The 57,671-nt window shown below is 64.5% G+C and carries 45 protein-coding genes and 2 pseudogenes (2 of these 47 cut by a window edge); 31 read left to right on the plus strand and 16 right to left on the minus strand.

The annotated features are described in order from the left end of the window. Positions 1-902, plus strand: the 3' end of a protein-coding gene (locus AC5P68_RS07970) for an efflux RND transporter permease subunit (protein ID WP_495216648.1). 2,620 nt of this gene lie to the left of the window's left edge; only the last 902 of its 3,522 coding nucleotides appear in the window; its start codon lies off the left edge, out of view; it ends in the stop codon at positions 900-902. After that, a complete protein-coding gene (locus tag AC5P68_RS07975; protein ID WP_033834907.1) occupies positions 899-3,985 on the plus strand; it encodes an efflux RND transporter permease subunit in 3,087 nt (1,028 codons plus the stop codon). The genes AC5P68_RS07970 and AC5P68_RS07975 overlap by 4 nt, the downstream gene beginning before the upstream one ends. A 140-nt stretch (positions 3,986-4,125) precedes the next feature. On the opposite strand, the gene AC5P68_RS07980 is transcribed toward AC5P68_RS07975, so the two are convergent. From AC5P68_RS07980 to ykgO, 6 genes are all read right to left on the minus strand, one after another. Next, complete coding sequence (locus tag AC5P68_RS07980; RefSeq protein ID WP_425523845.1) at positions 4,126-5,346, minus strand: TraB/GumN family protein; 1,221 nt, start codon at positions 5,344-5,346, stop codon at positions 4,126-4,128. 4 nt (positions 5,347-5,350) lie between these two features. Next, on the minus strand, positions 5,351-5,881 hold the full coding sequence (locus AC5P68_RS07985) for a GNAT family N-acetyltransferase (RefSeq protein ID WP_005409279.1): 531 nt from the start codon (positions 5,879-5,881) through the stop codon (positions 5,351-5,353). Positions 5,882-5,895: 14 nt separating this feature from the next. Further along, positions 5,896-6,783 (minus strand): carbon-nitrogen hydrolase, encoded by an 888-nt coding sequence (locus AC5P68_RS07990; RefSeq protein ID WP_005409280.1) that lies wholly within the window; start codon positions 6,781-6,783, stop codon positions 5,896-5,898. Between the two features lie 161 nt (positions 6,784-6,944). Next, positions 6,945-7,982, minus strand: a complete 1,038-nt coding sequence (locus tag AC5P68_RS07995; RefSeq protein ID WP_049403954.1) for an agmatine deiminase family protein — start codon at positions 7,980-7,982, stop codon at positions 6,945-6,947. Positions 7,983-8,021: 39 nt separating this feature from the next. Continuing rightward, positions 8,022-8,321 carry a hypothetical protein gene (locus tag AC5P68_RS08000; RefSeq protein ID WP_425513283.1) on the minus strand — a complete coding sequence of 100 codons (300 nt, stop codon included), beginning with the start codon at positions 8,319-8,321 and terminating at the stop codon, positions 8,022-8,024. A gap of 176 nt (positions 8,322-8,497) precedes the next feature. Continuing rightward, a complete protein-coding gene (gene ykgO / locus AC5P68_RS08005) occupies positions 8,498-8,623 on the minus strand; it encodes a type B 50S ribosomal protein L36 (protein ID WP_005409283.1) in 126 nt (41 codons plus the stop codon). 197 nt (positions 8,624-8,820) lie between these two features. Here ykgO and cmk point away from each other — a divergent pair, with 197 nt between their 5' ends. The 8 genes from cmk to galU all read left to right on the plus strand — a co-directional run bounded on the left by cmk (position 8,821) and on the right by galU (position 17,107). Next, complete coding sequence (cmk, locus tag AC5P68_RS08010; protein WP_005409284.1) at positions 8,821-9,498, plus strand: (d)CMP kinase; 678 nt, start codon at positions 8,821-8,823, stop codon at positions 9,496-9,498. A 198-nt stretch (positions 9,499-9,696) separates the two neighbouring features. Next, positions 9,697-11,382, plus strand: coding sequence for a 30S ribosomal protein S1 (rpsA, locus tag AC5P68_RS08015; RefSeq protein ID WP_005409285.1), 1,686 nt, complete (start codon positions 9,697-9,699; stop codon positions 11,380-11,382). A gap of 88 nt (positions 11,383-11,470) precedes the next feature. Beyond that, positions 11,471-11,776 carry an integration host factor subunit beta gene (locus AC5P68_RS08020; RefSeq protein WP_005409286.1) on the plus strand — a complete coding sequence of 102 codons (306 nt, stop codon included), beginning with the start codon at positions 11,471-11,473 and terminating at the stop codon, positions 11,774-11,776. A 76-nt stretch (positions 11,777-11,852) separates the two neighbouring features. After that, positions 11,853-12,137: a lipopolysaccharide assembly protein LapA domain-containing protein gene (locus tag AC5P68_RS08025; protein ID WP_005409287.1), complete on the plus strand. Its 285-nt coding sequence runs from the start codon at positions 11,853-11,855 to the stop codon at positions 12,135-12,137. A gap of 6 nt (positions 12,138-12,143) precedes the next feature. Continuing rightward, positions 12,144-13,322 carry a lipopolysaccharide assembly protein LapB gene (lapB, locus tag AC5P68_RS08030; protein WP_033834904.1) on the plus strand — a complete coding sequence of 393 codons (1,179 nt, stop codon included), beginning with the start codon at positions 12,144-12,146 and terminating at the stop codon, positions 13,320-13,322. 3 nt (positions 13,323-13,325) lie between these two features. Further along, entirely contained in the window at positions 13,326-14,315 is a 990-nt protein-coding gene (locus tag AC5P68_RS08035) for an MraY family glycosyltransferase (protein WP_033834903.1), read from the plus strand. Between the two features lie 3 nt (positions 14,316-14,318). Continuing rightward, positions 14,319-16,232 (plus strand): polysaccharide biosynthesis protein, encoded by a 1,914-nt coding sequence (locus AC5P68_RS08040; protein ID WP_005413043.1) that lies wholly within the window; start codon positions 14,319-14,321, stop codon positions 16,230-16,232. Then, positions 16,229-17,107 carry a UTP--glucose-1-phosphate uridylyltransferase GalU gene (galU, locus tag AC5P68_RS08045; protein WP_005409291.1) on the plus strand — a complete coding sequence of 293 codons (879 nt, stop codon included), beginning with the start codon at positions 16,229-16,231 and terminating at the stop codon, positions 17,105-17,107. The genes AC5P68_RS08040 and galU overlap by 4 nt, the downstream gene beginning before the upstream one ends. 554 nt (positions 17,108-17,661) lie before the next feature. Here galU and AC5P68_RS08050 read toward each other — a convergent pair. The 3 genes from AC5P68_RS08050 to AC5P68_RS08060 form a co-directional block, all read right to left on the minus strand. Continuing rightward, a complete protein-coding gene (locus AC5P68_RS08050; RefSeq protein ID WP_005409292.1) occupies positions 17,662-18,870 on the minus strand; it encodes an acetyl-CoA C-acyltransferase in 1,209 nt (402 codons plus the stop codon). Positions 18,871-18,939: 69 nt separating this feature from the next. Further along, a complete protein-coding gene (locus AC5P68_RS08055) occupies positions 18,940-21,312 on the minus strand; it encodes a 3-hydroxyacyl-CoA dehydrogenase/enoyl-CoA hydratase family protein (protein WP_495216651.1) in 2,373 nt (790 codons plus the stop codon). 26 nt (positions 21,313-21,338) lie between these two features. Further along, positions 21,339-22,004, minus strand: coding sequence for a TetR/AcrR family transcriptional regulator (locus AC5P68_RS08060; protein WP_111172590.1), 666 nt, complete (start codon positions 22,002-22,004; stop codon positions 21,339-21,341). Positions 22,005-22,317: 313 nt separating this feature from the next. On the opposite strand from AC5P68_RS08060, the gene ndk reads away from it, so the two are divergent. The 14 genes from ndk (at position 22,318) to AC5P68_RS08130 (ending at position 39,356) form a co-directional block, all read left to right on the plus strand. Further along, positions 22,318-22,743 (plus strand): nucleoside-diphosphate kinase, encoded by a 426-nt coding sequence (gene ndk / locus AC5P68_RS08065; RefSeq protein WP_005409295.1) that lies wholly within the window; start codon positions 22,318-22,320, stop codon positions 22,741-22,743. A gap of 10 nt (positions 22,744-22,753) precedes the next feature. After that, positions 22,754-23,959: a dual-specificity RNA methyltransferase RlmN gene (gene rlmN / locus AC5P68_RS08070; RefSeq protein WP_005409296.1), complete on the plus strand. Its 1,206-nt coding sequence runs from the start codon at positions 22,754-22,756 to the stop codon at positions 23,957-23,959. Then, positions 23,946-24,731 (plus strand): tetratricopeptide repeat protein, encoded by a 786-nt coding sequence (locus tag AC5P68_RS08075; protein WP_033834899.1) that lies wholly within the window; start codon positions 23,946-23,948, stop codon positions 24,729-24,731. The genes rlmN and AC5P68_RS08075 overlap by 14 nt, the downstream gene beginning before the upstream one ends. Before the next feature lie 18 nt (positions 24,732-24,749). Further along, a complete protein-coding gene (locus AC5P68_RS08080; protein WP_033834898.1) occupies positions 24,750-25,622 on the plus strand; it encodes a RodZ domain-containing protein in 873 nt (290 codons plus the stop codon). A gap of 64 nt (positions 25,623-25,686) precedes the next feature. Then, entirely contained in the window at positions 25,687-26,325 is a 639-nt protein-coding gene (locus AC5P68_RS08085; RefSeq protein ID WP_033834897.1) for a YfgM family protein, read from the plus strand. Further along, on the plus strand, positions 26,325-27,533 hold the full coding sequence (bamB, locus tag AC5P68_RS08090) for an outer membrane protein assembly factor BamB (protein ID WP_184013906.1): 1,209 nt from the start codon (positions 26,325-26,327) through the stop codon (positions 27,531-27,533). Before AC5P68_RS08085 ends, bamB begins: the two co-directional genes overlap by 1 nt. Positions 27,534-27,550: 17 nt before the next feature. Then, positions 27,551-28,948: a ribosome biogenesis GTPase Der gene (gene der / locus AC5P68_RS08095; protein WP_005413118.1), complete on the plus strand. Its 1,398-nt coding sequence runs from the start codon at positions 27,551-27,553 to the stop codon at positions 28,946-28,948. A gap of 175 nt (positions 28,949-29,123) precedes the next feature. Next, a complete protein-coding gene (moeB, locus tag AC5P68_RS08100; protein ID WP_111172589.1) occupies positions 29,124-30,260 on the plus strand; it encodes a molybdopterin-synthase adenylyltransferase MoeB in 1,137 nt (378 codons plus the stop codon). Between the two features lie 249 nt (positions 30,261-30,509). Next, positions 30,510-32,342, plus strand: coding sequence for a monovalent cation:proton antiporter-2 (CPA2) family protein (locus tag AC5P68_RS08105; protein ID WP_049430944.1), 1,833 nt, complete (start codon positions 30,510-30,512; stop codon positions 32,340-32,342). A gap of 271 nt (positions 32,343-32,613) precedes the next feature. Continuing rightward, the gene (gene folD / locus AC5P68_RS08110) at positions 32,614-33,492 is read left to right on the plus strand and encodes a bifunctional methylenetetrahydrofolate dehydrogenase/methenyltetrahydrofolate cyclohydrolase FolD (RefSeq protein ID WP_005413112.1); all 879 of its coding nucleotides are present in this window, start codon (positions 32,614-32,616) and stop codon (positions 33,490-33,492) included. Between the two features lie 539 nt (positions 33,493-34,031). Beyond that, positions 34,032-35,489 carry an IMP dehydrogenase gene (gene guaB / locus AC5P68_RS08115; protein WP_005416248.1) on the plus strand — a complete coding sequence of 486 codons (1,458 nt, stop codon included), beginning with the start codon at positions 34,032-34,034 and terminating at the stop codon, positions 35,487-35,489. A 103-nt stretch (positions 35,490-35,592) separates the two neighbouring features. Beyond that, complete coding sequence (gene guaA / locus AC5P68_RS08120) at positions 35,593-37,158, plus strand: glutamine-hydrolyzing GMP synthase (protein WP_005413109.1); 1,566 nt, start codon at positions 35,593-35,595, stop codon at positions 37,156-37,158. Positions 37,159-37,467: 309 nt separating this feature from the next. Next, positions 37,468-38,724 (plus strand): tyrosine-type recombinase/integrase, encoded by a 1,257-nt coding sequence (locus tag AC5P68_RS08125; protein ID WP_495216655.1) that lies wholly within the window; start codon positions 37,468-37,470, stop codon positions 38,722-38,724. An 89-nt stretch (positions 38,725-38,813) separates the two neighbouring features. Next, positions 38,814-39,356: a helix-turn-helix transcriptional regulator gene (locus tag AC5P68_RS08130; RefSeq protein WP_495216656.1), complete on the plus strand. Its 543-nt coding sequence runs from the start codon at positions 38,814-38,816 to the stop codon at positions 39,354-39,356. On the opposite strand, the pseudogene AC5P68_RS08135 reads toward AC5P68_RS08130, so the two are convergent. Continuing rightward, positions 39,352-39,585: pseudogene (locus AC5P68_RS08135) on the minus strand (helix-turn-helix transcriptional regulator); the annotation flags it as partial. The gene AC5P68_RS08130 and the pseudogene AC5P68_RS08135 sit on opposite strands and share 5 nt — an antisense overlap. 289 nt (positions 39,586-39,874) lie before the next feature. Between AC5P68_RS08135 and AC5P68_RS08140 the strand changes: the two are divergent. After that, a complete protein-coding gene (locus AC5P68_RS08140; RefSeq protein ID WP_495216657.1) occupies positions 39,875-40,837 on the plus strand; it encodes a hypothetical protein in 963 nt (320 codons plus the stop codon). A 21-nt stretch (positions 40,838-40,858) separates the two neighbouring features. Then, positions 40,859-42,763: a P-loop NTPase fold protein gene (locus tag AC5P68_RS08145; protein WP_495216658.1), complete on the plus strand. Its 1,905-nt coding sequence runs from the start codon at positions 40,859-40,861 to the stop codon at positions 42,761-42,763. A gap of 3 nt (positions 42,764-42,766) precedes the next feature. Here the strand turns inward: AC5P68_RS08145 and AC5P68_RS08150 are convergent, their stop codons facing one another. Further along, a complete protein-coding gene (locus AC5P68_RS08150; protein WP_495216659.1) occupies positions 42,767-42,994 on the minus strand; it encodes a DUF2274 domain-containing protein in 228 nt (75 codons plus the stop codon). Beyond that, positions 42,991-43,449, minus strand: coding sequence for a TraB/TrbI/VirB10 family type IV secretion system protein (locus tag AC5P68_RS08155; protein ID WP_495216660.1), 459 nt, complete (start codon positions 43,447-43,449; stop codon positions 42,991-42,993). The genes AC5P68_RS08150 and AC5P68_RS08155 overlap by 4 nt, the downstream gene beginning before the upstream one ends. A gap of 332 nt (positions 43,450-43,781) precedes the next feature. On the opposite strand from AC5P68_RS08155, the gene AC5P68_RS08160 reads away from it, so the two are divergent. From AC5P68_RS08160 to AC5P68_RS08170, 3 genes and pseudogenes are all read left to right on the plus strand, one after another. After that, complete coding sequence (locus tag AC5P68_RS08160) at positions 43,782-44,531, plus strand: hypothetical protein (RefSeq protein WP_495216662.1); 750 nt, start codon at positions 43,782-43,784, stop codon at positions 44,529-44,531. A 421-nt stretch (positions 44,532-44,952) separates the two neighbouring features. Further along, positions 44,953-45,510: pseudogene (locus tag AC5P68_RS08165) on the plus strand (imm11 family protein); the annotation flags it as partial. An 86-nt stretch (positions 45,511-45,596) separates the two neighbouring features. Further along, the gene (locus AC5P68_RS08170; RefSeq protein ID WP_495216664.1) at positions 45,597-46,094 is read left to right on the plus strand and encodes an H-NS family nucleoid-associated regulatory protein; all 498 of its coding nucleotides are present in this window, start codon (positions 45,597-45,599) and stop codon (positions 46,092-46,094) included. Between the two features lie 216 nt (positions 46,095-46,310). Here AC5P68_RS08170 and AC5P68_RS08175 read toward each other — a convergent pair whose 3' ends face one another. Genes AC5P68_RS08175 through AC5P68_RS08190 form a run of 4 tightly spaced genes read right to left on the minus strand, consistent with a single transcriptional unit; the run spans position 46,311 to position 53,087 of the window. After that, a complete protein-coding gene (locus tag AC5P68_RS08175) occupies positions 46,311-47,501 on the minus strand; it encodes a Wadjet anti-phage system protein JetD domain-containing protein (RefSeq protein WP_495216666.1) in 1,191 nt (396 codons plus the stop codon). Further along, positions 47,498-50,941 (minus strand): SbcC/MukB-like Walker B domain-containing protein, encoded by a 3,444-nt coding sequence (locus AC5P68_RS08180; RefSeq protein ID WP_495216667.1) that lies wholly within the window; start codon positions 50,939-50,941, stop codon positions 47,498-47,500. The genes AC5P68_RS08175 and AC5P68_RS08180 overlap by 4 nt, the downstream gene beginning before the upstream one ends. Then, complete coding sequence (locus AC5P68_RS08185) at positions 50,938-51,597, minus strand: DUF4194 domain-containing protein (protein ID WP_495216668.1); 660 nt, start codon at positions 51,595-51,597, stop codon at positions 50,938-50,940. Before AC5P68_RS08185 ends, AC5P68_RS08180 begins: the two co-directional genes overlap by 4 nt. After that, on the minus strand, positions 51,594-53,087 hold the full coding sequence (locus tag AC5P68_RS08190) for a Wadjet anti-phage system protein JetA family protein (protein WP_495216669.1): 1,494 nt from the start codon (positions 53,085-53,087) through the stop codon (positions 51,594-51,596). Before AC5P68_RS08190 ends, AC5P68_RS08185 begins: the two co-directional genes overlap by 4 nt. A 1,738-nt stretch (positions 53,088-54,825) precedes the next feature. Between AC5P68_RS08190 and AC5P68_RS08195 the strand changes: the two genes are divergently transcribed. Continuing rightward, positions 54,826-56,811 (plus strand): ATP-dependent nuclease, encoded by a 1,986-nt coding sequence (locus AC5P68_RS08195; RefSeq protein WP_495216670.1) that lies wholly within the window; start codon positions 54,826-54,828, stop codon positions 56,809-56,811. Between the two features lie 2 nt (positions 56,812-56,813). Beyond that, positions 56,814-57,671, plus strand: the 5' portion of a protein-coding gene (locus AC5P68_RS08200; protein ID WP_495216671.1) for a UvrD-helicase domain-containing protein. The gene runs 1,041 nt beyond the window's last position; the window shows 858 of its 1,899 coding nt (coding positions 1-858); the start codon lies at positions 56,814-56,816; the stop codon falls past the right edge of the window.

The raw sequence follows: 57,671 nt of genomic DNA on the forward strand, positions 1-57,671 counted from the left end.
TCCGCGACCGCAAGATCGACGTGCTGGTGCGTGCCCAGGAAGGCGACCGCGCCAGCGTGGAGAGCATCCGCCGGTTGATCGTCAATCCGGGCAGCACCCGGCCGGTCACGCTGGATGCGGTGGCCGACGTGGTTGCCACCACCGGCCCCAGCGAGATCCATCGCGCCGACCAGACCCGCGTTGCGGTGGTCTCGGCCAACCTGCGCGACATCGACCTCGGCGCGGCCATGCGCGAAGTGCAGCAGATGGTGGCCGAACAACCGCTGGGCGCGGGTGTCGGCCTGCACATCGGTGGCCAGGGCGAGGAGCTGGCGCAGGCGGCGAAGTCGCTGATCTTCGCCTTCGGCCTGGCGATCTTCCTGGTCTACCTGGTGATGGCCTCGCAGTTCGAATCGCTGCTGCATCCGTTCGTGATCCTGTTCACCATCCCGCTGGCGCTGGTCGGCGCGATCCTGGCACTGATGCTGACCGGCAAGCCCATCTCGGTGGTGGTGTTCATCGGCCTGATCCTGCTGGTCGGCCTGGTCACCAAGAACGCGATCATCCTGATCGACAAGGTCAACCAGCTGCGCGAGGCCGGCGTGGCCAAGCACGAGGCCCTGGTGGAAGGTGCACGCTCGCGCCTGCGGCCGATCATCATGACCACGCTGTGCACGCTGTTCGGCTTCCTGCCGCTGGCGGTGGCGATGGGCGAGGGCGCCGAAGTACGCGCGCCGATGGCGATCACCGTGATCGGTGGCCTGCTGGTGTCGACCCTGCTGACCCTGCTGGTGATCCCGGTGGTCTACGACCTGATGGACCGCCGTGGTGATGCCTATTACCGCGAGCGTGGCCGCAAGCACGCCGGCGAGATCGAGCCGGGCGCAGCAGGCAGCGCGGCGGGTGCGGAGGAGCCGGCATGAGTGTTGCCGAGTTCTCCATCCGCCGCCCGGTCACCACCATCATGTGCTTCGTGTCACTGGTGGTGATCGGCCTGATCGCCTCGTTCCGGTTGCCGCTGGAAGCGTTGCCGGACATTTCCGCGCCCTTCCTGTTCGTGCAGATTCCGTACACCGGTTCAACCCCGGAGGAAGTGGAGCGGACCATCATCCGCCCGGTGGAGGAATCGCTGGCGACGATGACCGGCATCAAGCGCATGCGCTCGTCGGCCACCTCCGAGGCGGCGCTGATCTTCATCGAGTTCAGCGACTGGGACCGCGACATCGCCATCGCCGCCTCCGACGCACGCGAACGCATCGACGCGATCCGCAGCGATCTGCCGGACGACCTGCAGCGCTACAACGTGTTCAAGTGGTCCAGCAGCGACCAGCCGGTGCTGAAGGTGCGCCTGGCCAGCACCACCGACCTGACCACCGCTTACGACATGCTCGACCGCGAGTTCAAGCGGCGCATCGAGCGTATCCCCGGCGTGGCCCGCGTCGACATTACCGGCGCGCCGCCGAACGAGGTGGAGATCGCCATTGATCCGAACCGGCTCAACGCGCATGGGCTGAGCATCAATGAGCTGAGTGACCGCCTGCGCACGCTGAACTTCTCGATCTCGGCCGGGCAGATCGACGACAACGGCCAGCGCGTGCGCGTGCAGCCGGTGGGCGAGATCACCGACCTGCAGGAAATGCGCGACCTGGTGATCAACGCCAAGGGTCTGCGCCTGGGCGACATCGCCGACGTGCGCCTGAAGCCGGCGCGGATGAACTACGGGCGCCGCCTGGACGGCAACCCGGCGGTCGGGCTGGACATCTTCAAGGAGCGCAGTGCCAACCTGGTGGAGGTGTCGCGCGCGGCGCTGGCCGAGGTTGAAGCGATCCGTGCCGAAGCGTCGATGCGCGACGTGCAGATCAAGGTGATCGACAACCAGGGCAAGGCGGTGACCTCCTCGCTGCTGGAACTGGCCGAGGCCGGTGCGGTCGGCCTGATCCTGTCGATCACGGTGCTGTTCTTCTTCCTGCGCCATTGGCCGTCCACGCTGATGGTGACCCTGGCCATTCCGATCTGCTTCACCATCACCCTGGGCTTCATGTACTTCGTCGGGGTGACGCTGAACATCCTGACCATGATGGGCCTGCTGTTGGCGGTGGGCATGCTGGTCGACAACGCCGTGGTGGTGGTGGAGAGCATCTACCAGGAGCGCGAGCGCATGCCGGGACAGCCGCGCCTGGCCTCGATCATCGGCACCCGCAACGTGGCCATCGCGCTCAGCGCTGGCACCTTGTGCCACTGCATCGTGTTCGTGCCGAACCTGTTCGGCGAGACCAACAACATCAGCATCTTCATGGCGCAGATCGCGATCACCATCTCGGTCTCGCTGCTGGCCTCGTGGCTGGTCGCGGTCAGCCTGATCCCGATGCTGTCCGCGCGGATGGCCACGCCCAAGCTGGTGCACTCGCAGACCGGCCTGATCGCGCGGCTGCAGCGCCGCTACGCCAGGCTGCTGGACTGGTCGCTGCACCATCGTGGCTGGAGCCTGCTCGGCATCGTGCTGGTGGTGCTGGTCAGCCTGGTGCCGATGAAGCTGACCAAGGTCGACATGTTCGGCGGCGATGGCGGCAAGGACATCTTCATCGGCTACATGTGGAAGGGCGCCTACACCTACCGGCAGATGTCCGAGGAAGTGGCGCGCGTGGAGAACTGGATCGACGCCAACCGCGAGCGCCTGCACGTCAAGCAGGTGTACTCCTGGTACAGCGAGCAGGAAGGCAGCTCGACCGTGGTCACCCTGGACGAGAAGTACGCCAAGGACATCAAGGCGCTGCAGGAAGAGCTGCGCAAGGGCCTGCCGAAGTCGGCCCGCACCGACTACTTCGTTGGCAACCAGGGCGGTGATGGCGGCGGTGGCGGCAACCAGGGCGTGCAGGTGCAGCTGGTGGGCGACTCCAGTTCGATGCTGCAGGAGATCGGCCAGGAAGTGGTGCCGCTGCTGGCCCAGCGTGCCGAGCTGCGCGACGTGCGCATCGACAATGGCGAGAAGGGCGGCGAGCTGAAGGTGCGCGTCGACCGCGAGCGTGCCGCCGCATTCGGCTTCAATGCCGAGCAGGTCGCCAGCTTCGTCGGCCTGGCCCTGCGCGGTGCGCCGATGCGCGAGTTCCGCCGCGGCGACAATGAAGTACCGGTATGGGTGCGCTTCGCTGGCGCCGAGCAGAGCAGCCCGGAGGACCTGGCCGGCTTCAGCGTGCGCACCGGCGACGGCCGCAGCGTGCCACTGCTGAGCCTGGTCACCGTTGACGTCGGTTCATCGGCGACCCAGATCGGTCGCACCAACCGCCAGACCACGCTGACCATCAAGGCCAACCTGGCCGAGAAGGTCACCGCGCCCGATGGCCGCAAGGCGATGGAATCGGTGCTCAAGCCGATGAACTTCCCGGCCGGCTATGGCTTCACCTTCGATGGCGGCGACTACGGCAACGACGACGAAGCGATGCAGCAGATGGTGTTCAACCTGCTGATCGCGCTGGTGATGATCTACGTGGTGATGGCGGCGGTGTTCGAGTCGCTGCTGTTCCCGGCGGCGATCATGAGTGGCGTGCTGTTCTCGATCTTCGGTGTGTTCTGGCTGTTCTGGATCACCGGTACCTCGTTCGGGATCATGTCCTTCATCGGCATCCTGGTGCTGATGGGCGTGGTGGTGAACAACGGCATCGTGATGATCGAGCACATCAACAACCTGCGGCGCGGCGGCATGGGACGCACGCAGGCGCTGGTGGAGGGTTCACGCGAGCGCCTGCGCCCGATCATGATGACGATGGGCACGGCGATCCTGGCGATGGTGCCGATCTCGCTGACCAATACGCAGATGTTCGGCAATGGCCCGGAGTACGCGCCGATGGCGCGCGCGATTGCCGGCGGCCTGGCGTTCTCGACCGTGGTCAGCCTGCTGTTCCTGCCGACCATCTATGCGGTGCTGGATGACCTGCGCAATGCCGTGACGCGGTTGATCCGCCGCGCGCGTGGAGCGGAAATGGTAGAGCCGGGCGCTGCCCGGCTGTAATGCACATCAATGTGTTGTGGTGTGGGGGAGGCCGGTCGTAGTGGGGCGGCCTCCCCCTTTTTTTGCCGGGCATCGCGTGCCAACCAAGGTTGGCACCTACCAGAGCGCAGTCGAGCATGGCTCGACGCTACACAAAACAATCAACCGGCGACCTTGCCCCACACCTTGAACGTGGTCAGCCACAGGCCGAGCATGCTGCCGATGTTGGTCAGCATGAATGTCAGCACCACGCGCGTGACCCGATTGCGGTACCAGCCCTTCAGGCTCTGCGCGTCGTCGCGCAGCTTCAGGAAGTCCTCGTACGCCGGCTTGCGCAGGCGCGCTTCCACCAGCGCCGAGAACGCGCCGGTCGGGATGCTCAGGCGGAACGGCTTGAACGGGGCCACCGCGATCGCGGTGAGGATGCTCAGCGGGTGACCGCCTGCCAGCAGGCAGCCCAGGCCCGCCAGGCCGCCGGTATACATCGCCCAGGTCGCCAGCAGTTCGGTGCCCACGCCCAGACCACCGCGGTAGAAGCCCACGCCGATGCCGGTCGCCACGATGGCCAGGATGCCCAGCGTGAACCACGGAATGTTGCGCTTCTTCGGCACCGCCTCCAGCTCGGCGCGCAGCGGTGCCGGTGCCTCGGTGTCGGTTTCCAGGTAACGCGCCAGGCCTGCCAGGTGACCCGCACCGACAACCGCCAGCACTTCACGCTGCTGCGGGTTGTGTTCCTCGCGCAGGCGCGTAGCCATGTAGCGGTCGCGCTCGCCGATGATGGTCTCGTACAGTGCCGGGCTCTCGCTGGCAAACTCGCCGAAGCTCGATTCCAGCATGTCGCCCTGCTTGAGCTTCTCGATCTCGTTCTCGCCCACTTCCTCGGACGAGAACAGGCCGGCGCCGAGACCGGCAACCAGCTTCAGCTTGCCGAAGAAGCCCAGCCGCTGCGAGGCGCGGCGGAAGGTCAGGCCGACCTCGCGGTCGATCAGGTGCACCGCGAGGTCGCGTTCGCGCGCCAGTTCCACCGCGCGCTTCAGTTCCGCGCCCGGCTCGATGTCGAGCTGTTCGGCCAGGCGGCGCTGGTAGGCGGACAGGGCCAGGTTGGCGGCGAACAGGGCGACGCGGCCCTTGCGGATCACCTCGACCAGGTCGAGCTTGGCCAGCGTGTCCGGGTCGCTCAGCGCCTGCAGGCGCTGCGGGTCCAGTTCAACGGCCACGGCGTCGAAGCGACCGCTGTCGATGGCTTTCTCCACCGCCTCGACGCTGGCGCGTGAGACATGGGCAGTGCCCAGCAGGGTGTAGCGCACGCCGTCGCGTTCAACAACGCGTACCGGCTGGCCGGCGAACAGGTCGTCGCCGGTCTCGGGAAGGGTTTCGGTCATGGGTTCATTCATTGGAAGGTGCAGTGTCGGCGCCATCGCCGAGCGCGCGCTGCATCTGCACGGTATCCAGCCAGCGGCCATGCTTGCGGCCGAGGCCACGGAACACGCCGACCAGCTCGAAGCCGAAGCGTTCGTGCAGCTTGATTGAAGCGGTATTGGTCGGTTCGCCGATCACCGCCACCATCTGCCGGTAGCCACGCGCCACGCAGGCGTCGATCAACGCCTGCAGCAGGCCGGTGCCAACGCCCTTGCCCTGGAACGCAGCATCGACGTAGACCGAGTTTTCCACGGTCCACTGGTAGGCAACGCGGGTGCGGTAGGTGTTGGCGTAGGCATAGCCGGCCACCTGGCCGTCAATCTCGGCGACCAGGTAGGGGAAGCCGCGGTCGATGATGTCGCGCATGCGGCGCAGCATCTCGGACGCGTCCGGGATGTCGTACTCGTAAGTGTTGACGAAGTCGGTCACTTCCACCGCGTAGATCGCGGTGATCGCGGCGATGTCGGCCGGGCCGGCATCACGGATGAGGACGGCCATGCGCGGGCTCCGGCTCAGTCGATGTAGCGCTTGAGCAGGTCGCCGTAGGCATCGATGCGGCGGTCGCGCAGGAACGGCCAGATGCGGCGCACATGCTCGCTGCGCTGCAGGTCGACATCGCACAACAGAACCGTGGCATCGGTGCCGGCTTCGGCCAGGAACTCGCCCTGCGGGCCCAGCACGTGGCTGTTGCCCCAGAACTGGATGCCGGAGGCGCCCAGCGGCGAGGCCTCGTGGCCGACGCGATTGCAGCTCAGTACCGGCAGGCCGTTGGCCACGGCGTGGCCGCGGTGGCTCAGCACCCAGGCGTCGCGCTGGCGGGTCTTCTCGTCCTGCACGTCGTCCGGGTCCCAGCCGATCGCGGTCGGGTAGAGCAGCAGTTCGGCACCGGCCAGCGCCATCAGGCGCGCCGCTTCCGGGTACCACTGGTCCCAGCACACCAGCACGCCAAGGCGACCCACCGAGGTATCGATCGGCTTGAAGCCGATGTCGCCCGGGGTGAAGTAGAACTTCTCGTAGAAGCCCGGATCGTCCGGAATATGCATCTTGCGGTACTTGCCGAGCAGCGTACCGTCCTTCTCGAACACCACGGCGGTGTTGTGGTACAGGCCGGCAGCGCGGCGTTCGAACAGCGAGCCGACCAGCACCACGCCGTGCTTCTTCGCCAGCGCGCCCAGGCGCTCGGTGCTGGGGCCCGGAATCGGCTCGGCCAGGTCGAATTCGTCCACCGATTCGTGCTGGCAGAAGTACGGACCGTTATGCAGTTCCTGCAGCAGCACAAGCTTGGCACCCTGCGCAGCCGCCTCGGCCACGCGTGCTTCGATCACCGCCAGGTTGGCGGCGGCATCACCGTGGTTGCGCTCCTGGATCAGGGCGACGGTAAGGGGGCTGCGCGAGTTCATGCGGGGCGTTCCTGCGGGGGAAAACCAGCATGTTAGCGCGGATGGACGGCGACGGCGTGTCGCGCGCTGAATGGGTGCGCTCGGTAGTGCCGGCCGCTGGCCGGCAATCCCGTGGATCCATCAGGCGGTGCAGGGTTGCCGGCCAGCGGCCGGCACTACCGTCAGACCTTCAACAGCCCTTCCGGCAGCTGCATGGTGATGCAGTGCAGGCTGCCGTTCTGCCAGATCAGCGAGCGGCAGGGCACCTGCACGATCTCGCGGCCCGGGTGCGCCTGGGCCAGCACATCGCGGGCCAGGTCGTCGGCCGGGTCGCCATAGGCCGGCATCAGCACCGCACCATTGACGATCAGGTAGTTGGCGTACGACGCAGCCAGGCGGCGGCCTTCGTCGATCACCGGCTGTGCCCACGGCAGCGGGAACAGGCGGTACGGCTGCCCATCCTTGGTGCGCAGTGCGGCCAGCTCGTTGCCCATCGCCTGCAGTTCGGCGTAGTGCGAGTCGCTCTCGTCGCCACAGGCCTGGTAGACGATGCTGTCGGCCGAGGCGAAGCGGGCGAGGGTGTCGATGTGCGCGTCGGTGTCGTCGCCTTCCAGGTAGCCGTGGTCCAGCCACAGCACGCGGTCCTGCTGCAGCCAGTCGGCCAGGTCGGCGCTCAGGCTGGCGCGGTCGCGGTCCGGATGGCGCTCGTGCAGGCACTTCCAGGTGGTCAGCAGGGTGCCTTCGCCATCGGTCTCGATGCCGCCGCCTTCCAGCGCGAACGGGATGCTGCGCACCGGCGCGTCGTTGAACACGCCGGCCTGGTCCAGCACGCCCACCAGCTGGTCATCCAGGGTGGCGTCGAACTTGCCGCCCCAACCGGTGAAGCGGAAATCCAGCAGCTGGAAACCGCCGTCGGCACGGCGCAGGGTGATCGGGCCGGAGTCGCGCAGCCAGGTATCGTCGTAGGCGGCCGTGGTGAAGTGGACCTTGTCCATGTCGATGCGGTTGGAGCGCAGCCGCATTTCGGCATAGGTCTCCACATCGTCGTCGGCCACGCAGATCAGCACCGGCTGGAAGCGGGTGATGGCCGCGACCAGGGCGATGTAGGTCTCTTCCACCTGGCCCAGGCGGTCGGCCCAGTCGGTGTCGGCGGTGGGCCAGGCAATCAGGACGCCGCTCTGGGCTTCCCACTCGGCAGGAAAACGAAGGGTCTGGTTCATGGTCTCGCTACACAGGCCCGCCCACGGCGGGTAAAGGGATCAACGGATCGGTGGTTTCGGGCCGATTTCGTTCGGGTCCGCCTGGTTGGCCACCACGTCGATCACCTTCTGCTTCTCGAAGTAGACGGTGAACTGCGGGTACACCCAGCGGTTGATGGTCGGCCATTGCCGCTTCTGCCCGCCACGCGGCTGCAGCCGTTCGCTCGGCGCGCCGAACTGCGCCTGTACCTGCTGCATGCTCTGGCCGCGCAGGGGCAGGGCACCGGCCGGCTTCTCGCGGGCGCGGTCGACAAGCAGGGTATCGGCCAGCGCCGGCGTGGCGGCGGCCAGGGTGGCCATCACGGCCAGGGCGGACAGGTAACGCTTCATCTCGATCTACTCCCCAGTGGTCAAGAAAGGCGATTACAGCAAAATCAGCAGGAAAAAGCCGCATAAACAAAAAACCGCCCGAAGGCGGTTTCTTGCATCGGGTCGGCCCCGCGTAGGGCCAGCCGCAGCCGTGAAGGCTGTTGGGCTTAGCGCTGACGCGCCTTGAAACGCGGGTTCGACTTGCAGATGACGAAGATCTTGCCGCGACGACGGACGACCTTGCAGTCGCGGTGACGGGCCTTCGCCGACTTCAGGGAGGACAGGACTTTCATGGCATACCTCGGCGTAAACAGTAGTTGTTCGGGTGGAGCGTGGCCGCGATATGCGAAAGACAATCGGCAGTTGACGCTCGTTCAAGCCCGCCATTCTACCGGGCTTTTCCTCGTGGTTTCAAGTGGTTGCACAAAAGATCCCGCTGGGGGTGTCTGGCAGGGGCTAGAATGGCCCCTTCACACGCTCTGGGAACCCCATGAATCCACTCGCTCCCGTCCTGACCATCGACGGCCCTTCCGGGGCCGGCAAGGGTACCATCAGCCGCATCATCGCGCGCCGGATGGGCTGGCATTACCTGGATTCGGGGGCGCTGTACCGCGCGGTGGGCGTGGCCGCGAGCTGGGCCGACATCGACACCTCCGACGCCTCGGCGCTGGTGCGCTGCACCTTCGACACCCATGTTCAGTTTGTTGAACAGGGCGAGTCGATGCGGGTCATGGTCAACGGCACCGATGCCACCGACGAGCTGCGCCTGGAGACCACTGGCGCCCTGGCTTCTGCCATCGCCGCCATTCCCGAGGTGCGCGCCGCGCTGAAGGAGCGCCAGCGCGCATTCAGGGAGCTGCCCGGCCTGGTCGCCGATGGCCGCGACATGGGCACGGTGATCTTCAAGGACGCCCCCTACAAGGTCTTCCTGACCGCCAGTGCCGAGGAGCGCGCCGAGCGCCGGCATAAGCAGTTGAAAGACAAGGGGGTTTCTGTTAACTTTGATGACCTCCTGCGCGAGATCATGGCCCGCGACGCCCGTGATGCCCAGCGTACCGTGGCGCCCCTGAAGCCGGCAGACGATGCTGTCCTCATCGACACCACAGGCATCGGCATCGATGATGTCGTTGCCCGAGTGATGGATCTGCTTCCGGTTCCGGCTGCCTGATCCGTTCGCGCGGGAGCACTGCCAGCTGCATCGGTGGTGGTCGCGCAAAGCAGTGCTGTACCAGCTCCGTCGCGCAATGATGCGTGGCGGTTTTCCTACTACACACGACCTGCGTTTCCGGGGTCGACCAACAGGCGGGCGGTCGCCATTCCCCTGAAGGGGACGCCACCGACCCATGTGTCCAACAGAGTAAATCTAATGACCGAATCATTTGCCGAACTGTTTGAAGCCAGCCAGGCCAACCTGGCCAAGCTGAAGCCGGGCGCCATCGTCAGCGGTACCGTTGTTGAAGTCCGCGGCGACGTCGTGGTGATCAACGCTGGCCTGAAGTCCGAAGGCATCGTGCCGATCGAACAGTTCCGTAACGACGCTGGCGAAATCGACGTCGCCGAAGGCGACATCGTCAAGGTCGCCCTCGACTCGATCGAGAACGGCTTCGGCGAAACCGTCCTGTCGCGCGAGAAGGCCAAGCGCGCGATGGTGTGGGACGAGCTGGAAGAAGCGTTGGAAAAGAACGAAACCATCACCGGCCGCATCAGCGGCAAGGTCAAGGGTGGTTTCACCGTGGACATCAAGGATGTCCGCGCCTTCCTGCCGGGTTCCCTGGTCGATGTGCGCCCGGTGCGCGATCCGGCCTACCTGGAAGGCAAGGAACTCGAGTTCAAGCTCATCAAGCTGGACCGCAAGCGTAACAACGTCGTGGTCTCGCGCCGCGCTGTCGTCGAAAGCGAGCACTCGGAAGAGCGCGAGCAGCTGATGGACAAGCTGCAGGAAGGCGCGATCCTGAAGGGTGTCGTCAAGAACCTGACCGATTACGGCGCGTTCGTGGACCTGGGCGGCATCGACGGCCTGCTGCACATCACCGACATGGCGTGGAAGCGCGTGCGTCACCCGTCGGAAGTCGTGAACGTCGGCGACGAGCTGGACGTCCGCGTGCTGAAGTTCGACCGCGAGCGCAACCGCGTTTCGCTGGGCCTGAAGCAGCTGGGCGAGGATCCGTGGGACAACATCGGCCGTCGTTACCCGGCCAACAGCCGCGTCTTCGGCAAGGTCTCCAACGTCACCGATTACGGTGCGTTCGTTGAGATCGAGCCGGGCGTCGAAGGCCTGGTGCACGTCTCCGAGATGGATTGGACCAACAAGAACGTCAACCCGTCCAAGGTTGTGCAGGTTGGTGACGAAGTCGAAGTGATGGTGCTGGACGTCGATGAAGAGCGTCGCCGTATCTCGCTGGGCATGAAGCAGGTTGCCGCCAATCCGTGGGAAACCTTCGCTGCCACCCACAAGAAGGGTGACAAGGTGTCGGGCCAGATCAAGTCGATCACCGACTTCGGCATCTTCATCGGCCTGGACGGCGGCATCGACGGCCTGGTCCACCTGTCCGACATCAGCTGGAACACCACCGGCGAAGACGTCGTTCGCAACTTCAAGAAGGGCGATACCCTGGACGCCGTCGTCCTGGCTGTCGATCCGGAGCGCGAGCGCATCTCCCTGGGCGTGAAGCAGCTGGAGCAGGATCCGTTCGGCCAGTACATGGCTGCCAATCCGAAGGGCTCCAAGGTCGAAGGCGTGGTGAAGGAAGTCGACGCCAAGGGCGCGATCATCGAGCTGGCTGACGGCATCGAGGGTTACGTTTCGGCTCGCGACATCGCCAACGAGCGCGTTGACGACGCCACCCAGCACCTGAAGGTCGGCGACAAGATCGAAGCCAAGTTCGTGGGCATGGACCGCAAGGGCCGCACCCTGCAGCTGTCGATCAAGGCCAAGGACGACGCGGAAATGCGCGAAGTGCTGGAGGAATACCAGTCCTCTTCGGCTTCCAGCGGCACCACCCAGCTGGGCGCGCTGCTGCGTGCACAGCTGAACGGCAACAAGTCCGAGTAATCGGCCTTACGCTGTTTGTTGTTTCCTGGACGGCCCGGGCTTCTGCCCGGGCCGTTTCAGGCTGAGATGCCCCTGATGTGAGCCGGTGATGACCAAATCCGAACTGATCGAAATCCTTGCGCGCCGCCAGGCGCACCTGAAGGCCGATGATGTCGATCTGGCGGTGAAGTCGTTGCTGGAGATGATGGGCGGATCGCTGTCCGCCGGGGATCGCATCGAAATCCGTGGTTTTGGCAGCTTCTCGCTGCACTATCGTCCGCCGCGCCTGGGTCGCAACCCGAAGACCGGCGAATCGGTTGCCCTGCCGGGCAAGCACGTCCCCCATTTCAAGCCGGGCAAGGAACTGCGCGAGCGGGTCAGCAGTGTGCTGCCGCTGGACGCCGATCCGGCCTGAGCCCCCGTCGCGCCACCGCGTGCGAATCCAGCCGCGGGTCGGATAAGCTACGGACTCCTGCCACTGGAGCTGTCGCATGAAGGTCTTTCGTCTGCTGGTCCTGCTGGCGGTCCTGATCCTTGGGCTGATCATTGGTGCGGTCAACATGACCGCGATGTCGATCAACCTGCTTTTCACTCAATTGCACACCTCGGTGGGCGTGGCGCTGATCGCTGCACTGCTGGTGGGTGTCGTGGTCGGTGCCGGCCTGGTACTGGTGAGCGTGGTCATTCCGCTCTACAGCCAGCTGCGCCGTGCCAACAAGTCCGTGGCGGCAACGCCGGCCGCGGGTGTTTCCCCCCAATCTTTTGATGGACGCTGATCGAAGATGGATTTCGTCACCGAGTGGCTGTGGTTTTTCCTGTTCGTTCCGCTGGCCGCACTGGCCGGGTGGGTGATCGGCCGGCGTGGTGGCCAGCGCCACGGTGACAACCAGGTCAGCCGCCTGTCCAGCACCTACTTCCGTGGCCTGAACTACCTGCTCAACGAGCAGCCGGACAAGGCCATCGAACTGTTCCTGCACATCGCCGAGCTGGACAAGGAAACCTTCGAGACCCAGGTCGCGCTGGGCCACCTGTTCCGCCGCCGCGGTGAAGTCGACCGCGCCATCCGCCTGCACCAGGGGCTGGTCAACCGCCACGACCTGAGCGACGCGCAGCGCGTGCAGGCCCTGCTGGCGCTGGGCGAGGACTATATGAAGTCCGGCCTGCTGGACCGTGCAGAGACGGTGTTCACCGAGCTGGCGCAGCTGGACCAGCGCGCCCCGCAGGCGCTCAAGCACCTGATCGGCATCTACCAGGCCGAGCGCGACTGGGAAAAGGCGATCGACAACGCCACCCGCTTCGAAGACGTCACCGGCGAGCCGATGGGCAAGCTGATCGGGCAGTTCGAGTGCGAACTGGCCGAGCGCTTCCGCGGCGCCGGCAAGCTGGAAGAGGCGAGGGCAGCGATCACACGCGCCTACCAGGCCGATGCGATGTCGGTGCGTGCCGGCATCATTGAAGGTCGCCTGGAAACCGATGCCGGCAATCCGGAAGCGGCCGTGCGCGCCTTCGAGCGCGCTGCGCGCAACGATCCGGAGTACCTGCCGGAGCTGCTGCCGGCGTTGATGGAAAACTACCGCAAGGTAGGCGATCTGGCAGGCGCACGTGCGTTCCTGTCGGAAATGACCGAGCACTACCGTGGCATCGCCCCGGTGCTGGCCCTGACCCGGCTGATGGAAGAGCAGGAGGGCGTGGCTCCGGCCCGAGCCTACCTTGGCCGCCAGCTCAAGGATCGTCCGTCGGTGCGTGGCGAATCGGCGCTGATCGACCTGACCCTGGCCGAGGGCGCCGATTCCACGGCGACCCTGCATGACCTCAAGCACATCACCGACCAGCTGCTGGTGCGCAATCCCGCTTACCGCTGCACCCGTTGCGGGTTCGGTGCACGCACCCACCACTGGCAGTGCCCGAGCTGCAAGGAATGGGGCACGGTCAAGCCACTGCTGAACTACGCGGTGCTCTGATCCATGCCGTGGCTCGTGATGGGCGCGCTGCTGGGGCTGGCCCTGCTGAGTGCGGGGTTGACCTGGGCGGCACGGGGTTATGCCCTGCGCCAGCAACTGCTGGATCACCCCGGCGAGCGTCGCAGCCATAGCGTGGCAACGCCGCGCGGTGGTGGCATCGCCATCGTCATCAGCCTGCTGGTCACCGCCGGTGCAGCGATGTGGGTCTGGCCTGAATCGACACCGAGCCTGCTGGTGGCCAGCCTGGGCCTGGTGCTGGTGGCGGGCATCGGCTGGTGGGACGACCACCGGCCGTTGCCGGCCATGCGCCGCCTGCTGGTGCACTTCATTGCCGCCGCGCTGCTGGCCGCCCTGGTCAAGGTGCATGGTGGAAGCTGGTTGCTGGCCGGGCTGGTGCTGGTATTCACCGCCTCGTTGATCAACATCTGGAACTTCATGGATGGCATCAACGGTATTGCCGCCAGCCAGGCCATTGTTGTTGCGCTGGGCCTGGCGCCGGTGCTGCCCTGGCCGTATTCGCTGGCCGCGGTGGCGCTGGGCCTGGCCTGCCTGGGCTTCCTGCCGTTCAATTTCCCGCGGGCCCGGATCTTCATGGGTGATGTCGGAAGTGGCGCGCTGGGCTATGCAGTCGCCGTCGTCCTGGCCATAGCTGCGGTGCGTACCGATATCAACTGGATCCTGCTGCTGGTGCCGGCTTCGGCGTTCCTCGTGGACGCGGGCTTCACACTGGCGGCGCGCATCATCTCCGGACAACGCTGGATGGAACCCCATACCCAGCACGTCTACCAGCGGGCGGTGCAGGCAGGAGCCAGCCACGCCCAGGTGACAGGGATGTACTTTGCTTTGGGCCTGTTCAGTATTACAGTGCTTAATGTCTGCTCCAATTTGCAGCCGAGGTGGGAGGCTGTCCTGGCGGTCGCGTGGTTTCTCGCGCTGAGCGTCCTCTGGATCCTCCTGCGCAATGGATTGCGTCACCGACAAGGAAATACCTGACTTATGGCTTCACCCTGGCGGGACAGAATCCTCGGCCTGATGCCGCGTTCGGCCATCGTCTGCCACGACCTGTTCATGGTCTGGGCATGCTGGCAGCTGCTCCACGCCGGGCGGTACTCGATCCTCCCCAACGCGCCCTCGCTTCCGCTCTGGAATGTCGACACTACCCTGGTGCTGCTGCTGCAGGGCCTGGTGTTCTGGCGCGTGGGCCTGTATCGCGGGCTGTGGCGTTTCGCCAGCGTCAGCGACCTGCTGAACATCTTCAAGGCCAGCTTCATCGGCCTGGTCGGCATCGTGCTGGTGCTGATGTGGAAGCGTTTCGATGGCGTGCCGATGTCGGTGCTGGTGATCTATCCGTTCGCGCTGTCGGCGCTGCTGGGCGCGCCGCGCCTGCTCTACCGGGCCTGGAAGGATTACCAGGCACTGCAGTCGGATTCGAGCGCGCGCCGCGTGCTGATCCTCGGTGCGGGGCAAGCCGCCGAGACGCTGGTCCGCGATCTGCGCCGCTCCGGCAACTTCGAACCGGTCGGCCTGCTGGACGACGCACCGCACCTGCGCGGCGCCAAGCTGCAGGGCCTGCCGATCCTGGGCAGCCTCGATGATGCCCCGGCCGTGGTCCGCGAGACTGCGGCCAAGTTGCTGGTGATCGCCATGCCCTCGCTGGATGCCGCAGGCATGCAGCGGGTGGTCGCCATCTGCGAAAGCACCGGCGTGCCGTTCCGCACCGTGCCCAAGCTGAGCGACATCCTGCAGGGGCAGTCGCTGCCCGGCCAACTGAAGGAAGTGGCGATCGAGGATCTGCTGGGCCGCAAGCCGATCACCCCGGACTGGAACCTGATCCGGGGCTGGTTGGGCGGTCGCACCGTGATGGTGACCGGTGCCGGTGGCTCGATCGGCTCGGAGCTGTGCCGCCAGTGCGCGCGCCACGGTGCCGGCCGCATCATCCTGCTGGAGATCAGCGAACTGCTGCTGCTGACCATCGAGGGTGAGCTGCGTCGCAGCTTCCCCGATATCGAGATCGAAGCGGTGCTGGGCGACTGTGGCGATCCTGCGGTGATCCGCCATGCGCTGTCGCTGCATCCGGTCGACACCGCGTTCCATGCCGCCGCGTACAAGCATGTGCCGGTGCTGGAACGGCAGTTGCGCGAAGCCGTGCGCAACAACATCCTGGCGACCGAGAACGTGGCCCGCGCCTGCCTGGAAGCGCGCGTCGAGCATTTCGTGTTCATCTCCACCGACAAGGCGGTCGATCCGGTCAACGCGCTGGGTGCCAGCAAGCGCTATGCCGAGATGATCTGCCAGAGCCTGGACCAGAAGTCCACGCACACCCGTTTCGTTACCGTGCGCTTCGGCAACGTCCTGGCCTCGGCCGGCAGCGTGGTGCCGCTGTTCCGCGAGCAGATCCTGCGCGGTGGCCCGGTCACGGTCACCGATCCGGAAGTCACCCGCTACTTCATGACCATCCCCGAGGCCTGCCAGTTGATCCTGCAGGCCGCGGCCTCGGCCTCGCACGGTGCGATCTACACGCTCGACATGGGCGAGCCGGTGCCGATCCGGCTGCTGGCCGAGCAGATGATCCGTCTGGCGGGCAAGCAGCCGTACAAGGATGTGCAGATCATCTATACCGGCCTGCGTCCGGGCGAGAAGCTGCACGAGACGCTGTTCTATTCGGACGAGGACTACCGCGCAACCGCGCATCCGAAGGTCCTCGAGGCCGGCGTGCGCATGTTCTCGCGCGATCTGGTGCTGGGCAACGTCCCGCGCCTGCGCGAGGCGGTGTGCAGCTACGACACCGAAACCATCAAGGAAGTCCTGTTCGCGACGATGCCCGAGTTCTCGCCAATCGAACAGGATGCTTACATTTCATCCGCTAAAGTCGTGCCCTTTCCCGCACGCGAGGCCAACAGGCACCAATGAGCAAGCGAATTCGCAAGGCAGTTTTCCCCGTAGCGGGTTTGGGGACGCGTTTTTTGCCAGCAACCAAGACCGTGCCGAAGGAGATGCTGCCGATCATTGACCGGCCGCTGATCCAGTACGCCGTGGATGAAGCAATCGAGGCCGGCTGTGACACGCTGGTGTTCATCACCAACCGCTACAAGCACGCGGTCGCCGACTACTTCGACAAGGCCTACGAGCTGGAGCAGAAGCTCGAGCGCGCCGGCAAGCAGGAGCAGCTGGAGCTGATCCGTCACGTGCTGCCCAATGGCGTGCGCGCGATCTTCGTGACCCAGGCCGAGGCGCTGGGCCTGGGCCATGCGGTGCTGTGTGCCAAGGCCGTGATCGGTGACGAGCCGTTCGCGGTGCTGCTGCCGGACGACCTGATCTGGAACCGCGGCGACAGTGCGCTGAAGCAGATGGCCGATCTCAACGAAGCCAGCGGCGCCAGCGTCATTGCCGTTGAAGATGTGCCGCACGACAAGACCGCCAGTTACGGCATCGTTGCGACCGAGGCCTTCGATGGCCGCAAGGGCCGTATTTCGCAGATCGTGGAGAAGCCGAAGCCGGAGGACGCGCCGAGCGACCTGGCCGTGGTCGGCCGCTACGTGCTGAGCCCGAAGATCTTCGAGCTGCTGGAGCAGACCGGCAGCGGTGCCGGCGGCGAGATCCAGCTGACCGATGCGATCGCGCAGCTGCTGAAGACCGAAGAGGTGGATGCCTACCGTTTCGAGGGCACTCGCTTCGACTGCGGTACGCACCTGGGGCTGGTGGAAGCGACGATCCGCTTCGCGCTGGACAACCCGAAGCTCGCAGGGCCGGCGCGGGAGAAGCTGACGGCGATGTTGGCGGAGTAAGGGTTTTATCAAGCGCTCCGTTCGCGGCGCCTTGATTGATACGTGGTGGGCGGTACGGGTGGGCCTTTGCAGGACACGCCGTAAACCCATCCATGGGGGCTCGATGGCGCCTTGCTCGTGTGCGCTGTCCTGCGCACACGGCAAGACCGGGGTTGGGCGTCCTGCCCAACCCGCCCGAGGCATGCCTCGGGCCCATGGCGCCAACGGTCCTGCAAAGGCCCACCCGTCCCGCCTGCCAGGTTTCCTGCGGGCGCGGACGGGAAGGGCGGAATCAAGGGCGGGAGCACAATCAAAAAAGGCAGCCTATGGCTGCCTTTTTTGTTTTCCAGAGCAGGGCCAAAAGCATCCACGCATGGCGTGGATCTACTGCTCTTGCCTTTGCTCATCCCTCCGCCGCGGGGAGGCTGGGAGGGCCGGGTTGGCAGGGCTGCCTGGGACCGTTGGCGCCATGGATGGCGCCATCGAGCCCCCAAGGACGGGTTCACGGCGTGTCCCGGGCAGCCCTGCCAACCCGGCCCACGCCATGAAGCCCAACGAGGCAACGCTTTTGACCCTTACAGCGCCTCGAAAATACCCGCTGCGCCCATGCCGGTGCCGATGCACATCGTCACCATGCCGTACTTCTGCTGGCGACGACGCAGGCCGTGCAGCAGGGTGGCGGTACGGATCGCGCCGGTCGCACCCAGCGGGTGGCCCAGGGCAATCGCGCCACCCAGCGGGTTGACCTTGCTCGGGTCCAGGCCGCAATCGCGGATCACCGCCAGCGACTGCGCGGCGAACGCTTCGTTCAGTTCAATCCAATCCAGCTGGTCCTGGGTCAGGCCGGCCTGCTTCAGTGCCTTCGGGATCGCGGCGATCGGGCCGATGCCCATCACTTCCGGGCGCACGCCGGCCACCGAGAAGCTGACGAAACGGGCCAGCGGGGTCAGGCCGTAGTCCTTGATCGCCTGTTCCGAGGCCAGCAGCACGGCACCGGCGCCATCGCTCATCTGCGACGAGTTGCCGGCGGTGACGGTGCCGCCGAACTGGCCGTTGCGGAACACCGGGCGCAGCTTGGCCAGGCCTTCAGCCGAGGAATCCGGGCGCGGGCCTTCGTCGGTGTCGGCGATCTTGTTGCGGGTGATGATGCGCTGGCCGTCGGCCAGGTCCGGCAGGTGCGAGACGATCTCGTACGGGCTGATCTCGTCCTTGAACTCGCCGTTCTGGATCGCGGCCATGGCCTTCTGGTGCGAGGCGAGGGCGAAGGCGTCCTGGTCTTCGCGCGAGACCTTCCACTCTTCGGCGACCTTCTCGGCAGTGATGCCCATGCCGTAGGCGATGGCCACGTGGTCGTTGTCGAACACGCTCGGCGCCATGGCGATCTTGTTGCCCATCATCGGCACCATCGACATCGACTCGGTGCCACCAGCCAGCATCAGGTCGGCGTTGCCCAGGCGGATCGCGTCGGCGGCCTGCGCCACGGCCTGCAGGCCGGAGGAGCAGAAGCGGTTCACGGTCTGTGCGGCGATGGTGTTGGGCAGGCCGGCCAGCAGCACGCCGATGCGCGCCACGTTCATGCCCTGCTCGGCTTCCGGCATGGCGCAGCCGATGATCGCGTCATCGATGCGGTTGACGTCCACGCCCGGGGCCTGCGCGACGACGCTGCGCAGCACGTGCGCAAGCATGTCGTCGGGGCGGGTGTTGCGGAACATGCCCTTGGGCGCCTTGCCGACCGGGGTGCGGGTGGCGGCGACGATGTAGGCGTCCTGGATTTGCTTGGTCATTGCAGTGATCTCTTGAATAGGGGGTGGAAGAGGTTGCCGGCCAGCGGCCGGCACTACCGATGTCTTCCGTCAGTTCCGCAGCGGCTTGCCGGTCTTCAGCATGTGCGCGATGCGGGCCTGGGTCTTTTCCTGCTGGGCCAGTTCGACGAAGTGCTTGCGCTCCAGGGTCAGCAGCCACTCTTCGTCCACCAGGGTGCCGCGGTCGACCTTGCCGCCGCACAGCACGGTGGCGATGCGCTCGGCGATCTCGTAGTCGTACGGGCTGATGAAGCGGCCTTCCAGCATGTTGACCAGCATCATCTTGAAGGTGGCGATACCCACGTCACCGGCGACCTGGATGCGGCGTGCCGGCAGCGGCGGGCGGTAGCCCGCTTCTGCCAGGGCGCGTGCTTCGGCCTTGGCGATATGCAGGGCCTCGTAGCTGTTGAACACCACCTTGTCGGTGCTGCGCAGCAGGCCCAGCTCCTTGGCGTTGACCGCCGAGTTGGACACCTTGGCCATCGCCACGGTCTCGAAGGTCTTCTTCAGTTCGGCGAAAACGTCGCCGCCCGGGCCTGCGGCCTGCGAGGCACGCACGGCCAGTTCCTTCAGGCCGCCACCGGCCGGCAGCAGGCCGACGCCGGCTTCGACCAGGCCGATGTAGCTTTCCAGGAAGGCAACGGTCTTGGCGCTGTGCATCTGGAACTCGCAGCCGCCGCCCAGGGCCAGGCCACGCACGGCGGCCACCACCGGCACCAGGGAGTACTTGATGCGCTGGCTGGTGTGCTGGAAGTTGGCGACCATTTCTTCGAACTGGTCGACCTTGCCGGCCTGCAGCAGGCCCAGTGCACCGGCAAGGTCGGCACCGGCGGAGAAGGGTTCCTTCTGCTGCCAGATCACCAGGCCCTGGAAGTCCTTCTCGGCGCGGCTGACGCATTCCTGCAGGCCGTCCAGCACCTGGTCGGAGACGGTGTTCATCTTGGTCTTGAAACTGACCACCGCGATGCCATCGCCGTCGTGCCACATGCGCAGGCCGTCGTTCTCGAACACGGTTTCGCCCGGAGCGAACTGCTCGCCCAGCAGCGGATCCGGGAAGCGCTGGCGCTGGTACACCGCCAGCGACGAACGCGGCAGCTTGGCGTTGCGCGAAGGGCTGTAGCTGCCTTCGGCGGCGTGCACGCCGTCGCGGCCATCGAACACCCAGTCCGGCAGCGGGGCGTTGCTCATGCTCTTGCCGGCGACGATGTCATCGGCGATCCACTGTGCCACCTGCTTCCAGCCCGCGGCCTGCCAGGTCTCGAACGGGCCCAGCGACCAGCCGTAACCCCAGCGGATGGCCAGGTCGACGTCGCGCGCGGTCTCGGCGATGTCGGCCAGGTGGTAGGCGCTGTAGTGGAACAGGTCGCGGAAGGTCGCCCACAGGAACTGCGCCTGCGGGTGCTGGCTCTCGCGCAGCTTGGCGAACTTCTCGGCCGGGTTCTTGATCTTCAGGATCTCGACCACCTCCGGTGCGGCGGTGCGGTCGGCCGGACGGTAGTCCTGCTTCTCCAGATCCAGTACCACGATGTCCTTGCCGACCTTGCGGAAGATGCCGGCGCCGGTCTTCTGGCCCAGCGCGCCCTTGGAAATCAGCGCGTCCAGCCACTTCGGCGACTTGAAGAATTCATGCCACGGGTCATTCGGCAGGGTGTCGCCCATGGTCTTGATGACGTGGGCCATGGTGTCCAGGCCGACCACGTCGGAGGTGCGGTAGGTGGCCGACTTCGGGCGGCCGACCAGCGGGCCAGTCAGGCCGTCCACTTCATCGAAGCCCAGGCCGAACTGCTGGGTGTGGTGGATGGTGGACAGGATCGAGAACACGCCGATGCGGTTGCCGATGAAGTTCGGGGTGTCCTTGGCGTACACCACGCCCTTGCCCAGGGTGGTGACCAGGAACTCTTCCAGTCCTTCGAGCACGGCGGCATCGGTGGTGGTGGCCGGGATCAGCTCGGCCAGGTGCATGTAGCGCGGCGGGTTGAAGAAGTGCACGCCGCAGAAGCGGTGGCGCAGCTGTTCGGGCAGCACGTCGGCCAGCTTGTTGATGCCCAGGCCCGAGGTGTTGGAGGCCAGCACCGCGTGGTCGGCCACGAACGGCGCAATCTTCTTGTACAGGTCCTGCTTCCAGTCCATGCGCTCGGCGATGGCCTCGATGATCAGGTCGCAGTCCTTCAGCTGCTCCAGGCCGGAGTCGTAATTGGCCGGGGTGATGGCTTCGGCCAGCGACTTGCTGGCCAGCGGCGCCGGGCTCAGCTTGCCCAGGTTGGCGATCGCCTTCAGCACGATGCCATCGGCCGGACCTTCCTTCGCAGGCAGGTCGAACAGCACGGTGTCGACGCCGGCGTTGGTGAGGTGGGCGGCGATCTGGGCACCCATGACGCCGGCACCCAGCACGGCGGCGCGGCGGACTAGCAGGGAATTGGACATGGTGTAGGGCCTTTGTTGGTCAGCAGTTACTGGGTGGAATCAAGGGAAGCGGGCAGGGCGCTGGCGCGTGCGGCGGCGCGGAACCCGGCTTCGGCGAAATGGATCAGTTCGTGGGCGGCATGGGCACGATGCGCCGCTTCGGTGACACCGGCGGGACGCTTGATCAGCCCGAAGTCGGCCATCGCATAGGTCAGCGAGCCGGCCAGGAAGTCGAGGCGCCAGTACAGCTCCTCCTTGCTCAGGTCCGGCACGCACTCGCCGATGGCCTTGCCGAACGCACGCAGCACGTGGCCGTAGTGGTCGGACAGGAACTTGCGCAGGTTGTCGTTCTTCTCGGCGTAGGCACGGGCGATCACGCGCACGAAGGCGCCGCCGTTCTGGCGGTCCTGGGCCAGCGCCAGGGCAGGCTCGACGAAGGCGGCCAGCACCGGGCGCAGTTCGCCCGGGTGCTCCGTGCGGGCGCGTTCCAGCTGCGACAGGCGGGCGCCGGTCATCTCGTCCATGCGGCGGCGGAACACCTCGTTGACCAGGTTTTCCTTGGAGCCGAAGTGGTAGTTGACCGCCGCGATGTTGACGTCGGCCTGGCTGGTCACCTGGCGCAGCGAGGTGCCGGCGAAGCCGTGCTGGGCGAACAGCTCCTCGGCGGCACCGAGGATCCGGTCCTTGGTCGAGAAGTGGGCGGGCTTGGCCATCGGTGGTCGGACCTTAATCAAACGATTGTTTGATACTAGGACCAGACGGTACCGTATGGCATTTTGCAGTGCAGCAAAATCGGCCGACCCGGTCAGATTTCACTCAGGTCGGTGAATGGGGTAGTGCCGGCCGCTGGCCGGCAGCCCCGAGGTTGAATGGCGCCCAATGCCGGCCAGCGGCCGGCACTACCATGCCGCCGCTTTATCTTTTACAATTCGCCTACGTTTATCAGGCTAAGCCCGCGTCCCGACGCGGGTTTTTTTCATGTTACCCTTCGGGCCATCAGCGGCCCGATTCCATTGGAGACATCCCATGGCGCTGGAGCGCACCCTTTCGATCATCAAGCCGGACGCCGTTGCCAAGAACGTCATCGGCGAAATCTACGCCCGCTTCGAGAAGGCCGGCCTGAAGGTCGTGGCCGCCAAGTACAAGCAGCTGTCGCGCCGTGAAGCCGAAGGCTTCTACGCCGTGCACCGCGAGCGTCCGTTCTTCAACGCGCTGGTCGAGTTCATGATCTCCGGCCCGGTGATGATCCAGGCCCTGGAAGGCGAGAACGCCGTCCTGGCCCACCGCGACCTGCTGGGCGCCACCAACCCGAAGGAAGCCGCGCCGGGCACCATCCGCGCCGACTTCGCCGAATCCATCGATGCCAACGCCGCCCACGGCTCGGACTCGGTCGAGAATGCCGCGATTGAGATCGCCTACTTCTTCGCCGCCACCGAAGTCGTTTCGCGCTGAGAGTAATGCCGTGAACGAGGTCGTACAGTCCCCCGCCATCCAGCCGCTGCCGAAGTCGGCACCCACGGCTGGCAAGCAGAACCTGCTCGACCTCGATCGCGCGGGCCTGGAGAAGTTCTTCGTCGAGGTTCTCGGCGAAAAGAAGTTCCGTGCCCATCAGGTGATGAAGTGGATCCACCATCGCTACGTCACCGACTTCGATGAAATGACCGACCTCGGCAAGGTCCTGCGCGCCAAGCTGCAGGCCCATGCCGAGGTGCTGGTTCCCAACATCGTGTTCGACAAGCCCTCCGCCGACGGCACCCACAAGTGGCTGCTGGCGATGGGCGTGGATGGCAAGAACGCCATCGAGACCGTGTACATCCCGGACAAGACCCGCGGCACGCTGTGCGTGTCCTCGCAGGTCGGTTGCGGCCTGAACTGCACGTTCTGCTCCACTGCTACCCAGGGCTTCAACCGCAACCTGACCACCGCCGAGATCATCGGCCAGGTGTGGGTTGCCGCGCGCCACCTGGGCAACGTGCCGCACCAGATGCGCCGCCTCACCAACGTGGTGATGATGGGCATGGGCGAGCCGCTGATGAATTTCGACAACGTCGTGCGCGCCATGAGCGTGATGCGCGACGACCTTGGCTACGGCCTGGCCAACAAGCGCGTGACCCTGTCGACCTCCGGCCTGGTGCCGCAGATCGACCGCCTGTCTGCCGAAAGCGACGTGTCGCTGGCGGTGTCGCTGCATGCGCCGAACGACGCGCTGCGCGAGACCCTGGTGCCGCTCAACAAGAAGTACCCGATCGCCGAGCTGATGGCCTCGTGCGCACGCTACCTGCGCGCCAACAAGCGCCGCGAATCGGTCACCTTCGAATACACCCTGATGAAGGGCATCAACGACAAGCCCGAGCATGCCCGCGAGCTGGCCCGCCTGATGCGCCAGTTCGACAACGCGGTGCAGGCCAAGGATTCGGGCAAGGTCAACCTGATCCCCTTCAACCCGTTCCCGGGTACCCGCTACGAGCGTTCGGAAGAGGCGCACATCCGCGCCTTCCAGAAGATCCTGCTCGACAGCAACGTGCTGACCATGGTCCGCCGTACCCGTGGCGACGACATCGACGCCGCCTGTGGCCAGCTCAAGGGCCAGGTGATGGACCGCACCCGCCGCCAGGCGGAGTTCAACAAGACGCTGCAGGCGGGGAAGGGGAGCGATGCCGCGGCCTGACCGCCTCTGGCTGGTTCTGCTCGCAGGCACGCTGGCCCTCGCGGTCGGCGGCTGCAAATCCCATCCCAAGGCCAAGCTTGGCCCGAGCGAGGCGCCGGTCTACTCCGTCCGTGATCCGGAAGGGGTGCGGCAGCAGGTGCGCTGGCAGGAATTGCTGACCCTGGCCGGCCGCGACATCCAGGGCGGCAATCTCGATGCTGCCGAGCGCAAGGCGCGCGAAGCCCAGAAGCTGGTGCCGACGGCCCCCGACGGCCTGGTCCTGCTTGCGGGCATCGACGAGCGTCGCGGTCGCAGCCAGCAGGCCGGCGAGAACTTCCGCAAGGCTGCCGAGCTGGCGCCGCAACGTGGCGACGTGCTCAACAACTATGGTGCCTGGCTGTGCCAACAGGGCCACGCGGCCGAATCGCTGGTGTGGTTCGATCGTGCCCAGCGGGCGCCGGGCAATCCCGCCGTCGCCGAAGCGCAGTCCAATGCCGGCAGCTGTGCGCTGGATGCAGGCCAGTTCGAGCGTGCCGAGCGCGACCTGCGCGCGGCGCTGTCGGCGCTGCCGGGAAACCCGGTCGCGCTGGAGGCCATGGCCCAGCTCAGCTTCCGCCAGGGCCGCTACATGGAGGCCCGGGCCTTCGCCGAACGTAGGATTGCGGCTGCACCCGCAACGCGTTCCGTGTTACAACTTGCGTCTCAAATCGAAGCGCGGCTGGGTGATCGGGCGGCATCTGACCGCTATCTTCAGCGCATTCGACAGGAATTTCCGCAGGAAGCGGGCTCCTAACTCCAGGGTTGATGCATTGTGATTGATGACCAGACTGTGAGCGCTCTCGAGACTGCGGCCGGCTGCGGCACCCGCCTGCGCCAGGCCCGTGAAGCGGCCGGACTGACCCTTGAGGATGTCGGCTCGCGCCTGCGCATGCCGGTCCAGGTGGTCAGGTCGCTGGAGGAAGAGCAGTGGCAGAAGCTGGGCGCGCCCGTCTTCGTGCGCGGCCAGTTGCGCAGCTACGCGCGCCTGCTCGACGTCGATGTGAGCCAGCTGCTGGAGCAGGCCCAGGTGGGCCCTGTCGTGCCGCCCACCCTGGTCAGCCATACCCATACCCCGCGTGCGCGCCGCATTGCCGAGAATCTCGGCCGGCGCGTGCTGTACGTCGGCATCACCGCCGTGCTGGCCGTGCCGGTGTGGTTCGCCACCCGCGGCCATTTCGATGGCAGCGCCACGCCGTCGCCGAACACGGCCTCGCTGGACGCAATCCCGGCCGCTGTGCCGGTGGCCCCGTCCGCTGCGGGTGTCGAGCCGGCAGCCCCGGCTGAAGTCGCGAGTGCCCCGGCCAGCAAGCCGGCCGCAACCCCGTATGTCGCTTCGCTGTCCCCGGTGCCGCGTTCGGCACCCGCTGCGCCCGCAGCCGCCAATACGCTGGAGATGCAGTTCAGCGGCGACAGCTGGGTCGACATCGGCGGCCCGGACGGCAGCACCGTCGAGAAGGCGCTGATCAGGTCCGGCGAAACCCGCAGCTTCACGCCGGGCCAGGTGACCCGGGTGACCCTGGGCAACGCCTCGGCGGTCCAGGTTCAGCAGAACGGCGCTATCGTCGATCTGACCCCCTACCAGCGAGCCAACGTGGCACGCTTTCAGGTATCCTCTGAAGGCTCCGTGGTCCCAGTTTCGCACTGAGGCGCGGTTTCACCACCTTCGATAATCCCAATGGTCCCTCCCGATGGGCGGGGCGAGAGTACGCATGGCGATCGACGATCTGCTCGACGAGCACGAACAAAGTGAACGCGTCCGCAGCTGGCTGCGGAAGAATGGCGCCAGCATCCTCGGTGGCGTAGTCATCGCCATCGGTGCCATTGCCGGCTGGCAGTGGTACCAGAAGGATCAGGGCGGCAAGCTGGCCTCGGCCAACGTGGAATACCAGAAGGCCCTGGTCGGTCTTCAGCAGAACAAGCTCGACGACGCTGCCAAGGCAGTGAAGGCGCTCGAAGCGGGCCCGTCCAGCATCTATGGCGACCTCGCGGCGCTGCAGCTGGCCAAGGCCCAGGTCGACGCCGGCAAGAACGAAGAAGCGCTGGCCACCCTGCGCGCCGTGAAGGTCGAAAGCGACCTGCAGCGCGTGGTCGACCAGCGTGTGGCCCGCCTGCTGGTGGCCACCGGCAAGAGCGACGAGGCGATCAAGCTGCTGGGCAGCGCCACTGACAGCAGCAGCCTGGAAATCCATGGCGATGCGCTGATGGCGCAGGGCAAGCGCGATGACGCCCGCGCACAGTACGAGAAGGCGCTGAAGTCGCTGGACGTGGCAGCGCCGCAGCGGCGCCTGCTGGAAACCAAGGTTATGGATGCCGGCGGCACGGTCGCCGCCCCTGCGGAGTCGGTTTGATGAGTCAGAAGGTCATGATCACCCGCGTCGCCACCGTGCTCCTGATGGGCATGGCCCTGACCGGCTGCAGCACCATGAAGGGCTGGTTCGCCGGCAAGGACGCGGCGGCGAAGAAGGCCCAGGAGCCGGCTGAGCTGGTCAAGTTCGAGCCGAGCGTGAAGGTCAACAAGATCTGGTCGGTCAACCTTGGCAAGGGTGAGCGCCGCATCGGCGTGCGCCAGGGCCCGGCGGTCGCCAACGGCCATGTGTTCGCTGCGGCGATCACCGGTGGCGTGCACGCCATCGACCTGCAGACCGGCAAGAAGGTCTGGACCTGGGAGCCGCAGAAGGAAAAGAAGAAGCCGAAGCTGCGCCTGTCCGGTGGCCCGGGTGTCGGTGAGAACCTGGTCGTGATCGGCACGCTGGATGGCCAGGTCATTGCCCTGGACATCAACGATGGCAGCGAGAAGTGGCGCGCCCGTGTTCCGGGTGAGGTCATTGCCGCGCCGGCCGTGGCCCAGGGCCTGGTGTTCGTGCGCAGCAATGACGGCCGCGTCACCGCGTTCGATGCCGGCAATGGCACCCAGAAGTGGTTCAACCCGAGCGAACTGCCGGCGCTGACCGTGCGCGGCAACGCACCGGTGGTCACCGGTCCGGGCGTGCTGTTCATCGGCAAGGACGAAGGCGCGGTTGCCGCGCTGGCCATGCAGGATGGGCGTACCCTGTGGGAACAGAACCTTGGCAACGGCGAAGGCCGTACCGAGCTGGACCGCATGGCCGATGTCGACGGTGCCCCGGTGCTGGAGGGCAACACCCTCTTCGTGAGCAGCTTCAAGAACCAGACCATGGCCATCGAAGGCCCGACCGGTCGCCCGCTGTGGGCGCGCGACCATGGCGGTGCAGGTGGCGTGGCGGTGTCGTCGGGCAATGTGTTCGTCACCGACAACAAGGGTGGCGTGTTCGGCCTGGACAAGGCGACCGGCGCTGCCATGTGGTCGCAGACCGAGCTGGCGCGTCGTTCGCTGACCGGCCCGGCGCTGCACGGTGATTACGTGGTCGTCGGCGACTACAAGGGATACGTGCACTGGTTGAAGACCTCCGATGGTGCGATGGCGGCACGGGCGAAGAGCGGCGGTGACGCCCTGCTGGCCCAGCCGGTCGTCGTCGACGGGGTGCTGCTGGTGCAGAACGTGGATGGCAAGCTGACCGCCTTCCGGTTGGCAAATTAAAAATTGGAGTAATCGCGATGCTGCCTCTGGTCGCCCTGGTTGGACGGCCGAATGTCGGCAAGTCGACTATTTTCAATGCGCTTACACGCACCCGCGACGCGCTGGTCCATGACCAGCCCGGCGTCACCCGTGACCGCAACTACGGCGTCTGCCGCCTCGACGAGGACAACCATTTCCTCGTCGTGGATACCGGCGGTATCGCCGGGGAAGACGAAGGCCTGGCTGGTGCCACCACGCGTCAGGCCCGGGCTGCGGCGGCCGAAGCCGATCTGATCCTGTTCGTCGTCGACGCCCGCGAGGGCACCTCGGCGCTGGACGACGAGATCCTGGCCTGGCTGCGCAAGCTGTCGCGGCCGACGCTGCTGCTGATCAACAAGATCGACGGCACCGACGAGGACAGCGTGCGGTCGGAATTCGCCCGTTACGGCTTCGGCGAGATGCTGACCGTCTCGGCCGCGCATCGCCAGGGCCTGGACGACCTGCTGGACGAAGTGATCCAGCGCCTGCCGGAAGAAGGCAGCGGCGAAGAGCTGGACAACGATCCGAACCGTATCCGCATCGCCTTCGTCGGACGTCCGAACGTGGGCAAGTCGACCCTGGTCAACCGCATCCTCGGCGAGGAGCGCATGATCGCCTCCGACGTGCCGGGCACCACCCGCGACTCGATCGCGGTGGACCTGGAGCGCGACGGACGTGAGTACCGCCTGATCGACACCGCCGGCCTGCGCCGCCGTTCGCGCGTGGACGAGGTCGTCGAGAAGTTCTCGGTGGTCAAGACCATGCAGTCGATCGAGCAGTGCCAGGTCGCCGTGCTGATGCTGGACGCCACCGAAGGCGTGACCGACCAGGACGCCACCGTGCTCGGTGCCGTGCTCGATGCCGGCCGCGCGCTGGTGATCGCCATCAACAAGTGGGATGGCCTGACCGAGTACCAGCGCGAACAGGCTGAAACCATGCTGTCGCTGAAGCTGGGCTTCGTGCCGTGGGCCGAATCGGTGCGCATTTCGGCCAAGCACGGCTCGGGCCTGCGCGAGCTGTTCCGTGCGGTGCACCGCGCGCACGAATCGGCGAACAAGACCTTCACCACCAGCGAAGTGAACAAGGCGCTGGAAGTGGCGTACGAGACCAACCCGCCGCCGACCATCCGCGGCCACGTCTCCAAGCTGCGCTACGTGCACCCGGCCGGTTCCAACCCGCCGACCTTCATCGTGCACGGCACGCGCCTGAAGGAACTGCAGGAGTCGTACAAGCGCTACCTGGAGAACTTCTTCCGCAAGCGCTTCAAGCTGATCGGTACGCCGGTGAGCTTCATCTTCCGCGAGGGCACCAACCCGTACGAGGGCAAGAAGAACGTCCTCACCGAGCGGCAGGTCAAGGCCAAGCGGCGCTTGATGAAGCACGTCAAGGGCAAGTGATTCACGGGAAGGCGGCCGCAGGGCCGCCTTTCTTGTCTGTGGTAGTGCCGGCCGCTGGCCGGCAACCTCGCGTCGTCCGGTGCGTTCATGGCCATGCCGGCCAGCGGCCGGCACTACCCCATGTTTGCAGGTATCGGTCAAGGCGGCCTGCCGCCACGTGCGTGATAATGCGGCCATGAGCATCCAAGAGTTTTCCCCCGCACAGGCACGCGAGCGCCTGGCCCATGGCGCGGTGCTGATCGATGTGCGCGAAGCGCACGAACGGGCCGGCGGCATGGCCGAGGGCGCGCGTGGCGTGGCCAAGGGCGAGCTGCAGGCCGACCCGGCCACGCATCTGCCGCGGCGCGACCAGGAGATCCTGCTGATCTGCCAGAGCGGCAAGCGCTCGGCCGATGCCGCACAGTTCCTGCTGGAGGCCGGCTACACAAACGTCGCTTCCGTGACGGGCGGTACCGTGGCCTGGCGCGAGCAGTCGCTGCCCTTGGTGCAGCCGCTGGCCAGCGCCGCCGACCGCGATTTCTTTGATCGCTATTCGCGGCATCTGCTGCTGCCAAAGGTGGGCGAGGCCGGCCAGCGTCGTCTGCAGCAGTCGCGCGTGCTGGTGCTGGGTGCGGGCGGACTGGGCGCACCGGCCGGCTTCTATCTGGCCGCGGCCGGGGTGGGGCACCTGCGTTTCGCCGACCACGACCGCGTCGAGCGCAGCAACCTGCACCGGCAGATCGTGCATACCGAAGCCAGTGTCGGCCAGCTCAAGGTCGATTCCGCGCGCGAGCGGTTGCTGGCGCTGAACCCGTCGATCGAGGTCGAGGCGGTGCCCGAGCGGGTCACCTCCGACAACGTGGATGCGCTGCTGGAGGGAGTGGACGTGGTGCTGGATGGGTCGGACAACTTCCCGCTGCGCTACCTGCTCAACGACGCCTGCATCAAGCACGCCAAGCCGCTGGTGTATGCCGCCATCGAGCGCTTCGATGGCCAGGTAAGCGTGTTTGACGCCGGCCGCCAGCGCGGCGTGGCGCCGTGCTACCGCTGCCTGTTCCCCGAGCCGCCGCCGCCGGAGTTCGCGCCGAACTGCTCCGAGGCCGGTGTGCTGGGCGTGCTGCCCGGGCTGGCTGGTGTGCTGCAGGCCACCGAGGTGCTGAAGCTGCTGCTGGGCATCGGCGAGCCGCTGGTCGGCCGCCTGCTGCGCTTCGACGCGCTGGGCATGCGCTTCCGCGAGACCGGCATCCGGCCGGACCCGCACTGCCCGGTGTGCGCGCCGGACGTGCCATTCCCGGGGTATATCGATTACGCCGCGTTCTGCCGGGGTGGGTGAGGCTGGCCGGGAATGCCTTGGTAGATGCCGACCTTGGTCGGCGTTTTCGTGCCAACCAAAGTTGGCACCTACCGAAGCGGATGCATGGTTGGCACCCACCGACGCGGATGCATGGTTTCGGGATGATGCTGGGGGTAGCTCCCTACATCGTTCCACCTCCAAGACAATCCGGCGCAACATGCGTGCTATTGCCGTCATCGGCATTGCTCTATTGTTGAACCCGATTCTGGATCTTGGGGAAAACACCGCATGGCGGTAGAAGCAGCGACCAGCGAGCTGGTCAAGGTCGTCGCCCTGTTGGGCGCGGCGGTGGTGATGGTGCCTTTGTTCCGTCGGGCCGGCCTGGGCTCGGTGCTGGGCTACTTCGCCGCCGGCCTGGCGATCGGACCGTTCGGGCTGGGCTGGTTCTCCGACCCGCAGGCGATCCTGCATACCGCCGAGCTCGGCGTGGTGATGTTCCTGTTCGTGATCGGCCTGGAAATGCGGCCCTCGCACCTGTGGAGCCTGCGCAAGGAAATCTTCGGGCTGGGCACGCTGCAGATCGTCACCTGCGCGCTGGTGCTGACCAGCATCGCCAAGCTGTTCGGCCTGCCCTGGCAGGTGGCCTTCATCGGTGCCACCGGCTTCGTGCTCACCTCCACCGCGGTGGTGATGCAGCTGCTGGCCGAGCGTGGCGACATCGCGCTGCCGTCGGGGCAGAAGATCGTCTCCATCCTGCTGTTCGAAGACCTGCTGATCGTGCCGTTGCTGGCGCTGGTGGCCTGGATGGGCCCGAGCGCGGGCAGCGCCGATGGCGAGGGTTCGCGCTGGCTGTCGGTGGCGATCGGCGTCGGTGCAATCGTCGGCCTGGTGCTGGTCGGCCGCTTCCTGCTCAACCCGCTGTTCCGCGTGCTGGCCGAATCGAAGGCGCGCGAGGTGATGACCGCTGCCGCGCTGCTGGTGGTGCTGGGTGCGGCGCTGCTGATGCAGCTGTCCGGCCTGTCGATGGCGATGGGCGCGTTCCTGGCCGGCGTGCTGCTGAGCGAGTCGACCTTCCGCCACCAGATTGAAGCGGACATCGAACCGTTCCGCGGCATCCTGCTCGGCCTGTTCTTCCTCAGCGTGGGCATGGCGCTGGACCTGGGCGTGGTGGCGGGCAACTGGCAGCTGATCCTCGGCCTGGTGCTGGCGTTGATGGCGGCCAAGGCGCTGTGCATCTACGTGGTCGCGCGCATCATGGGCAGCGACCACGCGCAGGCGCTGGACCGCGGCGTGCTGATGGCGCAGGGCGGCGAGTTCGCCTTCGTGCTGTTCTCCGCCGCCGCATCGGCCGGCGTGATCAACCTGGAGATCAATGCCAACTTCACCGCCGTGGTGGTGCTGTCGATGGCGCTGACCCCGCTGGTGGTGCTGCTCTACAAGCGCATCGCACCGAAGCCGACGGTGAACATGGACGGCGTGGACGAGGCCGACGGCCTGTCCGGCAGCGTGCTGCTGATCGGTTTCGGCCGCTTCGGCCAGGTCGCCAGCCAGTCGCTGCTGGCGCGCGACGTGGACGTGACCATCATCGACAACGATGTGGAGATGATCCAGAGCGCCGCGCGGTTCGGTTTCAAGATCTACTACGGTGATGGCACGCGTCTGGACGTGCTGCATGCCTCGGGTGCCGCCACTGCGCGCGCGATTGCGGTGTGCGTGGACAAGGCCGAGGCGGCTGATCGCATTGTTGAACTGGTGGCGCATGAGTTCCCGCAGGCCAAGCTGATGGTGCGCTCGTTCGATCGCGAGCATTCGCTGCGGCTGATCCATGCCGGTGTCGATTTCCAGATCCGCGAGACGTTTGAATCGGCGGTGCTGTTCGGCCAGGCCGCACTGGTGGAACTGGGTGCGGACGAGGACGATGCGGTGGAAATTGCCGAGCAGATCCGTCGCCGCGATGCCGAGCGTTTTGAGCTGGAAATCGCCGGTGGTGGTCTGAATGCCGGTGCGCGGATGATCTATGGCAACGCGCCGCAGGGCGTGCCGACGCCGACGCCGTTCACCGCGCCGAAGCGCGAGAGCAAGACGCTGAACCCGCAGGATGTGCCGGAAGAGGAAGAGTAAAGCCCGGTCGTGCCGGCCGCTGGCCGGCAGATACGGAAACGTTTCGACGTCATGCGGTTGCCGGCCAGCGGCCGGCACTACCGTGTGGGGAATTGCCGGAGCCGGTGGTTGGTAGTGCCGGCCGCTGGCCGGCGGATACGGAAACGTTCCGACGTCATGGGGTTGCCGGCCAGCGGCCGGCACTACCGGTGCGCGGAGTCGGCGCACGGCGGTGGGCGAGGGGGCCTGAATCGGGGACAATAGCGTCCCCGCCGCCCCACGCCCGCTCCCGATGACCGATTCCGCCTCCCAGCATCCTGCCCGCATCCTTGATGGCCGCCGCATCGCCGAGGACCTGCTCGACAGCCTGAAGGTGCGCGTCGACGCTCGCGTGGCCGCCGGTGGCAGCCGTCCGGGCCTGGCCGTGGTGCTGGTGGGCGGCGACCCGGCCTCGACCGTGTACGTGCGCAACAAGCGCCGTGCCGCCGAGAAGGTCGGCATCGAAGCGCATGACTACGATCTGCCGGCCGGTACCACCGAGGCCGAGCTGCTCGACCTGATCGACCAGCTCAACGCCGATCCGAAGATCAACGGCATCCTGATCCAGCTGCCGCTGCCGGGCATCCCCGACGCGCGCCGGCTGATCCAGCGCATCGACCCGCGCAAGGACGTGGACGGCTTCCACCCGGAAAACGTCGGCCACCTGGCCCTGCGCGAGTTCGGCCTGCGCCCGTGCACCCCGCGCGGCATCACCACGCTGCTGGGCCACACCGACCAGCCGGTGCGTGGCCGCAACGCTACCATCGTCGGCGTCAGCAACCACGTCGGCCGCCCGATGGGCCTGGAGCTGCTGATTGCCGGCTGCACCGTGACCAGCTGCCACAAGTTCACCCCCAAGGACGTGCTGGAACAGGCCGTGCGCAACGCCGACATCCTGGTGGTGGCGGTGGGCCGCCCGGGCATCGTGCCGGGCGAGTGGGTGAAGCCGGGCGCGGTGGTGATCGACGTGGGTATCAATCGGCTGGATGACGGCCGCCTGGTGGGCGACGTTGGGTTTGAGGCGGCCGCCCAGCGGGCGAGCTGGATCACCCCGGTGCCGGGCGGCGTGGGCCCGATGACCGTGGCCACGTTGATGCAGAACACCCTGGAAGCCGCGGAAGCGCTGAGCTGACCTTTGGGGCGGGTGCCGACTGTTGGCCTGCTCCTGGTAGGTGCCAACCTTGGTTGGCACACATCCATCGGGGCCATCGGCCCATCTGGGGTGCCGGTGCCGGACGCATCGTGCCAACCAAGGTTGGCACCTACCCAAGGCAATCCAAGGTGGCTTGGGCCCCCGGCATGACCCACTCCTGGTGGGTGCCAACCTTGGTTGGCACAAACACGCAGAGGCCTTGGTCCCATCTGGGGTGCCGGTGCCGGACGGATCGTGCCAACCAAGGTTGGCACCTACCCAAGGCAATCCAAGGTGGCTTGGGCCCCCCGGCATGACCCGCTCCTGGTGGGTGCCAACCTTGGTTGGCACAAACAGGCAGAGGCCTTGGCCCCATCTGGGGTCCTGGTGCCGGATGGATAGTGCCAACCAAGGTTGGCACCCACCCAAGCCGCCCTGAACCAATCGCCGCCGGCGCGACACTGCGTCGCATCTACCCCCTGCCACGCGGCGCGAAAAAGGGGTAAAATGTCGCGCTTCCCCACATCTCGGGTATGCCGATGCTGCGCATCCAGGCTGAAGCACTCACTTACGACGACGTCTCGCTCGTCCCCGCCCACTCGACCATCCTGCCCAAGGACGTCAACCTCGAAACGCGGTTGACCCGAGACCTGAAGCTGAAGCTTCCGATCCTGTCCGCCGCGATGGATACCGTCACCGAAGCCCGCCTGGCCATCGCCATGGCCCAGCTCGGCGGCATGGGCATCATCCACAAGAATCTCAGCCTGGAACAGCAGGCCGCGGAAGTGGCCAAGGTCAAGAAGTTCGAGGCCGGTGTCATCCGCGACCCGATCACCGTCGGCCCGGAAACCACCATCCGCGACGTGCTGGCCCTGACCCAGGCGCACAACATCTCCGGCGTGCCGGTGGTGGGCAGCGACGGCCAGCTGGCCGGCATCGTGACCCACCGCGACATGCGCTTCGAGACCGAGCTGGACGATCCGGTCCGCCACATCATGACCAAGAAGGATCGCCTGATCACGGTCAAGGAAGGCGCCGCCAGCGACGAAGTGCTGCAGCTGCTGCACCGCAACCGCATCGAAAAGGTGCTGGTGGTCAACGATTCGTTCGAACTGCGTGGCCTGATCACCGTCAAGGACATCCAGAAGAACACCGACTTCCCGAACGCTGCCAAGGATCTGTCGACCCGCCTGCTGGTCGGCGCTGCCGTCGGCGTGGGTGGCGATACCGATCGCCGCGTGGAAGCGCTGGTCGCCGCCGGCGTGGACGTGATCGTGGTCGATACCGCGCACGGCCACTCGCAGGGCGTGCTGGACCGCGTCAGCTGGGTCAAGAAGAACTTCCCGAACGTGCAGGTCATCGGTGGCAACATCTGCACCGGCGAAGCCGCACTGGCGCTGCTGGACAGCGGCGCGGACGCCGTCAAGGTCGGCATCGGCCCGGGCTCGATCTGCACCACCCGCGTCGTCGCCGGCGTCGGCGTGCCGCAGGTCACCGCCATTGATCTGGTGGCCGAAGCGCTGCAGGACCGCATCCCGCTGATCGCCGACGGTGGCATCCGCTACTCTGGCGACATCGGCAAGGCGCTGGCCGCCGGTGCCTCGACCATCATGGTCGGCGGCCTGCTGGCCGGTACCGAGGAATCGCCGGGCGAGACCGAGCTGTACCAGGGCCGTTCGTACAAGAGCTACCGCGGCATGGGTTCGCTGGCTGCCATGGAGAAGGGGTCGAAGGACCGCTACTTCCAGGACGCCGCCACCGCCGACAAGCTGGTGCCGGAAGGCATCGAAGGCCGCGTGCCGTACCGCGGCCCGGTGGGCGGCATCATCCACCAGCTGATGGGCGGCCTGCGCGCCACCATGGGCTACGTGGGCTGCGCCACCATTGAAGACATGCGCAGCAAGCCCAAGTTCGTGAAGATCAGCGGCGCCGGCCAGCGTGAGAGCCACGTCCACGACGTGACGATCACCAAAGAGCCGCCGAACTACCGCGCCTGACGCGGGCCGAGCAAAGAGGAACGGGGAAGCACTTCCCGTTCCTCTTTCTCCATCTGCCGCCGTAAATCTGATTTCGTTTTCCCTACTGCATTGCCGGGGCGCCATGACCAACATCCATAACGACAAGATCCTCATCCTCGATTTCGGCGCGCAGTACACGCAGCTGATCGCCCGCCGCATCCGCGAGCTGGGCGTCTACTGCGAAATCTGGGCGTGGGACCACAACCCGGCCGAGATCGCCGCGTTCGGCGCCAAGGGCATCATCCTGTCCGGTGGCCCGGAATCGACCACGCTGCCGGGTGCCCCGGCCGCGCCGCAGGAAGTGTTCGACAGCGGCCTGCCGATCTTCGGCATCTGCTACGGCATGCAGACCCTGGCTGCGCAGCTGGGCGGTGCCACCGAAGCGGCGGACCAGCGCGAATTCGGCCACGCCGAAGTGAACGTGATCAACCCCGATGCGCTGTTCAAGGGCCTGAGCGACCACGGCGGCGAGCCGAAGTTGAATGTCTGGATGAGCCACGGCGACCACGTCTCCGTTGCACCGCCGGGCTTCACCATCACCGCCACCACCGACCGCATTCCGGTGGCCGCCATGGCCAACGAAGAGAAGCGCTGGTACGGCGTGCAGTTCCACCCGGAAGTGACCCACACCCTGCAGGGCCAGGCGCTGCTGCGCCGCTTCGTGGTGGATGTGTGCGGCTGCCAGACCCTGTGGACTGCCGCCAACATCATCGACGACCAGATCGCCCGCGTGCGCGAACAGGTGGGCGATGACGAAGTGATCCTGGGCCTGTCCGGCGGCGTCGATTCGTCCGTGGTGGCTGCGCTGCTGCACAAGGCCATCGGCGAGAAGCTGACTTGCGTGTTCGTGGATACCGGCCTGCTGCGCTGGCAGGAAGGCGACCAGGTGATGGCGATGTTCGCCGAGCACATGGGCGTGAAGGTGGTGCGCGTGAATGCCGCCGACCGTTACTTCGCCGCGCTGGAAGGCGTGAGCGACCCGGAAGCCAAGCGCAAGATCATCGGCAACCTGTTCGTTGAGATCTTCGACGAAGAGTCGAACAAGCTGAAGAACGCCAAGTGGCTGGCGCAGGGCACCATCTACCCGGACGTGATCGAGTCGGCCGGCAGCAAGACCGGCAAGGCGCATGTGATCAAGAGCCACCACAACGTGGGCGGCCTGCCGGAGCACATGAAGCTGGGCCTGGTGGAGCCGCTGCGCGAGCTGTTCAAGGACGAAGTGCGCCGCCTGGGCGTTGAGCTGGGCCTGCCGCGCACCATGGTCTATCGGCATCCGTTCCCGGGCCCGGGCCTGGGCGTGCGTATCCTGGGCGAAGTGAAGCGCGAATACGCCGAGCTGCTGGCCAAGGCCGATGCCATCTTCATTGATGAGCTGCGCAAGGCGGATCTGTACGACAAGACCAGCCAGGCGTTTGCCGTGTTCCTGCCGGTGAAGTCGGTGGGCGTGGTGGGCGATGCGCGCGCTTATGAGTGGGTGATTGCGCTGCGGGCGGTGGAGACGATTGACTTCATGACGGCGCATTGGGCGCATCTGCCGTATGAGTTCCTGGGTACGGTGAGCAACCGGATCATCAATGAGTTGCGGGGGGTGTCGCGGGTTGTCTATGACATCTCTGGGAAGCCGCCGGCTACCATCGAGTGGGAGTGAGTTTACGTCCTTCGAGGACTATCGCTAGCTATCGAAAATCTGCCGTAAAGCATTGATCTCAAGGGAGAAGTGTCGCAGCAGCTATCGGTGGCTATCGCCGGCCAGCAGAACAAGTTGACGGTAAAGCTGACGGTAAGAATCGAGGCAAGATCAGGACATTCCCGTTCACTATTCGGACTTTTATCGTCATTGACGGTAAAAATCTTCTCGGAAAAGCTTGTTTTACGGGGCTTTTCGGGCATCAGCAGGTCTCCAGGTCCCTGACGGTAAATCCTGACGGTAAATACGTCAGAACCGGAGGAAACCTCGATGCTGACCGAGACTGCACTGCGCAACCTGAAGCCTAAGTCCAAGACTTATAAGGCTTCTGACCGAGACGGAATGTATGTGACGGTATCGCCCAGCGGTACCGTCACCTTCCGCTACGACTATCGTCTCAACGGTCGCCGCGAGACGCTGACCCTCGGACGCTATGGCTCTGACGGTATTTCGCTGGCGATGGCGCGCGAACTATTGCTCGATGCGCGCAAGACCGTCCTCAAAGGCATCTCGCCCTCGCTCGAAAAGCAACGCGAGAAACGCCGGGTGCTCGCCATCAAGACCTTCGGCGCGGCGATGGAAACGTGGTTCGTCAACGCCCGTTTGGCTGACAGCACGCGTGCCATGCGCAAGCACATCATCGACCGGGACATCCTGCCGGTCTTCCAGAACCGTCTGCTGACCGAAATTGAGGCCGAAGACCTGCGGGCCTTGTGCAACAAGGTCAAAGACCGTGGGGCGCCCGCCACCGCGGTTCAGATCCGCGACATCGTGAAGCAGGTCTATGTCTACGCCATCGCTCAGGGCGAAAAGGTGGAGAACCCCGCCAACAGCGTGGGCGCGGCCTCGATCGCCACCTTCGTGCCCAAGGATCGCGCCTTGTCACCGACGGAAATCCGGCTGATGGTGCAGGAGATGGAATCGGTGGCGACCTATCCGACCATCAAGCTGGCGCTGCGCTTGATCCTGCTGACGCTGGTACGCAAGAGCGAGCTCATTCAGGCCACCTGGGATGAGGTCGATTTCGAGAGCAAGACTTGGACGATTCCGAAGCAGCGGATGAAGGGGCGCAATCCGCATGTGGTCTATCTCTCGCGCCAGGCGCTCGACATCTTCGTGACGCTGCATGCCTGCGCGGCCGGCTCACGATTTGTTTTCCCGTCCCGCTATGACGCCGAGCGGTGCATGTCCAACGCCACCTTGAATCGTGTCACGCGACTCGTGGTAGAGGCGGCAAAGACCAAGGGGCTACCGCTTCAGCCGTTCACCGTCCACGACCTGCGCCGCACCGGCTCGACGCTGTTGAACGAAATCGGCTTCAACCGCGACTGGATCGAGAAGTGCCTGGCACACGAGGATGGACGTTCCTCGCGCTCGGTCTACAACAAGGCCGAGTACGCCGACCAGCGGCGCCACATGCTGCAGGAGTGGGCCAACATGGTCGATGCGTGGGGAGAGGGGCAGTCCTATGTGCCGAAGCTGGGGCCGGCAAACGTGGTGGCGCCGGCGTTGAGCGCAATCGCATAGGAGGGCTGCATCGCCTTGCGGCGCGTCGTAGACAACCGCACCACGCATCGCCAGCAGCTCGAGGCTGACGGCGATGCCCAGGAGTAGCGATGGAATACACCTTCACTCTGAAACACCAGCTCGCCGAAGACGACCGCGCTGCGGATGCGCTGGTCGAGCGCCTGGGCGAAGCCGGCTGTGATGATGCTTTGGTCGGCATCGTGCAGCCGGGTCGGCTGGCGCTGGAGTTCACCCGCGAGGCGGCTGATGCGGATGAGACTGTGCGCAGCGTGCTGGCAGATGTGCGCGCTGCCGTTCCTTCGGCTCGGCTGATCGAGGTGGCGCCGGATCTGGTTGGGTTGATCGACGTGGCCGATATCGTGGGCGTGTCGCGGCAGAACGTGCGCAAGCTGAGGCTCGCCTATCCGGGCAGCTTTCCGGCGCCGGTGCATGAGGGCCGCGCGTCGATTTGGCACCAGGCGGAGAAGTGCGCTGTCGATCTCAACCCTCGCTCGAACCCTCCCGGACAGGGCGGGTTTTTCGTAGGTGGACATCTGGCTTGGAGACGGCGCCCCGACGGGCTTGCTTGCGCTGCTCGATCCACGCTTCCACTTCGGCCAAGTCCCACACGACGCAGCGTGGCGTCAGGTTGAAGCGCTGCGGGAACTCGCCACGGCGCTCCATTTCATAGATCGTCGTTTCGGCCAATGGGACGATCTGCCGCAGTTCCTGGCGGCGGATGGTACGCCGAAAGGGAAGGGGACTGCGTTTCGGGAACTGCGGTAATGCGTCGTAGGCTTCCGTTCTCGGCAGGGGAAGCGCATTGGACGTTTGCGATAGCTGTTCCACCTCGAACTCCATCAGTATGCTGCATGGAGACATGGTGAAGTTCAGCTCCTATAGGAACAACTTGCTGCGGGGTAGTGCAGCGCATTCAACGGCCGTTGCTCAGGCGGCGTCGCAAGGTGCGGCCAGTGATAAGCCCAAGGTGCAATCGGAATCGGTGGGGTCACCCAAGGTCCGCCACCAGCGCCCTCCATTGCCCTACCATTCAATACGAATTTAGTTTACTGCGTATGGTTTAACCGGCGGCGAGGAGGCGTTGCGGGCCGCCGTCGATGGCGGGACCATAGGAACCAGTACATCCGGCGGACGCCAAGGGACTGAAACCATGGAAGGACAGCCACTCCACTCTCCGGCGAAGGGAATTGCCGCCGAGTTCGGCTACTACCCGAGGGCCTGCGACCTAGACACGGACCGTTTTTCGGTCCGAACGCTCACCACTCTCCAAGAATCCATGGCGGCGGTTACGGAAGATCCCTGCACCGTAAAAGACTGGATCTATCCGGGAGCGCAACGTCATCGCGACGTGTTTAGCGGGAAGACCCGCTTGATGCCCTATGCCGCCCGGGTCTTTGGATTGCCCAAAACTCACGTCCTGACCCTTCATCAAAGCACCAATCCACTCGACCTTGAGTTCGTCGTGTGGTGCCTTGCCTTCTTCCTGGGCATGCCCCTAACGACGACCGAGGCCGGCTTTCTCGATGCGGCGCCGACCAAGCCCGGCAAGCTCGTGGACTTCGTTCTGACTCGCCCGGGCGATGAGTCCGATGCCATCGGATTGGCGTTGGACTTTCTCAATGCCGAGCCCGCCGATTCAAGGGCTCCCAAGCGGGTGGCGGCCGTCATCCACGCATTGTTCCTTTCGCACTATCCTCAGAGCCTTCCCTTTGAGCGGTTCCAGTACCTCTACATGGCACTGGATGGGTGCTTCCAGCTCATTTCAGCCAAGGGAGGGGCAAAGCCCCCTCGAACCCACGGCGAGCGCATTCAGTGGATGTGCGCGGCGTTCAACATGCCGGTCCCCGATTGGGCCAGGCACGCCACGGCGGCGCCGTCGTCGCTTTCGGTGGTTCGCAACAACGCCTTCCACGAGGGGCTCTTCTTTGGCGAGCCGCTTGGATACTCGATCTATGGCGGCAATCAACTGGCAGCAGATCCTGGCAACACGCCGCACCAGATGCAGGCATTAGTCAGCCGTCTCTTGGTCGCCCTTCTTGGGAAGCCACACGCAAGCTACGTCAAGTCTCCCGTCAACGAGCGTCAGCATCACGGACTCAACCTCCGTGAGTGAACTGACGAATTGGAAAGATCGATGACTGACCGGATCAGGAAAAAATCCATGCCGTCGAAAGCAGAAGAACGCGCTCCAGCCGCACAGTCCGAAGCAATCAAGAGTTCCGGGAACGAGATGACGGATCGCAACGTTCACGTCAAAGAATACCTGCGCTACTACCTTTCGCTGCCCACCCCGCCGGGGTTCGCCGTACTTCTGGATGGTCCCTGGGGGATCGGCAAGACCTTCGTCATCAAGAAATTCCTGGACACGCTGGACAAGGAGGCGACGCCGTACATCTATGTCAGTCTCTACGGCATCCGATCAGTTGACGACATCGACGACGCCATCCTTCAAGGCATGTATCCCGTGCTGGCGAACAAGGGCGTTGAACTGGGAGGCCGGGCGCTCAAGTCGATCGGGAAATACTTCAACGTGGAGCTGGATCTGAAAGCGAAGGACTTCCTCAACAAGTCCAAAGCCAACGTCTACGTGTTTGACGATCTGGAGCGATCTGAGATGCCCATCAATACGGTGATGGGTTACATCAACGTGTTCGTGGAGCACGAGGGACGCAAGGTCATCCTTATCGCGAATGAGAAGGAGATCGACGATAAGCCGAAGTACAAGCGAGTTCGCGAGAAGCTCGTTGGCAAGGTGTTCGAAGTTCAGTCGTCCCTCGAGGAGGCACTGCAAGGATTCTTCGTCGCGGTCAAGGACAAGGCCGCGAAACATTTCATTTCCTCCAGTGCTTCCATCATCTCGGAGGTCTACCACCAGTCTGAGATGAACAACCTGAGAGTTTTGCAGCAAACCATCCTGGACTTCGAACGACTCTACATCGTCTTGGAAGAGAGGCATCGGAAGAACGATGAGGCGATGAACGCTCTGCTGGCTCTCCTGTTAGCGCTCTCATTCGAGGTCAAGGCAGGACGACTTGCCGCGGACGACATGAAGGATCGCCAGACCCAGATCGTATCTTCGTACATGCGGAACAAGCAGGACGAATATATTCCCCCCAGGATTGTCGCCGTGAACGATCGATATCCACGTGCGCGGGTTGACGCTGACCTCCTCTCGGACGATACCCTGATCGACCTGATCGTGAGAGGCATCGTTGATCGGCAGAGGATCAGCGATGAGCTGGATGGAAGTTCTTTGTTCTTTAGAGCTAAGCAGGAGGCCGCCTGGCGGACCGTGTGGAACTATCGTGAGCGCACGGAAGAAGAGTTCAACGTGGCTCTTGCCGAGATGACGCGTGCCTTCGCCAACCATGAATACACGGTCCTCGGCGAGATTCGGCACGTTTTCGGCATTCAGCTCCGGCTGTCGGCGATCGGTGTGACGATGGCCAGCCGCGCACAAGTCGTTGCCGACGCAAAGGCCTATGTGGACTACCTGTACGATCAGGGATGGCTTGAGCCCATTGAACGGCGACGAGACCGTTTCGATGTCACTGTCCGTAGCCACGATGGCTTAGGCTACATGGAAGCCTCCTCAGCAGAGTTCAGGGGGCTCTCTGAGTACTTGAACCAGAAACGCCATGCGGCTGCGGTCGATCGCCGACCCGCCATTGCCCAAGATCTTCTCACGTTGATGGTGGATGACACCGACCAGTTCCTCCGCCGGATCTGCTTGACCAATCACGAGGACAATGAGTTCTACGACATCCCGGTGCTGGGCGCCTTGGACGTGCGTAGATTCGTGGACACCTTCCTCGGCCTTCATCCGGGAAAACAGCAAAGGGCGATGATGGCACTCAGGATGCGCTATGAAGATGGCCTGATCGACCGGTATCTCGCGGACGAACGGCCTTGGGCGATCGAGGTCAGGGACCAGCTGCGGGCAGCGAGTGCTGCAATGTCTCCCATTTCAAAGGATCGATTGCAAGAGGTCGTCGCCTACGGTCTTGATGAAGCGTTGGATTCCGCAAAAGAATCGTAGGCCTTACGGGGAAGCGCGTTTGCCTCGCCGGAATCCGCGATCCCCGTCCATGAAGGCTTCGAGCATGAGCGGAATGAGGGCTGCCGCGTCGACGGATTCGCCGTAGGCCTGCGCGTGCATCGCCGCGTAGCGATCCAGCTCCGCCTTCAGGGCCGCGGGGCAGACGAAGGTCAGCCGGATGGATTCCAGCTTCGGCAGCGGACCGAGCCGCAGCTTCCGGGTCGCGCTCACGGCAGGCTCCCGCGCAGGAAGAACATCAGCTGGTACGGCCGCAGCACCAGGTCACGCGAGACGATGAGCCGGACCGGCAGGCCCGGCCGTGCGGTTAGCGTCGGCTGCACATTGAGGTGGCGCCGGGTCAGCTCCTGTCCCATCTGGTTGACGCTATCCTGCGCGCTGTCGCGCCCGGCGATGACGACGCGATTGCCGTCCTGGCGGTTCTCCGGAGCGGCCAGCTCGGCGCCGACGCCGAGGATCGTAGTCAGCGCGGCGCTCGCGAACAAACGGCCCCAGTGGCCATCGACGTCATCCTGCAGGCCGGCGTAGCCGGCCGGGTCGGCACCGACGAGGTTGTCGAGGGTCAGCGAGGACCGTTGCCATGGTGTGTACTCCAGAGACATCCGGTGCAGTGGGATCGAATAACCAGGTCTTCCGTGCCTCACGCTTGGTGTGAACTGTGAGATCACGGAATTTCTTTGCGCGTGGGTGACGCGCCTTTCGGGCTATTCTCATGATGCTCACCGCATTCGGATGGCTGCGTCGCGTGATGGCACCTATCTTCTTTTGAGATGGACATGGGTTGCTGCTTCCTGAATGCTGGACAGCTTGGAAAGGACGCAGCGCATTTGGTCGCCTTGATGCCAATTTCACAGCTGCTGGATTTGAGTGGCGAGCGTCGCCGGCCGGGTTGGCGTGAATTCGCTTGCACAAGAGGACGGAATCGGACGGTCTCGCGGGGCTTCATCCTCGATTAAACTGGCGACAGGTTTCCATGGACGGGGGAAGTGCAATGTATGGGATGGGTGGTGTCGCGTCCTGGCCGCAGGCGCTGGTAAACGAATCGATGCGGTTTGGACAATTCTTAGGGGCGAATATGGGGTTGCTATCAGTAGCGGTATGGACCGTCGTCGTGACGGCCTGTGGCGTTGGTTTGACATTCTTGACTGGGTCCTTGACGCGCCGCCAGGCAAAGCAACAGATTGAGCTGCAGATGCTGATCTCCCATCGGACCACGGCGGCCTTTGTTGCTGATAAGCGCCAGAAGTGGATCGACGAGCTGCGTACTGAAATGGCGTTTCAGCTGGCCTTGTCACAGGAAATGCTCTGGAAGTGGGATGCTGTGCGTTCCCGTACTGCGTTGCGGGTCCAGGAAGAGGCCAAGGATGCAGAAGGGAAGCTGGATCCGGTGAAGCAAGAGGCAATTCTGCAAGCGGCCGCAGATGCCTTTTCCGTCGAGCATGGTGCACGCGATCGTGAGCATCAGGAGCGTCATATCCGCCTGATGCTGCGCCTCAATCCGAAGGAGCCGTTGCACGTCATGCTTCGGGAGCGCCTTGAGAAGATTCGCGATGCGATCAACAGAACGCAAGGTGCCAATTCCCAAGCTGATGCCAGAAAATTGCTCCATGAAGGCATCGCCTTCATTGAGCAGGCGCAACAGTGCACGCAGGACATTCTGAAGGCAGAGTGGCAGCGGGTGAAGCAGGAGGTTGCCTATCCGGACGTGTTGATGTCGACCATTCCCAAGCCGCCGGCGAACCCCGCGTAAGAACCTTGACTGTGGTTCGTTTCGTGCGCAGCGTCCGGGCATCCGCGGGATCTTGATGGAATCGGAGTCTGGATCGACGAGGGTTCGGTCGATCCGAGGACGCTCATTCACACTCGGCGCGGGGCAGCGGTCATCGGCCGGCCCTTACATGAATGGCCAGGCCGGGAAAGCACGCATACGCCAGTTCGCGTAGAAGGACGTGAGATGCCAGCTATCGCATGGCATTCGTCTAGCTCGACGCGCTGATGCCGTCTGCAGCCCGACGATGCGCATCGGTCTCCATGCGCGCTGCGTGCACCAGCAGGGGGACTGCGGACAAGGAAGAGGACGTGTGCGATGGACGCGAGGAATGATGCTGTCGGCAGCCTGCAGGACTACTTCCTGTTTCATGTGATGATGGAGCGCAAGGGGGCGATGGCGCGGCGTCCATTTCGACAACCTCGAGCGGCTGCTGACGCCGGGACACTTGAGCTTGCGTCCGCGCGGCGGTGGTTTCCCGCCGCTGCGCGAGATGCCTCGGTTGGTGTACGACGCACAGGCGGGCGATCCGCCGCGTGACCTGGAAGGCGGCTTTTCCGGCTACTGGCTGGTTTCCCAGCGCCTGCGTCAGGTCCTGCTGGAAGTGGATCCGCAGGCGTGTGTCTTTGTCGAGTGCGACTACCGAATGGCCGACGGATCACCGGGTCCGCGACGGTTCCTCTGCGATGTCGTGCAGGAGCGCGATGCTCTCGATGAGCAGGCGTCCACGCTGGAGATCCAGACTGGGCCGCAGTTTTCCAGTGGTCGGTTCTATGACGTAGTCGGTGGGAGTCGGCTGGTGTTCCGACTGGAGCGACTGGCCGGTGCGCGTTTGTTTCTCACGCCACATTCCTATTTTGTGTTTTGCGATCGGGTACTCCGGGATGCGATCGCCGACGCGGGCATGGATGTGGAGCGTGGCCGCGATGGATTGGGCTTCCTTGATGTGTGCGATCTGTGAGTCATTTTGGCCCGCGAAGCGCGCGGTGCTTGCACAAGGCTGGCTTTGCGCTATAAAGGCGCCTGCTTTGCGACCAGGAGTCGATCGTGGCTCTGACGAGCGTGCAAGCTATTGATGTACAGATCCAGCAATTGGAGGCGCGCAAGCGTCTGGTGCAGTCGCGCGATGCCGAGGTCAACGCAGCGCTAGGGACCCCGCAGAAGTATGCCCCGGTGCTAACCCCGAGCCAGCGCCGCCGGATGCTCCAGTTGGCTGGCGAGAGCAGCGTCCCCGTATCGCCAGGCCCGAGTGACAGGCGGCCCCATCCGAGCAAGGGCAAGATCTTGGGCAAGCAGGCCCCGCGCTATCTGCTGCCCACCGGAGAAACCTGGTCTGGGCGTGGCCATACCCCTCACGCATTCAGCGCGTGGGCTGCGACAGTTGACGGCAAGGCGTGGTTGAAGGCGCATCCGGATGAGAAATTCCCGCCGGTGGGCAAGCCGTCGGTGGCGCCGGATGGAAGCGCGAAGGTCCCCGACAGACGGATCCATAGCAAGAAAATGCCGGCGAAGAAGAGCCCGAGCAAGAAGCGGCGGGCCAAGTAGATCACGGTGGCACTGGGACGCCAGTACGCGATGTGTGCTGGCGTTTCGGACTCGCAACAGAGCCGGACGGGGCATGACACCGCCTGTGCCTCGCCGTAGGAGACTTAGGCCCATGCGGGAAAGGGACAGGTCGTCATACGTATAGCAGACGCTTGATGCCGGTGAGTGGCCAGGGCGAGGTGGAGAGCTCTGCATGCTCGCTGGATTGAAGCCTGATCATCCTTCCTGTTCGGCGACGAGCTTGGCCTCAGAGAGTTCCAGGGCAAGCTCATTCCAGCCGGCTTCCCTGGCGTACTTGACCATGCGGTCCACGGTGCGCGGGCGGGCGCTGCGGCGCAGGGGCTCTGGAATATCGGCCGGACGCATCCGCCAAGGCAAAAGGACATGCCCGGCCTCTGATACGCATCGGCTTAGGAACGCGGCGATCCGAAAGCCGCCTTCGTCCAGGTCTCCCCAGTGCAACACGGGCGTGGACGGGGGCAGGTCCGTCAACAGGCGCAGGTACATGGCCCGCCACGCCGGCGACGGCATGCCGGCGGTGTAGAGGCACAGCACATCAGATTCGCTGTGCTGGCGCGCCCATCCATGGAAGGTGGTTTGGTTCTCGATGGTCAGCACTTCGCTAGGCGGGGCGCCAAGGCCAAGCACCGTGGTAGGGGGCAATGCGGTGTAGGGCCGGTCGAGAAGAAAGGCGCCTCGCTCCCGACGGACCACGATGTTGCCGGCCAGGCGCACGGGCTGCGGTTCACGATAGAGGCCCAACTCTTGCAAGACCTCTGCTTCCGGGCGTGCCTCCTCGTCGGTGCTGCCGGTGAGCAAGACATCGAGGTAGGGGATCAAGGCCTCGATGCGTTTGCTATCCCTGAACAGACGAGCGCTGGCGTCCCTGACGGCCGTTTCCGTGGCACCCCGTGCCACTTCTGCGGTGCAATACGCGATGACGTCACAGGCCATGACCCAGCGGTGGACGACGTCAGGTCCGCTGCCACGAACGGTTTTGAGCTTGTCCCAGGTGGACAGCACGTCGGTCAGGACCGGGTACCGGCTCAGGTAGGTGTCCAAGGCTTGTCTTGCGGCTTGGACCTGCACCGCATAGGGCACCTCGCCCAAGTGGCTGGCCAGTTTGACGATGTCTACCAACTCAATGCGCTCAATGAGACCCTGGCGATCCCGCCGAGGGCGGTGCACTGTGATGGCCCCCATCGCTTGCGCCGTGGCCATCTCCGCTTCGAAGTCCTCCATGGCCTTCAGGCCACGCAGTGCGTGGTATTCGGACAGGGCGGCAGCGGCCAGGGCGGGGCGCCGCACCGCCGTACCAGCGTGGTGTTTGTTGGCCGCCTTCAGGAGGCGTAGCAGCGCCTTCCTCGCCCGCGGATCCATCACCTTGTCCGGGATCTGGCTGCTCATGCAGAGGGTCCTTCTATTGAGACGTGTTGAGGCTGGTACTGCCTTCGGATCTCCGCTTCGATCAGCTCCGGGTTGAATTCAGGCAAATCTGCGCGGAACATCTCTCGCGTCTCGGCAGACACATCATGCCCCTCCAGCATCACGATGTTGCTTTCAGCATCGCGCATGATGTCGTAGTACCGATCGAGAAAAGCCGTCAGACTCCCCAACGCATCTCCCGTGCTGGCCATGAAGACCTGTAAACCCAGTTCCTCGAAGTAGCGCATGGTCGCGACAATGTTGCGCGGGTCCATCTTGATGAACGCTTCGTCGATGACCAGTAGCCGCAGGCCGGAGCCGTCGCCGCGCTCCAGCCGGTACGCTGACGACAGCGCTGCACCGGCGATCACATAGAGCGGCGCGCGATGTTCGCCTCCTGAGCCAGAGCCGACCCGCTTGCTGAGCCATCCGATGTGCCGGGTAGAACGGCTGGAGGCTTCTTCGCGCAACACCTCGATGTCGAAGTCAAAGAACTCGCGGTAGTCGTCCAGGGGTGATCTCACGGCAGCCGCGCCGACCACGGTCTTCTCACGCATCAGTTCTTCGAATTCTTTGGGGAGCTCTCCCGTCCCGCCCAGCAGGTCCTCCGATGGGCCGTACTGAGCCACGTCCTTGATGAACTTCAGTAGCGAGGCGTAGGCGGAGCGTTCATGCGCACGAAACTGATAGCGCTCGTTATTGGTAAACATCGGCGCACGTCGCAAGGCCTCATTCATCCGATGGAGGGTGTCGCTCAGCCACTCCAGATGCTCATGCAAGGCCACCGCGACGTCGTTGCGGAAAGTGCTTTTGGCCGCGCTCAATGCGTCCTCCATGCGCGCCTTGTTTTCGCGTAGTCCGGTCTCGGTCAAAACCAACACGCGTGCTTCCAGCCAGCGGCGAGCGCTACGCCAGTCGTCCTGCGGATCGGCTGGCATGACCTCGTTGTGTCGGACCAGAAACGCCGACAGCTTCTGCATGGCACTGGTTGCTTTCCGCTGGGAGTCTTCTTTTGCGCCCTTGCTGCGTCCGTTGTAGTCGCTAACCATCTCACGATAGGACAAGCCTTGACGGGACAGAAGCCTCTCCCATTGGCTGCTGGCGTAATCGGCGTCATAGCCCTCCTGGGCCTGCGCGGCCTCGGCGACTGCTTGCTGGGCCACCGCCAGGGTCCGCTTCCTTTGGGTATCCTCACGCCTCTGCTGATGAGCCGTCTCAGCGGCGCCCACGGCTTGGGCAGCCACCAGCAACTGGCTTCGCGCCTCAGTCAGGGCAGCCTCGGCCTCTTCCAGCGCCTGGACCAGCCGGCGGTATTCCTCCGTATCCAGCGCTCGCAGCCTCCGCGTCAGATCGGCCTCATCCCGGATTTCCTTGACCACCCGCTCGACAATCTCGAGGATGTCGCCAACCTTGTCCTGCTCCCCGCCGACGAAGGGGCCCAGGTTGTTCAGCAGGGTCTTGAGTTTCGTGTAGCGTTCCTTGAGTTCTTCAATCTCTGCCTGGAGCTGGCGGGCACGCTCGGCGATGGAGCTACGCGTTGCCGTGGAGGTGGGGCCGATCTTGAACAGGGCCGGATCCGTCGGCCGTTTGCGCACCATCTCCCCATCGGCTAGCAACATGCCGTCGCGGGTCATCGCAAACCGGTGGGCAAAGCACTCCTCCTCCGTTTCAGCCTGGCGGGTGTCGCCAAATTTCGATCGCAGATAGTTGACCGCGGCAGCATTGTTGCCGCTGATGAGTTCAGCTACTGTCCCGGGCTTAGGACTAGGGCGGCTGGAGAACTTGCTGGGCATCACGACCTTTGCCTCATAGATGCTGGCGTGGCGTGAAACGCGGAACGCCTTGCGCTCATCGGCTTCATCGACTAGCAAGGCCTGCATGTTCGAGGTCCCCAGATAGGATTCGATCGCTGGTTGCCAGTCCGGCGTATCCACGCGCACCAGATCGCATACCGGGATGGCTCCGATTCCTGCAACGGCCAAAGCACGTTTGAGCGCTGCAGCGGCCCCCTCGAGTGGAGGCTTTCCTTTGGCGATGCGCTCCTGGTTTTCCCGCACGCTGGCTAGCTCGGCCTCGGCCGCCGACTGCGCACGCCCGACGGCATGCATCTCCTCGATTACCTCGTTGCTCAACCGCTGGGCTGCGCGCAGCGCCTTGCGAAGGGTCGATTCCAGCGCATCGCGCTGGCCGATCACGTCTCCCTCCAGCAGGGCATGGAGATCCCGGTACGCCGGGGCTGTGACGGCAGCGCTGTCGGCTACGGGCTTGCCGGGGATCTGAACATCAATGGCCCTGGCAATTGCCCGGATGCTGCGGTGCAGTCCCGACGTATGCTCGCTGAGACGTTGCTGCACACCGGTGAGGCTTTCGCGCAGCAGCGCCGCATCCTGGTGAGATGCATGCCGGTCCCGGTTGGCGGTACACGCGCGTACGCGCTGGTCTGCCGTTTCCACCTGACCAGTTGCATCGTCACGCCGTGCGTTGGCAGTGACAAGCGTGGCCAGAGCACGTTCTTCAGCCGCTTCGGCGGTTGTCACCTCCTCGTTGGCGACCTCCAGCGCCGCCGCCTGGGCTAGCGCCGCGAGCGACACCGCGTGGCTGCAGCGGCGATGGGCATCCACAAAATCCGCCTCGATCACCTGGGCCTCGTCCAGCTTGGCTTGCACGCTGCGCACCAGGGCTGCCATTTCCTGGAAGGTGTGCAGGACCTCCTTGAAGCGCTTGATGTTCGTCGGTCGGATCTCCAGGACCTGCTGGCGGACGATGTCGTCCACGCTCCTGTCAAATTTCATCCGCAGTCCGAAGCGGAAGGCCTGACGATAGGCATCCAGACGCGGAGCACCGCGGGTGCCCCGCAACCGGAACAACATCGCCTTCAAGAACCGCTCCGAATCGTGGAACAGGACCTCCTCTCCCTGGGCACGCTGCAACAGCATCTGCCGGAAGCTTGCCCAGGGGCGAGGCTGAGCTACGCCGTTGGCGTGTTCGAGATGATCGTAGAATGCAATCTCGGCTGGAAGAACATAGCGACCCAGAACATCGGGCTTCTCGCGATCAGCGCTGGCGTAGATGCACACTCCGGTGGAAACGATCTCCTGAGTCTGCGTGTCCTGCCAAACCAGGGTGATATAGGTATTGGCACTGTTGCGGACGCGCGCGTCCGGCGAATCACCATACTGGCCAAGACAGTAGCTGCGGATGTTGCGGCTGTTGTGATTGGATTCATCTGCCTGCGCATTGAATGCGACGCCGGCGTTGCCACGACTTTCATTGGCACCCAGCATAACAATCTGGACGGCATCCAACAGCGAGGACTTTCCGCTACCGTTGGCACCAAAGATTCCGCAGGTCAGACCGACCTCAACGTCGCGCATCTCGTACAGGAAGAACTGCACCACACGGATCCGGATCAACTTCTTCATGCGGCACCGCCTTCTTCCATGGCGGTGGTGGTCGGGTCGGTCTCTACCAGCTCGGCATCCGGATTGCTGAACAGCGCGATGCGCGCCAGTGCCGCTTCGCCGAGGACTTCAGCGATGCCCGGGCGGATAATGACCACGTAAGGTTGATCGGCCACATGTCCGAACCGGTCCACCTCTTCCTCTGACACCCGGGCGATCCCCCAGCGCCGCATCCATTGCATTAGCGAGACGAGTTTGCTGCCGGCGGGCAGCTCGCGTCCGCCCGTGGTCTGCTTGTACTTCATCTCCAGCGTGACCAGATCGCAGGCCACCTCACCGTTTTCGTCGTGGTGCCCCGAGCGCGTCTCCTCATCGAAGATCTTGCGTAGCACCAGAGCGAGTAGCGTCTGTTCGACCGTGACCGGCGAGGTCTTCACGTGCTTGGGGATTGCACAGGCGTAGCGCAGCTGGCTGTTGACCCGTACCGTGTAGCCCAATGGGTCCAAGGCGCGCTTGAATTCACGCTCAAAATCGCGGATGAGCCCATAGGCCACCTTGCTTCCGCGATCGGCGGCGTAGAGCACCTGCTCGGTGATCAGTCGGTTTGCGGCCGCCTCAAACTCATCTTCCGTGACCGCCTGCCGGGTGGCTTCTACCGCATTTGCCCAGAAACTCACGCATCTCCTCCCTTCGCCGGTTTGGTCGTCCTTGCGATCACGAAGCGCAGGTGAGAGATGCCCTGATGCTCATCCTGCTCACCCTCCAGCCGGATCGTGGTAAATCCGCTACTCATGGCACGGGCGTTTGCCCGCAGCAGCTTGCTGGTTGACGCATTGGCAGTGGAGATCGTGCACAGCGTTTGCAATGCACGGACCGCCTCAATGCTGTCGATCCGAAGCGTGGCGCTGGCCACCGTATCGGCCTCGCCCAACTGGAGACGGACGAAGGCCGCCAGCTTGGGCAATGACATGGTTCGGCGGTCTCGGGCCATCAGGGCCAGACGCGCGCGCGCTGCCTGCTCCGGGGACATGACCTGCTGGCGCAATCCGCTGGGCGGGGGGCGCTTGGTCTCCAGCCGGGGCGAGGCCAGGCGCTCGCCCGCCAGGCAGTCGCCGGGTGCAAATGGGGTCAGCGCAGTGGCCTGGCTGCCGTGCTTGATGACGGCATCGATGGCTTGATGGATCAGCTCGTCCAGGGGCCGGGTGGCCCGCAGCCGGTAGTCCAGATAGGCCAGCGCCAGCTTGTTGGCGCGGCGAATCTCATCGTCAAGCCGGTCCAGATACTCATCAATGCGACGAAGGTCCTCCACCTTCTCGATGTCTCGCTCGAAGAGCGCCTCGGCGCGGGTCGGATCGCGGCCCGCCTGCTTCTCCAGGTACCACTGCAGCAGTCGGGCACGCATGGCCGGTATCTGCTGGACATGGGCCACCAGGCGCAGGATCTCCTGGCGCCGCGCCAATGGGTGCTCGCGTGTGCGCAGCTCCTTGTAGTCACCGATGAACATGCGTTCGACATAGTCGTCAAAGAAGCGGCGCACGAACTCCCCGGTAGCGTCGACGCGGCCAAGCTCCAGCATCAGGTCGCGGACATTGGTGCCGGCAATACGCACATGCTCGAGGAGGGCACGGGATTGCCGCGCCGCCTCCTGCAGGGAGGAGCCATCGGTCGCGTCGTCAAAGAGCAGCTTCAGGTTTGCTTCGATGCTGCGGATCTTGCCGGAGACGAACTCGGGACCGGTATGCGCGAATTCGACCAGACGGCTCATGAAGTGGGCGACGGCGGGGGCCATCGTCACCATCTCCCGTACACCGACCCGGTCTACCCGAAGCCAACCTGCGTCGCGCAGACGATTGAAGACCATGATGGCCCGAATAGCCAGCGGCGTGGCCGGTGTTACATCGTCGCCCTCTGGAGTCCAATCTTGGTACTGGAGCTCTTCGGCGATGTCGGCCGTGATCTCGCGCGTCAGAAAGCCGCTGCTGGGCGGCAGCGGGGCTTCGGGTCCGAAGCGCTTGGCGTGTAGTACGCACAGCAGTGACCAGTACTGCTGGCGATTGGCAGAGGCCAGCGGTGTGAACAATCGATCGGGCAGGCGCTTGAAGAGGGGCGGATAGCGCTCGGCGATCTTCTCCAGGAAGATCTGATCGGTCAGGTCATAGATCGCCATAGGGGTCCCTCCGCGCGGTCCTCAACGGTCCGATGCAGGCCGGGGTGGCAGCAGGGGTCGCGTTAGGGCGGCGAGCGCCTGCGGGTCGATCAGATCGCGATGGTCGGAAGATCGACCGCCAAAGGATCTCGGCATACGCGGCCCCTAGCGGTCGGTGATTGACCGGGGCTTCCCACAAGAAAGGGCCCGCCATGGCATTCCTTGTCCGGCGACCATCGAGAGACATGAAGACGTCGACTCGTATTGATTGAGATTAACGGTATGTATAAACCAGCGCTATGTAAATACAGAAGAGGTGGGTAAAGAGGTCGCAATGGCAGCCGCATGGGACAGCCATGGCGGCTCGTGTTGAAAGAGTCGATGCCAGTCACGGCCGCGTGGGGGTGATCTTGCATGGAACCTCATTAATCCAATAGCTAAGAATTCAGTATTCTTGATCTACTAAAAGAGCCCCGCCGGGGATGGCGCAGGGTGGGAGTGGCTGCCGCGGGCGCCGGGACGGGGCAAGGTCGGCGAACACAGTCCTTCCACACGCAGGGTGTACGTGATGGACGATTTAGGAAGTGCCCGGACCGGTGTCCGCGTTCGAGATGGGCCGTCAGTCGGGGATCCTTGAAGTCCTTGGCCGCGGCTAAAACTCCCTTGGATCTGAAGCACCAGGGACCCGACAGCGCGTTAGCGAAGCAAACTGATGAAGTTTGCGATGCCGCCACTGGCCACGGACAGTGCGGCCAGGACGGCGGCCACCTTGTTGATCCTGGCAGCCTTCAAGCCAGCGTCCAACAGAGCCCCCGTCCAGCCGGCCTGTGAGACCGGAGCGTTCCCCGGCTCCACGGCCCATCCGGGATCGACCTTGACCTGGCTGGATTGGAGCCAGTAACGAGCGCTGGCTAAGCCCGTGACGAGTGACAGCAGACCAAGGCTGAGGCAGATGTACTCCATATGTTCCCCTGGCAGGCAATGAAGGTTGGGAGGCGACCCAAACGAGCGATGGCGTACTGAAGGTGCGGACAAGCGGCGCCGGAACCTGGCCCGCCGCCTTCATGGTAGCGGCCGGGAGCGGCACGGCTTTCACATGGACTGGCTGGCCGCGCAAGGGTTTTCCCCGAGGGATGCGCCGTTTCCTTGCCCTGGCGGACCTTCTAAGATGGCTGCGGCCTTCCTTTACAAACCCCGAGGGAAGCGCCTTGTCCGGCGACGGAAACTCCTGTCGCCGGACGCCTGGGGTAAGGCGAGCGCCGGCGCTCGCCTGGAGGCTGCTCCAGCCCAGCCTCCCGCAACGGTCCGGGAGCACCAGGCCGCTCGCGCGGAGCACGCCGGCGGCGCATGCCGGTCGTCCATGGCAGTCTCCATGTTTCTGCGAATGCGGGAACTGCCAATCTGTGTGCAGCCCCGTCGGCGAGGGGACGACTGAAAGTGCAGTGGCGCCTTGGGGGGCAGTGTTTGCCGACGAAGGGCATGTCCATCAGTCAGAACACTAACGGTGCGATAGCTGCTATCGCAATTCCAGTTGTCGCGAAATGGAACACATCTGGTTCTATGCAAGCAGGTGGAAGAAGACGCATGGGAAGTGCATAGCCCCTGCGTTGTTGCGGAAGGGGCGGTACTACCGAAGCAGGCGCATGGGGTCTTCTTTGGCCCGCTAGGCTTGTACCAACGGGGGCGGCGTTAAACACGTACAGAAGAGTCGACGGGTTTTTGTATACTTTTTTTCACTCTATCGGGGGAATGGGATCCAATGCGTATTGAAACGATCCGGCTCGCGGGCTTCCGCTGTTTCGGCCCGGAACTCATGGATGTTTCGCTAGCACCGGATGTGACGGCCATCGTGGGTGCCAATGCCTCGGGAAAGACTGCTCTTTTGCAGGCGCTGTCCAGGCTTTTCGGTGTGAGCCGCGCGCAGCGGACGGTTCTGCGTTCGGACTTCCACGTCAGCGCTGAGGCCAATCCGGATGATCGGCAGCCGAAACAGTTGTTCATCGAGGTGCTGTTGGGCTTTCCCGAACTGGCGAAGGACCAAGCCACTGCCGAGACGATTGCCCCGTGCTTCCGGCGAATGTTGATCGCGCGAGAAGGGGCCGGCCCGGTATGCAGGATTCGGCTAGAGGCGACCTGGGAAGATGATGGCACTGCCGAGGGGGAAGTCTCCCAGGAAATGTTCTGGCTGGATTCGCTGGAGGCTGAACCCGGTGTCGATGCCCGGTATCCCGTCTCCGCGTCGGATCGCGGATTGATCCAGTTGTACTACACGCCTGCCAGCCGTGACCCTGCGGCGCAGGTCAAAGCCACCGCCGGTGCATTGGCGGCTCGGCTGCTGCGGGCCATCGAGTGGTCCGAGGGCACCGAGGGGGCCGTGGAGAAGGCCGCCCAGGACCTCTCAGCGGCGTTTGGGGGAGAGCCTGCAATCGTCGCCATTGGAGAGGTTCTTCGGAAGCGGTGGGCGGATCTGCACGATGATCTCGTGGATACGCGACCGCGGCTGAGCCTGGTCAGCCGACGCTTTGAAGAGGTGATCCACAAGATCACGGTCATTTTCGAGCAGGGGGCAGATGGGAAGGAGCGTAGTCTGGATGTCCTGAGCGATGGCCAGAAGTCGCTGTTCTACTTCGCCCTGGCCGCCGCTGTATTTGACTTGGAGCGACAGGTCGCGGGCGGAAAACTCAAGGGCTTCGGGGATGATCGGCTTCGTATCCCTGCCCTGAGCATCTTTGCGCTGGAAGAGCCTGAGAATCATCTGTCGCCCTACTTCTTGGCGCGGATCATTGAGCAGGTGCGTTCTCTGACGCAGGGGGAGGGTGGCCAGGCACTCATTACCAGTCATTCCCCGGCTGTGCTCAGTCGTGTCGAACCCAATGAGGTCAGATACTGCCGGCAAGGTCTGAAAACCCGAATCTCCACAGTCAGAGCCATTCGACTGCCGGCAGCCGCAGACGAAGCATCCAAGTTTGTTCGGGGCGCACTGCTTGCCTATCCAGAACTGTACTTTGCCCGGTTTGTCCTCCTTGTGGAGGGGGACTCCGAGCGCATCGTCCTGCCCGTGTTGGCCAAGGCCCTGAACCTCTTCATCGACCCTGCCTTTGTGGCGATTGTTCCGCTAGGGGGACGGCATGTGCAGCATTTCTGGTTGCTGCTCAAGCAACTGGAGATTCCCCATGCGACGCTGTTGGATCTGGACCTTGGCCGGGAGGGAGGGGGCTTTGGTCGGATCAAAACGGCTATCGAAAGACTCATCGATTACGGTGTATCCAAACCGGACCTTCTGGGGACCGGCCAAAATGCGCTGACGGATGAGCAGTTCTCGCAGATGCACAGCTTTCAGACGAAGGAGGCCGTGAAGCATCTGGCCGGCTGGATGACCCATCTTGAGAAGCACGATGTGTACTTCTCTGCACCACTGGATCTTGATCTGGCCATGCTGACCGCGTTTCCCGAAGCCTACGCCGCCATCATTCCTGCGGGCGGAGGTCCACGCACGACCGTAGAGGTGGCGGCCAAGGTCGTTTTGGGGGAGGCTGGACCAGGAATGGCGCTCTTTGAAGAGCGCTACCCTGACGCTCCGCCCTTGTTCCCAGCCTATCGGTACCATTTCCTGACCCACAGCAAGCCGGTGACGCATCTGGCTGCGATGGCCAAACTCAAGAGCGAGGAGATCGCGCAGGCAATGCCCGAGGTATTGAGGCGGCTGCTCAATCACATCCAGGCCTCTCTCAAGCAGGGGCGGTAAAGATGATTTCCTCCAGGCGAGTACGACCGGAAAACTGGTCGCCGATCGGGGTGAAGGGGCTGGAGGACAATGCACTGGAAGTGGTGCACTCTCTGGAGAACCGGTCTGTCATCGCCGGTCCAGGCGCCGGCAAGACCGAGCTGCTGGCTCAACGGGCCGCTTACCTGCTCCAGACCGGCTTGGCGCCGGCGCCGAGACGGATACTGGCGATCAGCTTCAAGCGTGATGCCGCTGAGAATCTGGCTTCTCGCGTTCGCCGGCGAAGCCATCCCAGCCACGCTGAGCGCTTGGATTCGATGACCTTTGACGCGTTCGCCAAGGGATTGGTGGATCGCTTTGGCCAGTCGCTACCTGCTCGGTGGAGGCCCAGTGCCGACTATGAACTTCTGAACACCAACGATCGGCTCTATCGGGAGTTCTTGGCCGGACTAGAGGGCATTCCATCGACCGTTGGTACCGACGGGGATGTGCGGGCGATCTTGCCTCGTACTTTTGAGCGAAGTTTTCTACTCGGAGCGCCCTTGCCCATTGACGGCTGGCAGGTGCCCACCGTCGGGCAATGGGCAGCGGCGCAGTTCTGGCAGCAGTCGCTGTTTGCGGGCAATCGTAGCTACCTCTCGTTTCCGATGCTGGGGCGCTTGGCCGAGTTGATCCTTCGGGTCAATCCCACGGTGAAGAAGGCCTTGCAATTGACCTATTCCCATTTGTTCATGGATGAGTTTCAGGACACCACGCCGGTTCAGTACGGCTTGGTTCGGGAGATCTTCCTGGGTACCGATTCAGTGGTCACTGCGGTCGGCGACAACAAGCAGCAGATCATGCGATGGGCCATGGCAATGTCAGATCCGTTCGGCGTCTTT

The sequence above is a fragment of the Stenotrophomonas sp. YJH_SMC_58 genome (genome assembly GCF_059369635.1).

Bases quoted from the DNA above. Each gene is read 5' to 3' on its own strand.
- AC5P68_RS07975 (WP_033834907.1), top strand. From the start codon at position 899: ATGAGTGTTGCCGAGTTCTCCATCCGCCGCCCGGTCACCACCATCATG.
- AC5P68_RS07980 (WP_425523845.1), bottom strand. From the start codon at position 5,346: ATGACCGAAACCCTTCCCGAGACCGGCGACGACCTGTTCGCCGGCCAG.
- AC5P68_RS07985 (WP_005409279.1), bottom strand. From the start codon at position 5,881: ATGGCCGTCCTCATCCGTGATGCCGGCCCGGCCGACATCGCCGCGATC.
- AC5P68_RS07990 (WP_005409280.1), bottom strand. From the start codon at position 6,783: ATGAACTCGCGCAGCCCCCTTACCGTCGCCCTGATCCAGGAGCGCAAC.
- AC5P68_RS07995 (WP_049403954.1), bottom strand. From the start codon at position 7,982: ATGAACCAGACCCTTCGTTTTCCTGCCGAGTGGGAAGCCCAGAGCGGC.
- AC5P68_RS08000 (WP_425513283.1), bottom strand. From the start codon at position 8,321: ATGGCCACCCTGGCCGCCGCCACGCCGGCGCTGGCCGATACCCTGCTT.
- ykgO (WP_005409283.1), bottom strand. From the start codon at position 8,623: ATGAAAGTCCTGTCCTCCCTGAAGTCGGCGAAGGCCCGTCACCGCGAC.
- cmk (WP_005409284.1), top strand. From the start codon at position 8,821: ATGAATCCACTCGCTCCCGTCCTGACCATCGACGGCCCTTCCGGGGCC.
- rpsA (WP_005409285.1), top strand. From the start codon at position 9,697: ATGACCGAATCATTTGCCGAACTGTTTGAAGCCAGCCAGGCCAACCTG.
- AC5P68_RS08020 (WP_005409286.1), top strand. From the start codon at position 11,471: ATGACCAAATCCGAACTGATCGAAATCCTTGCGCGCCGCCAGGCGCAC.
- AC5P68_RS08025 (WP_005409287.1), top strand. From the start codon at position 11,853: ATGAAGGTCTTTCGTCTGCTGGTCCTGCTGGCGGTCCTGATCCTTGGG.
- lapB (WP_033834904.1), top strand. From the start codon at position 12,144: ATGGATTTCGTCACCGAGTGGCTGTGGTTTTTCCTGTTCGTTCCGCTG.
- AC5P68_RS08035 (WP_033834903.1), top strand. From the start codon at position 13,326: ATGCCGTGGCTCGTGATGGGCGCGCTGCTGGGGCTGGCCCTGCTGAGT.
- AC5P68_RS08040 (WP_005413043.1), top strand. From the start codon at position 14,319: ATGGCTTCACCCTGGCGGGACAGAATCCTCGGCCTGATGCCGCGTTCG.
- galU (WP_005409291.1), top strand. From the start codon at position 16,229: ATGAGCAAGCGAATTCGCAAGGCAGTTTTCCCCGTAGCGGGTTTGGGG.
- AC5P68_RS08050 (WP_005409292.1), bottom strand. From the start codon at position 18,870: ATGACCAAGCAAATCCAGGACGCCTACATCGTCGCCGCCACCCGCACC.
- AC5P68_RS08055 (WP_495216651.1), bottom strand. From the start codon at position 21,312: ATGTCCAATTCCCTGCTAGTCCGCCGCGCCGCCGTGCTGGGTGCCGGC.
- AC5P68_RS08060 (WP_111172590.1), bottom strand. From the start codon at position 22,004: ATGGCCAAGCCCGCCCACTTCTCGACCAAGGACCGGATCCTCGGTGCC.
- ndk (WP_005409295.1), top strand. From the start codon at position 22,318: ATGGCGCTGGAGCGCACCCTTTCGATCATCAAGCCGGACGCCGTTGCC.
- AC5P68_RS08075 (WP_033834899.1), top strand. From the start codon at position 23,946: ATGCCGCGGCCTGACCGCCTCTGGCTGGTTCTGCTCGCAGGCACGCTG.
- AC5P68_RS08085 (WP_033834897.1), top strand. From the start codon at position 25,687: ATGGCGATCGACGATCTGCTCGACGAGCACGAACAAAGTGAACGCGTC.
- bamB (WP_184013906.1), top strand. From the start codon at position 26,325: ATGAGTCAGAAGGTCATGATCACCCGCGTCGCCACCGTGCTCCTGATG.
- der (WP_005413118.1), top strand. From the start codon at position 27,551: ATGCTGCCTCTGGTCGCCCTGGTTGGACGGCCGAATGTCGGCAAGTCG.
- moeB (WP_111172589.1), top strand. From the start codon at position 29,124: ATGAGCATCCAAGAGTTTTCCCCCGCACAGGCACGCGAGCGCCTGGCC.
- AC5P68_RS08105 (WP_049430944.1), top strand. From the start codon at position 30,510: ATGGCGGTAGAAGCAGCGACCAGCGAGCTGGTCAAGGTCGTCGCCCTG.
- folD (WP_005413112.1), top strand. From the start codon at position 32,614: ATGACCGATTCCGCCTCCCAGCATCCTGCCCGCATCCTTGATGGCCGC.
- guaB (WP_005416248.1), top strand. From the start codon at position 34,032: ATGCTGCGCATCCAGGCTGAAGCACTCACTTACGACGACGTCTCGCTC.
- guaA (WP_005413109.1), top strand. From the start codon at position 35,593: ATGACCAACATCCATAACGACAAGATCCTCATCCTCGATTTCGGCGCG.
- AC5P68_RS08125 (WP_495216655.1), top strand. From the start codon at position 37,468: ATGCTGACCGAGACTGCACTGCGCAACCTGAAGCCTAAGTCCAAGACT.
- AC5P68_RS08130 (WP_495216656.1), top strand. From the start codon at position 38,814: ATGGAATACACCTTCACTCTGAAACACCAGCTCGCCGAAGACGACCGC.
- AC5P68_RS08140 (WP_495216657.1), top strand. From the start codon at position 39,875: ATGGAAGGACAGCCACTCCACTCTCCGGCGAAGGGAATTGCCGCCGAG.
- AC5P68_RS08145 (WP_495216658.1), top strand. From the start codon at position 40,859: ATGACTGACCGGATCAGGAAAAAATCCATGCCGTCGAAAGCAGAAGAA.
- AC5P68_RS08160 (WP_495216662.1), top strand. From the start codon at position 43,782: ATGGGTGGTGTCGCGTCCTGGCCGCAGGCGCTGGTAAACGAATCGATG.
- AC5P68_RS08175 (WP_495216666.1), bottom strand. From the start codon at position 47,501: ATGAGCAGCCAGATCCCGGACAAGGTGATGGATCCGCGGGCGAGGAAG.
- AC5P68_RS08180 (WP_495216667.1), bottom strand. From the start codon at position 50,941: ATGAAGAAGTTGATCCGGATCCGTGTGGTGCAGTTCTTCCTGTACGAG.
- AC5P68_RS08190 (WP_495216669.1), bottom strand. From the start codon at position 53,087: ATGGCGATCTATGACCTGACCGATCAGATCTTCCTGGAGAAGATCGCC.
- AC5P68_RS08195 (WP_495216670.1), top strand. From the start codon at position 54,826: ATGCGTATTGAAACGATCCGGCTCGCGGGCTTCCGCTGTTTCGGCCCG.